Source organism: Streptomyces sp. NPDC006487 (assembly GCF_042870555.1).
Lineage (GTDB): Bacteria > Actinomycetota > Actinomycetes > Streptomycetales > Streptomycetaceae > Streptomyces.
Genome location: NZ_JBIAHN010000001.1, coordinates 55,065 through 110,581 on the forward strand (window position 1 = coordinate 55,065; position 55,517 = coordinate 110,581).

53 protein-coding genes (1 of these 53 only partly in view) are annotated in these 55,517 nt (G+C 72.9%); 22 read left to right on the forward strand and 31 right to left on the reverse strand.

Annotation, left to right across the window (positions count from 1 at the left end; all coding sequences use genetic code 11):
* The first annotated feature begins 127 nt into the window (after positions 1 to 127).
* Together ACFYM0_RS00285 and ACFYM0_RS00290 are read left to right on the forward strand one after the other, a co-directional pair.
* A complete protein-coding gene (locus ACFYM0_RS00285) occupies positions 128 to 2,662 on the forward strand; it encodes a beta-glucosidase (RefSeq protein WP_388495186.1) in 2,535 nt (844 codons plus the stop codon).
* 60 nt (positions 2,663 to 2,722) lie between these two features.
* Positions 2,723 to 3,442 carry a DedA family protein gene (locus tag ACFYM0_RS00290; protein WP_388495187.1) on the forward strand — a complete coding sequence of 240 codons (720 nt, stop codon included), beginning with the start codon at positions 2,723 to 2,725 and terminating at the stop codon, positions 3,440 to 3,442.
* Between the two features lie 67 nt (positions 3,443 to 3,509).
* Here the strand turns inward: ACFYM0_RS00290 and ACFYM0_RS00295 are convergent, their stop codons facing one another.
* Positions 3,510 to 4,055, reverse strand: coding sequence for a gamma carbonic anhydrase family protein (locus ACFYM0_RS00295; protein WP_388495188.1), 546 nt, complete (start codon positions 4,053 to 4,055; stop codon positions 3,510 to 3,512).
* Positions 4,056 to 4,181: 126 nt separating this feature from the next.
* Between ACFYM0_RS00295 and ACFYM0_RS00300 the strand changes: the two genes are divergently transcribed.
* Positions 4,182 to 4,940, forward strand: coding sequence for an acyltransferase (locus ACFYM0_RS00300; RefSeq protein ID WP_388495189.1), 759 nt, complete (start codon positions 4,182 to 4,184; stop codon positions 4,938 to 4,940).
* Between the two features lie 34 nt (positions 4,941 to 4,974).
* On the opposite strand, the gene ACFYM0_RS00305 is transcribed toward ACFYM0_RS00300, so the two are convergent.
* Positions 4,975 to 5,844, reverse strand: a complete 870-nt coding sequence (locus ACFYM0_RS00305) for an EamA family transporter (RefSeq protein ID WP_388495190.1) — start codon at positions 5,842 to 5,844, stop codon at positions 4,975 to 4,977.
* A gap of 103 nt (positions 5,845 to 5,947) precedes the next feature.
* On the opposite strand from ACFYM0_RS00305, the gene ACFYM0_RS00310 reads away from it, so the two are divergent.
* Positions 5,948 to 6,529, forward strand: coding sequence for a helix-turn-helix domain-containing protein (locus ACFYM0_RS00310; protein WP_388495191.1), 582 nt, complete (start codon positions 5,948 to 5,950; stop codon positions 6,527 to 6,529).
* 106 nt (positions 6,530 to 6,635) lie between these two features.
* Here the strand turns inward: ACFYM0_RS00310 and ACFYM0_RS00315 are convergent, their stop codons facing one another.
* Positions 6,636 to 7,040: a CoA-binding protein gene (locus tag ACFYM0_RS00315; RefSeq protein WP_388495192.1), complete on the reverse strand. Its 405-nt coding sequence runs from the start codon at positions 7,038 to 7,040 to the stop codon at positions 6,636 to 6,638.
* Positions 7,041 to 7,130: 90 nt separating this feature from the next.
* Here ACFYM0_RS00315 and ACFYM0_RS00320 point away from each other — a divergent pair, with 90 nt between their 5' ends.
* On the forward strand, positions 7,131 to 7,757 hold the full coding sequence (locus tag ACFYM0_RS00320) for a YigZ family protein (RefSeq protein WP_388495193.1): 627 nt from the start codon (positions 7,131 to 7,133) through the stop codon (positions 7,755 to 7,757).
* 49 nt (positions 7,758 to 7,806) lie between these two features.
* Here the strand turns inward: ACFYM0_RS00320 and ACFYM0_RS00325 are convergent, their stop codons facing one another.
* A complete protein-coding gene (locus ACFYM0_RS00325) occupies positions 7,807 to 9,015 on the reverse strand; it encodes an NAD(P)/FAD-dependent oxidoreductase (protein WP_388495194.1) in 1,209 nt (402 codons plus the stop codon).
* 282 nt (positions 9,016 to 9,297) lie between these two features.
* On the opposite strand from ACFYM0_RS00325, the gene ACFYM0_RS00330 reads away from it, so the two are divergent.
* Together ACFYM0_RS00330 and ACFYM0_RS00335 are read left to right on the forward strand one after the other, a co-directional pair.
* Positions 9,298 to 10,470, forward strand: a complete 1,173-nt coding sequence (locus ACFYM0_RS00330) for an exonuclease SbcCD subunit D (RefSeq protein ID WP_388495195.1) — start codon at positions 9,298 to 9,300, stop codon at positions 10,468 to 10,470.
* Complete coding sequence (locus ACFYM0_RS00335) at positions 10,467 to 13,478, forward strand: AAA family ATPase (protein WP_388495196.1); 3,012 nt, start codon at positions 10,467 to 10,469, stop codon at positions 13,476 to 13,478. The genes ACFYM0_RS00330 and ACFYM0_RS00335 overlap by 4 nt, the downstream gene beginning before the upstream one ends.
* Before the next feature lie 64 nt (positions 13,479 to 13,542).
* Here ACFYM0_RS00335 and ACFYM0_RS00340 read toward each other — a convergent pair whose 3' ends face one another.
* The 4 genes from ACFYM0_RS00340 to ACFYM0_RS00355 form a co-directional block, all read right to left on the reverse strand.
* Positions 13,543 to 15,261 (reverse strand): DUF885 domain-containing protein, encoded by a 1,719-nt coding sequence (locus tag ACFYM0_RS00340; protein ID WP_388495197.1) that lies wholly within the window; start codon positions 15,259 to 15,261, stop codon positions 13,543 to 13,545.
* A gap of 224 nt (positions 15,262 to 15,485) precedes the next feature.
* Entirely contained in the window at positions 15,486 to 16,925 is a 1,440-nt protein-coding gene (locus ACFYM0_RS00345) for a GNAT family N-acetyltransferase (RefSeq protein WP_388495198.1), read from the reverse strand.
* A gap of 235 nt (positions 16,926 to 17,160) precedes the next feature.
* The gene (locus ACFYM0_RS00350; RefSeq protein WP_388495199.1) at positions 17,161 to 18,759 is read right to left on the reverse strand and encodes an alkaline phosphatase D family protein; all 1,599 of its coding nucleotides are present in this window, start codon (positions 18,757 to 18,759) and stop codon (positions 17,161 to 17,163) included.
* 204 nt (positions 18,760 to 18,963) lie between these two features.
* Positions 18,964 to 19,803 (reverse strand): alpha/beta fold hydrolase, encoded by an 840-nt coding sequence (locus ACFYM0_RS00355; RefSeq protein WP_388495200.1) that lies wholly within the window; start codon positions 19,801 to 19,803, stop codon positions 18,964 to 18,966.
* Between the two features lie 389 nt (positions 19,804 to 20,192).
* On the opposite strand from ACFYM0_RS00355, the gene ACFYM0_RS00360 reads away from it, so the two are divergent.
* Positions 20,193 to 20,954, forward strand: a complete 762-nt coding sequence (locus ACFYM0_RS00360) for a GntR family transcriptional regulator (RefSeq protein WP_388495201.1) — start codon at positions 20,193 to 20,195, stop codon at positions 20,952 to 20,954.
* Between the two features lie 369 nt (positions 20,955 to 21,323).
* Here ACFYM0_RS00360 and ACFYM0_RS00365 read toward each other — a convergent pair whose 3' ends face one another.
* The 3 genes from ACFYM0_RS00365 to ACFYM0_RS00375 all read right to left on the reverse strand — a co-directional run bounded on the left by ACFYM0_RS00365 (position 21,324) and on the right by ACFYM0_RS00375 (position 24,439).
* Positions 21,324 to 22,478, reverse strand: coding sequence for an ROK family transcriptional regulator (locus ACFYM0_RS00365; protein ID WP_388495202.1), 1,155 nt, complete (start codon positions 22,476 to 22,478; stop codon positions 21,324 to 21,326).
* A 112-nt stretch (positions 22,479 to 22,590) separates the two neighbouring features.
* Positions 22,591 to 23,241 carry a response regulator gene (locus ACFYM0_RS00370; protein ID WP_388495203.1) on the reverse strand — a complete coding sequence of 217 codons (651 nt, stop codon included), beginning with the start codon at positions 23,239 to 23,241 and terminating at the stop codon, positions 22,591 to 22,593.
* Positions 23,242 to 23,245: 4 nt separating this feature from the next.
* Complete coding sequence (locus ACFYM0_RS00375) at positions 23,246 to 24,439, reverse strand: sensor histidine kinase (RefSeq protein WP_388495204.1); 1,194 nt, start codon at positions 24,437 to 24,439, stop codon at positions 23,246 to 23,248.
* 108 nt (positions 24,440 to 24,547) lie between these two features.
* Between ACFYM0_RS00375 and ACFYM0_RS00380 the strand changes: the two genes are divergently transcribed.
* Together ACFYM0_RS00380 and ACFYM0_RS00385 are read left to right on the forward strand one after the other, a co-directional pair.
* Positions 24,548 to 25,459 (forward strand): ABC transporter ATP-binding protein, encoded by a 912-nt coding sequence (locus ACFYM0_RS00380; protein WP_388495205.1) that lies wholly within the window; start codon positions 24,548 to 24,550, stop codon positions 25,457 to 25,459.
* A 25-nt stretch (positions 25,460 to 25,484) separates the two neighbouring features.
* Positions 25,485 to 26,234, forward strand: a complete 750-nt coding sequence (locus tag ACFYM0_RS00385) for an ABC transporter permease (RefSeq protein ID WP_388495206.1) — start codon at positions 25,485 to 25,487, stop codon at positions 26,232 to 26,234.
* 121 nt (positions 26,235 to 26,355) lie between these two features.
* On the opposite strand, the gene ACFYM0_RS00390 is transcribed toward ACFYM0_RS00385, so the two are convergent.
* The 6 genes from ACFYM0_RS00390 to ACFYM0_RS00415 form a co-directional block, all read right to left on the reverse strand.
* Complete coding sequence (locus ACFYM0_RS00390; protein WP_388495811.1) at positions 26,356 to 27,006, reverse strand: HAD family hydrolase; 651 nt, start codon at positions 27,004 to 27,006, stop codon at positions 26,356 to 26,358.
* Between the two features lie 45 nt (positions 27,007 to 27,051).
* Entirely contained in the window at positions 27,052 to 27,612 is a 561-nt protein-coding gene (gene mug, locus ACFYM0_RS00395; RefSeq protein ID WP_388495812.1) for a G/U mismatch-specific DNA glycosylase, read from the reverse strand.
* Complete coding sequence (gene purB / locus ACFYM0_RS00400; RefSeq protein ID WP_388495207.1) at positions 27,609 to 29,042, reverse strand: adenylosuccinate lyase; 1,434 nt, start codon at positions 29,040 to 29,042, stop codon at positions 27,609 to 27,611. The genes mug and purB overlap by 4 nt, the downstream gene beginning before the upstream one ends.
* A gap of 119 nt (positions 29,043 to 29,161) precedes the next feature.
* Positions 29,162 to 29,953, reverse strand: a complete 792-nt coding sequence (locus tag ACFYM0_RS00405) for an SGNH/GDSL hydrolase family protein (protein WP_388495208.1) — start codon at positions 29,951 to 29,953, stop codon at positions 29,162 to 29,164.
* Between the two features lie 73 nt (positions 29,954 to 30,026).
* A complete protein-coding gene (locus ACFYM0_RS00410) occupies positions 30,027 to 31,046 on the reverse strand; it encodes a hemolysin family protein (RefSeq protein ID WP_388495209.1) in 1,020 nt (339 codons plus the stop codon).
* The gene (locus ACFYM0_RS00415; protein ID WP_388495210.1) at positions 31,043 to 32,383 is read right to left on the reverse strand and encodes a hemolysin family protein; all 1,341 of its coding nucleotides are present in this window, start codon (positions 32,381 to 32,383) and stop codon (positions 31,043 to 31,045) included. Before ACFYM0_RS00415 ends, ACFYM0_RS00410 begins: the two co-directional genes overlap by 4 nt.
* A 336-nt stretch (positions 32,384 to 32,719) precedes the next feature.
* Between ACFYM0_RS00415 and ACFYM0_RS00420 the strand changes: the two genes are divergently transcribed.
* Together ACFYM0_RS00420 and ACFYM0_RS00425 are read left to right on the forward strand one after the other, a co-directional pair.
* Positions 32,720 to 33,151, forward strand: coding sequence for a GNAT family N-acetyltransferase (locus tag ACFYM0_RS00420; protein ID WP_388495211.1), 432 nt, complete (start codon positions 32,720 to 32,722; stop codon positions 33,149 to 33,151).
* Positions 33,148 to 33,819 carry a hypothetical protein gene (locus tag ACFYM0_RS00425; protein ID WP_388495212.1) on the forward strand — a complete coding sequence of 224 codons (672 nt, stop codon included), beginning with the start codon at positions 33,148 to 33,150 and terminating at the stop codon, positions 33,817 to 33,819. The genes ACFYM0_RS00420 and ACFYM0_RS00425 overlap by 4 nt, the downstream gene beginning before the upstream one ends.
* Positions 33,820 to 34,191: 372 nt before the next feature.
* On the opposite strand, the gene ACFYM0_RS00430 is transcribed toward ACFYM0_RS00425, so the two are convergent.
* The 4 genes from ACFYM0_RS00430 to bioB all read right to left on the reverse strand — a co-directional run bounded on the left by ACFYM0_RS00430 (position 34,192) and on the right by bioB (position 38,518).
* Complete coding sequence (locus ACFYM0_RS00430; RefSeq protein ID WP_388495213.1) at positions 34,192 to 35,058, reverse strand: DMT family transporter; 867 nt, start codon at positions 35,056 to 35,058, stop codon at positions 34,192 to 34,194.
* 167 nt (positions 35,059 to 35,225) lie between these two features.
* On the reverse strand, positions 35,226 to 35,927 hold the full coding sequence (gene bioD, locus ACFYM0_RS00435) for a dethiobiotin synthase (RefSeq protein WP_388495214.1): 702 nt from the start codon (positions 35,925 to 35,927) through the stop codon (positions 35,226 to 35,228).
* A gap of 1 nt (position 35,928) precedes the next feature.
* Complete coding sequence (locus tag ACFYM0_RS00440) at positions 35,929 to 37,260, reverse strand: adenosylmethionine--8-amino-7-oxononanoate transaminase (RefSeq protein WP_388495215.1); 1,332 nt, start codon at positions 37,258 to 37,260, stop codon at positions 35,929 to 35,931.
* Positions 37,253 to 38,518 (reverse strand): biotin synthase BioB, encoded by a 1,266-nt coding sequence (gene bioB / locus ACFYM0_RS00445; protein ID WP_388495216.1) that lies wholly within the window; start codon positions 38,516 to 38,518, stop codon positions 37,253 to 37,255. Before bioB ends, ACFYM0_RS00440 begins: the two co-directional genes overlap by 8 nt.
* Before the next feature lie 159 nt (positions 38,519 to 38,677).
* On the opposite strand from bioB, the gene ACFYM0_RS00450 reads away from it, so the two are divergent.
* Positions 38,678 to 39,853, forward strand: a complete 1,176-nt coding sequence (locus ACFYM0_RS00450; RefSeq protein ID WP_388495217.1) for an 8-amino-7-oxononanoate synthase — start codon at positions 38,678 to 38,680, stop codon at positions 39,851 to 39,853.
* 100 nt (positions 39,854 to 39,953) lie between these two features.
* Here ACFYM0_RS00450 and ACFYM0_RS00455 read toward each other — a convergent pair whose 3' ends face one another.
* Together ACFYM0_RS00455 and ACFYM0_RS00460 are read right to left on the reverse strand one after the other, a co-directional pair.
* Positions 39,954 to 40,175, reverse strand: a complete 222-nt coding sequence (locus ACFYM0_RS00455) for a DUF397 domain-containing protein (RefSeq protein ID WP_243339618.1) — start codon at positions 40,173 to 40,175, stop codon at positions 39,954 to 39,956.
* A 12-nt stretch (positions 40,176 to 40,187) separates the two neighbouring features.
* Positions 40,188 to 41,075 carry a helix-turn-helix transcriptional regulator gene (locus ACFYM0_RS00460; protein WP_327251582.1) on the reverse strand — a complete coding sequence of 296 codons (888 nt, stop codon included), beginning with the start codon at positions 41,073 to 41,075 and terminating at the stop codon, positions 40,188 to 40,190.
* A gap of 197 nt (positions 41,076 to 41,272) precedes the next feature.
* Between ACFYM0_RS00460 and ACFYM0_RS00465 the strand changes: the two genes are divergently transcribed.
* Positions 41,273 to 41,725, forward strand: coding sequence for an ATP-binding protein (locus ACFYM0_RS00465; RefSeq protein ID WP_388495218.1), 453 nt, complete (start codon positions 41,273 to 41,275; stop codon positions 41,723 to 41,725).
* 6 nt (positions 41,726 to 41,731) lie between these two features.
* Here the strand turns inward: ACFYM0_RS00465 and ACFYM0_RS00470 are convergent, their stop codons facing one another.
* The gene (locus tag ACFYM0_RS00470) at positions 41,732 to 42,121 is read right to left on the reverse strand and encodes a VOC family protein (RefSeq protein WP_388495219.1); all 390 of its coding nucleotides are present in this window, start codon (positions 42,119 to 42,121) and stop codon (positions 41,732 to 41,734) included.
* A 304-nt stretch (positions 42,122 to 42,425) separates the two neighbouring features.
* Between ACFYM0_RS00470 and ACFYM0_RS00475 the strand changes: the two genes are divergently transcribed.
* From ACFYM0_RS00475 to ACFYM0_RS00505, 7 genes are all read left to right on the forward strand, one after another.
* Entirely contained in the window at positions 42,426 to 42,728 is a 303-nt protein-coding gene (locus ACFYM0_RS00475; protein WP_266876111.1) for an urease subunit gamma, read from the forward strand.
* A gap of 14 nt (positions 42,729 to 42,742) precedes the next feature.
* On the forward strand, positions 42,743 to 43,054 hold the full coding sequence (locus tag ACFYM0_RS00480; protein WP_388495220.1) for an urease subunit beta: 312 nt from the start codon (positions 42,743 to 42,745) through the stop codon (positions 43,052 to 43,054).
* Positions 43,047 to 44,768: an urease subunit alpha gene (locus ACFYM0_RS00485; protein ID WP_388495221.1), complete on the forward strand. Its 1,722-nt coding sequence runs from the start codon at positions 43,047 to 43,049 to the stop codon at positions 44,766 to 44,768. The genes ACFYM0_RS00480 and ACFYM0_RS00485 overlap by 8 nt, the downstream gene beginning before the upstream one ends.
* Positions 44,769 to 44,801: 33 nt before the next feature.
* The gene (locus tag ACFYM0_RS00490) at positions 44,802 to 45,476 is read left to right on the forward strand and encodes an urease accessory protein UreF (RefSeq protein WP_388495222.1); all 675 of its coding nucleotides are present in this window, start codon (positions 44,802 to 44,804) and stop codon (positions 45,474 to 45,476) included.
* A gap of 60 nt (positions 45,477 to 45,536) precedes the next feature.
* On the forward strand, positions 45,537 to 46,241 hold the full coding sequence (gene ureG / locus ACFYM0_RS00495) for an urease accessory protein UreG (RefSeq protein WP_388495223.1): 705 nt from the start codon (positions 45,537 to 45,539) through the stop codon (positions 46,239 to 46,241).
* Between the two features lie 131 nt (positions 46,242 to 46,372).
* A complete protein-coding gene (locus tag ACFYM0_RS00500; RefSeq protein ID WP_388495814.1) occupies positions 46,373 to 47,119 on the forward strand; it encodes an urease accessory protein UreD in 747 nt (248 codons plus the stop codon).
* Between the two features lie 221 nt (positions 47,120 to 47,340).
* On the forward strand, positions 47,341 to 49,029 hold the full coding sequence (locus ACFYM0_RS00505) for an alpha/beta hydrolase (protein WP_388495224.1): 1,689 nt from the start codon (positions 47,341 to 47,343) through the stop codon (positions 49,027 to 49,029).
* Positions 49,030 to 49,071: 42 nt separating this feature from the next.
* On the opposite strand, the gene ACFYM0_RS00510 is transcribed toward ACFYM0_RS00505, so the two are convergent.
* The 6 genes from ACFYM0_RS00510 to ACFYM0_RS00535 all read right to left on the reverse strand — a co-directional run bounded on the left by ACFYM0_RS00510 (position 49,072) and on the right by ACFYM0_RS00535 (position 54,352).
* Positions 49,072 to 49,782, reverse strand: a complete 711-nt coding sequence (locus ACFYM0_RS00510) for a lysophospholipid acyltransferase family protein (protein WP_388495225.1) — start codon at positions 49,780 to 49,782, stop codon at positions 49,072 to 49,074.
* A 76-nt stretch (positions 49,783 to 49,858) separates the two neighbouring features.
* The gene (locus tag ACFYM0_RS00515; protein ID WP_327251573.1) at positions 49,859 to 50,017 is read right to left on the reverse strand and encodes a hypothetical protein; all 159 of its coding nucleotides are present in this window, start codon (positions 50,015 to 50,017) and stop codon (positions 49,859 to 49,861) included.
* Between the two features lie 32 nt (positions 50,018 to 50,049).
* A complete protein-coding gene (locus ACFYM0_RS00520; RefSeq protein WP_327257377.1) occupies positions 50,050 to 50,988 on the reverse strand; it encodes a cytochrome c oxidase assembly protein in 939 nt (312 codons plus the stop codon).
* A 133-nt stretch (positions 50,989 to 51,121) separates the two neighbouring features.
* Positions 51,122 to 52,150 carry a 6-phosphofructokinase gene (locus ACFYM0_RS00525; RefSeq protein ID WP_388495226.1) on the reverse strand — a complete coding sequence of 343 codons (1,029 nt, stop codon included), beginning with the start codon at positions 52,148 to 52,150 and terminating at the stop codon, positions 51,122 to 51,124.
* A gap of 215 nt (positions 52,151 to 52,365) precedes the next feature.
* Positions 52,366 to 53,094, reverse strand: a complete 729-nt coding sequence (locus tag ACFYM0_RS00530) for a type 1 glutamine amidotransferase (protein WP_388495227.1) — start codon at positions 53,092 to 53,094, stop codon at positions 52,366 to 52,368.
* Between the two features lie 19 nt (positions 53,095 to 53,113).
* Positions 53,114 to 54,352 (reverse strand): MurT ligase domain-containing protein, encoded by a 1,239-nt coding sequence (locus tag ACFYM0_RS00535; protein ID WP_388495228.1) that lies wholly within the window; start codon positions 54,350 to 54,352, stop codon positions 53,114 to 53,116.
* A gap of 123 nt (positions 54,353 to 54,475) precedes the next feature.
* On the opposite strand from ACFYM0_RS00535, the gene def reads away from it, so the two are divergent.
* Positions 54,476 to 55,030: a peptide deformylase gene (def, locus tag ACFYM0_RS00540; RefSeq protein WP_327251569.1), complete on the forward strand. Its 555-nt coding sequence runs from the start codon at positions 54,476 to 54,478 to the stop codon at positions 55,028 to 55,030.
* A gap of 60 nt (positions 55,031 to 55,090) precedes the next feature.
* Here def and ACFYM0_RS00545 read toward each other — a convergent pair whose 3' ends face one another.
* Positions 55,091 to 55,517: the 3' portion of a TetR family transcriptional regulator gene (locus ACFYM0_RS00545; RefSeq protein ID WP_388495229.1), read on the reverse strand. It continues 218 nt past the right edge of the window; the window shows 427 of its 645 coding nt (coding positions 219-645); its start codon lies off the right edge, out of view; it ends in the stop codon at positions 55,091 to 55,093.

Consider the following 55,517-nt stretch of genomic DNA (forward strand, 5'->3'; position numbering starts at 1 on the left):
ATCGGCGTCGCGGTGGCGCGCCTGAAGCGGGCCCGCGGGGCGGGCGGCGCACAGTGGGCGGCGGGAGCGGTCCGGCGCGGGCCGCTCCCGCCACCTGACGCCGATGCCCACGCCGCAGGGAGCGCCCATGAGCGAGGCCGTGTCCAGACGCCGTGCGATGCGCCTCTTCGGGGCGGTGGGCGGCCTGGGTGCCGCCCTCGGCGCGGCCGGCTGCGTACCGGCACCGCCGCCCGGCGCGCAGCTCCGCGAGGCCTCCGGCTCCGCGGCGTCCCCCGCCGCCGCGCCCGCGGCCGGCCGCACCGCCCGGATCGACGCCCTGCTGGAGCGGCTCACCCTGGAGGAGAAGACCGTCCTGCTGCACGGCGGCCCGGACCCGGATCCGCTCGGCCAGGCCGGCTACGTGCCGGGCATCCCGCGCCTGGGCATCCCGGCGCTCCGCCTCGCCGACGGCCCGGCCGGAGTCCGCGTCGCCAGGCCCGCCACGGCGCTGCCCGCGCCGGTCCTGCTCGCCTCCGCCTTCGACCCGGCGCTCGCCCGCGCGTACGGTCGGGTCATCGGCCGCGAGGGCCGCGCGCTCGGCATCGACGTGCTGCTCTCGCCGATGGCCAACCTCATCCGCACCCCGTACGCCGGGCGGAACTTCGAGACGTTCTCGGAGGATCCGAAGCTGACGGCCGACCTGGTCGCCGAGGTCGTCCGGGGCATCCAGGACGAAGGCCTCATCGCCACCGTCAAGCACTTCGCGCTCAACAACCAGGAGAAGGGCCGCGACACCGTCGACGTGATCGCCGCCGAGCAGACCCTCCACGAGACGGAGCTACGGGGCTTCGAAGCCGCCGTGGCCGCCGGTGCCGGCGCCGTGATGGGGGCCTACAACAAGGTCAACGGGGTCTATGCCTGCGAGAGCAAGCCCCTCCTCGACGAACTGCTCCGCGGACGCTGGGGGTTCGACGGCTGGGTGATGTCCGACTGGAACGCCACCCACAGCACCGTCGCCTCGATCGGCGCCGGCCTCGACATGGAGATGCCCGCGGGCACCCACTACGGCGCCCCGCTACGAGAGGCGGTGCGCGGCGGCTCCGTCCACGAGGGCGCGGTGGACCTCGCCGTACGCCGGATCCTGACCACCCTGGACCGCTTCGGACTGCTCGCCGGGCACCCCGCCGCCCGGCCCGCCCGGGACGCCGCAGCGGGAGCCCGCACCGCGCGGCAGATCGCCACCGCCGGAGCGGTCCTGCTGCGCAACGAGCGGGCCACCCTGCCGCTGACGGGCCCCGCCGCCCGCTCCATCGCCGTGATCGGCCCCACCGGGCGGACCCCCTTCGTCGGCGGCGGTGGCAGCGCCCACGTGGTGCCGGACGCGGCCGCCGCGCCCCTCGACGAGATCCGGCGGCGGGCCGGGAGCGGCTCCACGGTGGGCTACGCCCTCGGTGAGGACCTCTACGGACGCCCGCTCCCGGCGAAACTCCTGACGCCCGACGCGGGCCTCGACGACCGCGTGGTGGCCCCCGGGCGCACCTGGGGCTTCGAGGGGACCTTCCGGCTGGCCGCCGACGACGAGTGGACCCTGCTCGTCCACTACACCGGCAAACGGCCGGCCGTCCGGCTCGACGGGGAAGAACTCTTCCCCGTACGGCAGGGCGTGGCCGAGCAGTTCGCGGGCGGGCTGCTCGGCGCCGCGCCCGACGGCCGCACCGTGCGCCGCCGCACCCTCGCGCTCAAGGCGGGCGAACACCGGCTCGCCGTGTTCGCCGAGGGCGGGCCGAAGGGGCAGCGGCTGCGGCTGCGGCACACCACGAAGGCGACCCGGGCCGCCGACCTCGCCGAGGCCGTCAAGGCGGCCGGGGCGGCCCGCAGCGTGGTGCTGTTCGCCTACGAGGACGCCACCGAGGGCAGCGACCGCACCTCCCTGGGCCTCCCCGGCGGCCAGGCGGCTCTGATCGAGGCCGTCGCCGCCGTCAACCCGCGCACCACGGTGGTGCTCAACACCTCCTCCGGTACGACCATGCCGTGGCTCCCGCGTACCGGAGCGGTCCTCCAGATGTACTACCCGGGCCAGGAGGGCGCGGCCGCCACCGCCGACGTGCTCTTCGGCGACGCGGACCCGGGCGGCCGCCTCACCCAGACCTTCCCGGCCGACGAACGGGCGACCCCGGTCGGCGGCGACCTGATGCGCTACCCCGGGGTGGGCGGGCGGCAGGAGTACACCGAGGGGGTGCACGTGGGCCACCGCTGGTACGACCGGCAGCGGGTGGCTCCGCTGTTCGCCTTCGGGCACGGGCTCTCGTACACGACCTGGGCGTACGAGAAGCTGGCCGTCCGGCCGGGCGGCGCGCGCGGGAAGCGGAGCGGGCTGCGCGTGGAGTTCACCGTCCGCAACACCGGCCGCCGCACCGGCACCGAAGTGGCCCAGGTCTACGTAGGGCCGTCCCCGGACCTGAAACTGGACCAGCCGGTCCGGGCGCTGGCCGGATACCGGCGCCTGACCCTCGAACCGGGACAAGCGCGGCGGATCGTCCTGGACATCGACCCGCGCACGCTGTCGTCCTGGGATCCGGAGCGGGACGCGTGGGTCCTGGGCACGGGCCGCCGCGAAGTGTTCGCGGGGCGTTCCTCCCGCGAACTGCCGCTGCGGGCAAAGGCTGTGGTGGCGACCGGATAGGCTGCCCGTTCGGCCCGCCACAGGGGGCGGGCCGGGCGGAATACTCGGGAGGACGTACCGGTGCACATCCAGGAATGGCTGGAGACGATTCCGGCGGTCAGCATCTACCTCCTGGTGGGGCTCGTCATCGGACTGGAAAGCCTCGGCATCCCGCTGCCGGGGGAGATCGTCCTGGTCAGCTCGGCGCTGCTGGCCTCACAGCAGGGACACATCGACCCCGTTGTCCTGGGCATCTGCGCGACCACCGGCGCGATCGTGGGCGACTCGATCGGCTACGCGATCGGGCGCAGGGGCGGCAAGCCGATGCTGGAGCGGCTGGGGCGGCGCTTCCCCAAGCACTTCGGGCCGGACCAGGTGGCCATGGCGGAGCGCTCCTTCGACAAGTGGGGCATGTGGGCCGTCTTCTTCGGGCGGTTCGTGGCCCTGCTGCGGATCTTCGCGGGGCCGCTGGCGGGCGTCCTGCACATGCCCTACTGGAGGTTCCTCGTCGCGAACGTCCTCGGCGGGATCCTGTGGGCCGGCGGCACGACGGCCGTCATCTATTCGATCGGGATCGTCGCGGAGCCGTGGCTGAAGGGGTTCTCGTGGGCGGCCCTCGCCCTGGCCCTCGTCTGCGGGCTCGCCATGACCTTGGTGGTGCGCGGACGGATGAAGAAGGCCGCCGCGGCGGCGCGGGCCGAGGCCGGTACCGATGCGGCCGCCGAGGCGGCCCCGGAGGCGGCCGACGCGGCCCCGGTGCCGGGGCAGGCTTCGGCCGCGCCGACCGTGCGCACCGACTGAGGGGCCCGGGGATCGCCCCCCCGCCAAGCCCGAGGGCGGGGGCGGGGGGCTTCGGCGCCCGAGCCCGTTACGCGCCCGGGGTCACCGCGGCGCGGTGCTGCTCCGCCAGTTCGTTGTACATGAGGGCGTTGACCTTGAGGCCCTCGCGCTCCTCCGCGGTCAGTTCGCGCCGCACCTTCGCCGGAACGCCCGCGACCAGCGAACCGGGCGGGACGACCATCCCCTGCGGGACCAGCGCCTGGGCGGCCACCAGGGAGCCGGCGCCGATCACCGCGCCGTTGAGGACCGTCGCGCCCATCCCGATCAGGCAGTCGTCCTCGATCGTGCAGCCGTGCACGACGGCGTTGTGACCGATGGACACGCGCTCGCCGATGGAGACCGGGAATCCGGGGTCCACGTGCACGGTGCAGTTGTCCTGCACGTTGCTGTCGGCGCCGAGCGTGATCGGACCGCAGTCCGCGCGGAGCACCGCCGAGTACCAGATGCTCGACCCCGCGCCGAGGGTCACGTCCCCGACCACGACCGAGGTGGGAGCGGTGAACGCCGTCGGATCGATCACGGGGTTCTTCCCGCCGACACCCGCCACGAGTGCCTGGGCCGCCTGCTGCGTCATGTGTTCTCTTCCTCTTCCGGTACGTCGAGTCGCGCTACCGGCACCGTAGGCCACGCCGACCGCGCCCCCGGAGATGGGGTGAAGATCACGGCGCGGCCCCGGCTCCCGGCGCGCTACGGTGACCCGGTGGCGAAGAACCAGAACACGTTCTCTTCTCTGACGGCGCTCTCCTCCCTTACGGGCCTGCGCCGCCGGCTCGCCGGGCGCGCGGTCCACGCGGGCTGGCGCTGGATGCAGCGGGCCGGTGCGGTCACCGCCCAGACCCCCGGAGGGCTGCGCTTCGGCGCGATCGGGCACGGCACCCGGCTCGCCTTCCCGCAGGGCACGGTCTTCGGCGCGCCCTGGATCCGCCTCGGAGACCACTGCATCATCGGGGAACAGGTCACGCTCACCGCCGGGATGATGCCGGACCTCGACCTCGGCGCCGAACCGGTGCTGGTCCTCGGCAACGGCGTGGTCATCGGCCGCGACAGCCACGTCATCGCCGACACCCGGATCACCATCGGAAACGACACCTTCTGTGGTCCCGGGGTCTACATCACCTCCACCAACCACAGCTACGACGACCCGCACGAGCCCATCGGCAAACAGTGGCCGCGCAGCGCACCCGTGGAGATCGGACCGGGCTGCTGGCTGGGGACCGGCGCGGTGATCCTGCCCGGCGCGCGTCTGGGCCGCAACGTCGTGGTGGCGGCGGGAGCCGTCGTACGGGGCGACGTGCCGGACCACGCCGTGGTGGCGGGGGCGCCGGCGCGGATCGTCCGCCGCTGGGACCCCGAGGCGGGCTGGCAGCCGCCGCTGCGCACCCCGGCCCCGGTACCGATCCCCGACGGGGTCACCCCGGAGCAGCTGCGCGCACTGGCGGACGTGACGGAGCCGGAGTGAACCGGGGTGAATGCGCCGCCTGCCGCCGGGTCGCCTAGCCCGCCGCCAGGAGGACCGTGCCGGCCAGGGCCAGGCCCGCGCCCGCCGCCTGGACGGTGCGCAGGCGTTCCTTGAGGACGGTGAAGGCGGCCAGGGCGGTGATCACCGGGTAGAGGGAGGAGAGCACCGCGGCGGTGGTGACCGGGCCGTGCTGGGCGGCGATGGAGTAGGTGCCGTTCGCGGCGACGTCCGCGAGCCCGACGAAGGCGAGCGCCGGCAGCAGAGCCCACAGGATCCGCAGGCCGCCGGTACCCGCCGGGAGGGCGGGGGCGCCGCGCCGGGTCCGCACCCACAGGGCCGTGCCGCCGACGGCGACGTTGGTGACGCGCTGGACGAACAGTGCGAGGAACAGGCCGGGCACGGTGGAGGAGGCGGGGGCGATCAGGGCCATCACCGCGCCGAAGCCGAAGGCCGCGACGAGGGTGAGGACGACCGCCTGCCGCTGTACGGGAGCGCCGCGCAGCTCGGGTCCGCCCGCGAGGACGATGCCCACGACGGCCACCGCGATCCCCGCGAACTGGGCGGCGCCGGGCCGCTCGCCCAGGAGCAGCCCCGCGGTCATCGGCACCACCACGCCGAGGGAGCCGAGCGGGGAGACCACGCCCATCGGGCCCAGGGCGAGCGCCTTGTAGAAGCTGAGCATCGCGACCGGCCCCACCAGCCCCGCGCCCACCGCGAACCAGAGCTGCGGTCCGGCCTCCCGCCAGGCGCCGGTGCCCAGGACCACCGCACCCAGCACGAGGACGGCGAGGATCTGGGAGGCCACGACCACCGTGAGGGCCGGTATCCGGCGGGTCAGCAACCCGCCGCCGAAGTCGGCGAGCCCCCACAGGACGGCGGTGGCCAGGGCGAACAGGGCGGTCATGACAGGCCTCGCAGTACAGTGCGTTGAACGGTGGAGTACAACGCACGATAGTTCAGTCTAATGGACCCTGTCATTCAAAATATTGTACGGAGTGGACGGAACGGTGTCGGATCTCGAACAGCTCACCCAGGCGCTCGGCCGCAACCTCAAGCGCTGGCGCGGAGAGCGCGGATTCACCCTGGAGGCCCTGGCCGCCCGTGCGGGGGTGAGTCGCGGCATGATCATCCAGATTGAGCAGGCCCGTACGAACCCCAGTGTCGGCACGACGGTCAAACTGGCCGACGCGCTCGGCGTCAGCATCACCACCCTGCTCGATCACGACCGCGGTCCGCGGGTGCAGGTGGTACTGCCGGGGCAGGGAGTGCGGATGTGGTCCACGGAGGGTGGAAGCGGCGCCAGCATGCTGCTCGGTGACGACCGGCGCGGGCCGGTGGAGATGTGGACCTACCGGCTGGAGCCCGGCGAGGGGACCGCCTCGGACCCGCATCCGCCGGGCACCTTCGAGATGCTGCACGTCACCGTGGGGGAGCTGACGCTGGTGGTCGCCGACGAGACGTACGCCGTACCGGCCGGCGGGGCCGTCTCCTTCGAGGCGGACGCCCCGCACGCCTACCGCAACGAGGGGCCGGATCCGATGGAGATGACGATGGCCGTCTCCATCCCGCCGGTGACCGCCCACGCCTGACCCGACCTGACCTGACCCGACCTGACCTGACCCGACCTGACCTGACCCGACCCGGCCCGGCCTGGGAGGCGCGGTCTCAAGTATGGGCGCTGGGACCCCTGGGCTCTCAGAGGGCGGGGATCTCGATCGCCGGACAGCGGTCCATGATCATGTCCACTCCGGCCGCGCGGGTGCGGTCGAAGGCGGCCTCGTCGACCACGTTCAGCTGGAACCAGACGGCCTCCGCCCCCTTGGCGACGGCCTCGTCGGCGACCGTGCCCGCCAGCGCGCTGTTCACGAAGACGTCCACCACGTCCACCTTGAAGGGGATCGCCTCCAGCGAGGGGTAACCCTGCTCGCCGTGGACCGTCTCGGCCTTGGGGTGCACGGGAACCACGCGCTTGCCGTACCGCTGGAGGACTTCTGCCACGCGGTACGCGGCCCGGTCCCGGTTGTTGGACAGACCGACCACCGCCCAGGTGTCGCCGAGCTCGGTGAGGATCTTGCGGATGGTTGCCGGATCGCCGTACACGTGTGCCGCCTCCTGCTGCGTCTGACTGTGGATTGCCGTCAGACCGATCAACAGAAAAGACGCATGTCGGATTCCCCGTAAGGTGGACGAGTGAAGGCAGACCAGTACGTGACGGTGGCCCGTGAGGGTGTGCACGAGTCCGAGATCAACCGCTCGCGGTTCCTGTGCGCGCTCGCGCCCGCGGCGACCGAGCGGGAGGCGCAGGAGTTCGTCGCGCGGATCCGCAAGGAGCACCCCACCGCCTCGCACAACTGCTTCGCCTACGTCATCGGCGCCGACGCCTCCGTGCAGAAGGCCAGCGACGACGGCGAGCCCGGTGGCACCGCCGGGGTGCCGATGCTGCAGATGCTCACGCGCCGGGACATCCGCTACGCCGTCGCCGTCGTCACCCGCTACTACGGCGGCGTGAAGCTCGGCGCCGGCGGGCTCATCCGGGCCTACGGCGGGGTCGTCGGGGAGGCCCTCGACGTGCTCGGCACCGTCACCCGCCACCGCTACCGCCTGGTCACCGTCACCGTGGACCACCAGCGGGCCGGCAAGACCGAGAACGACCTGCGCTCCACCGGCAGGACCGTGCTCGACGTGCGCTACGGGGCCGCCGTGGAGATCGAGGTCGCCCTGCCCGAGGCCGACCTGCCCGCCTTCGAGGCCTGGCTCGCCGACAGCACCGCCGGGAGCGCCACCCTCACACCGGGCGGGGAGACGTACGCACCCTGAGTGCGGGCAGGGGATCCGCCGAGCGGGTCTCCTCCTGAGGGGAGGGGCGTCAACTCACCGGCTGCGCCGCCCCCATGAGCCGCGGGTCGGAGAAGAACTCGCCGGGCTTGGTGATCCCCGCGTTCACCCGGACGAAGCCGTCCATGGTGTCCTGGCTCTCGGCGACCTTGCCGAGGACCCGCTGCATTTCGGGCGGCGGAGGTTCCAGGGCCGCGAATCCGGCGGTGAACTCGTACATCTGCATGACCCGTTCGTCCCTGGCCTGCTGGTAGCCGCGCATGGCGTCGTCGAAGGCGCTGCGGCCCGCGAAGGCGTCGCCCAGGGCTCCCGCGCACAATTCGGCGTCCTGGAAGGCGTCCTGGATTCCCTGGGCCGTGATGAAGTCCTTCAGGTACCCGGCGTCGCCGACCAGCGCCCACCCCGGTCCGTACGGGACCCGGAAATGGTTCTCGACGGCCGTGCCGACCAGCCGTCCGGTACTGGTGGCGGAGGCGATCCGGTCGGCGAAGGCCGGCGCGCGGCCGAGGGTCTCGTGGTAGCCGCCCTCGATGTCCGCGCGGTTCGCCTCGAAGTCCCGCATCGGCAGTCCGCAGACCACCAGCGTCACGTCGTCGTTCGTCGGCCAGGCCGCGAAGGCGCGGTCGCCCCGCATGTACGCCTCGAACCCGCCGTGCATCGGCAGGTTCGCCCAGTACGTGTAGTAGCTGACCTGGAGCTTCGGCTTCTCCGCGTAGCGGGGGGCGTCCACGGCGCGGGCGACCGTCGAGTGGGCGCCGTCGGCGCCGATGACCACCCGGCCGTACTCGGCGGTCGCCGCCCCGTCCGGGTCGTGGCCGCGGATGCCGGTCACCGCGTCCCCCTCCGTGACCAGGCCCTCCATGGTGAACTTCTCGCGCACCTCGGCGCCGGCCTCCACGGCCGCGTCGACGAGGATCTTGTCGAGGACGGTCCGCCGGGGCGCGTACGAGCCCTCGCAGCCCTCTCCGGCCGGTGACCCGGAGATGACGAGGGGGCCCAGGTCGTAGGTGTACGTGGTGATCTCCGGGCAGCCGGTGGCGACGACCCGGTCCAGCAGGCCCCAGCGCCGCAGGGCCGCGAGCCCGGGCGGGTGGATGAGGTGGGTGGAGAGCGTGTCGCTGGGGAAGGCCGCCCGGTCCACCACCAGCACCCGGTAGCCCTGGCGGGCCAACAGCATCGCCGTGCTCGCGCCCGCGCAGCGGGCTCCCACGATCACGGCGTCGTAGGTCTTTCCGGTCATCTGGATCGCCTCCCCGAAGGGGTGGGGCTCTTGTTTCCACGGTAGGCGGCGGCACCGGCCACCGCCCAGGGAGAACCACCCCTCGCCGTGCGCGGGTGCTTCCCCCTGCGCGGCGGTACGGCGGTACGGCGGGCCGCGTCAGGGAGCGGCACCTTTCCGAGGTGAGTGGCGGGTCAGGGGGCGGCATGCGTTAGCGTGGCAGGGGGCCGCTGTGGGTCCTGGGGTGGTTCGTGCGGGTCTTAGAGGGGCAGTAGGGGTAAACGTGCAGGTCGGGGCCGTTCTGTGAAGTTCCTGCACACCTCCGACTGGCACCTGGGGCGGAGCTTCCACCGGGTGAACCTGCTCGGTGCCCAGGCCGCCTTCATCGACCACCTCGTCGAGACCGTCCGGGAGCACGAGGTCGACGCCGTGCTCGTCGCCGGTGACGTGTACGACCGGGCCGTCCCTCCGCTGCCTGCCGTGGAGCTCTACGACCGGGCCCTGCACCGGCTTGCCGATCTCGGCGTGCCCACCGTGATGATCTCCGGGAACCACGACTCCGCCCGCCGCCTCGGTGTCGGGGCCGGGCTGATCGGGCGGGCCGGGATCCACCTCAGGACCGACCCCGCCGGGTGCGCCGACCCCGTGGTGCTGGCCGACGTACACGGTGACGTGGCGCTGTACGGGCTGCCGTACCTGGAGCCCGCGCTGGTCAAGGACGAGTTCGGTGCCGGGAAGGTGAGCCACGAGGCCGTGCTCGGTGCGGCCATGGACCGGATCCGGGCGGATCTGGCAGGGCGGGCGCCCGGGACGCGGTCCGTTGTCCTCGCGCACGCCTTCGTCACCGGCGGGCAGGCCAGCGACAGCGAGCGCGACATCACCGTCGGCGGGGTCGAGGCCGTGCCGGCCTCCGTCTTCGACGGGGTCGACTACGCCGCCCTCGGCCACCTCCACGGCTGCCAGACGATCAACGAACGGGTGCGCTACTCCGGTTCCCCGCTCGCCTACTCCTTCTCCGAGGCCGACCACCGCAAGAGCATGTGGCTCGTGGAACTGGGAGGGGAGGGGGAGATCCTGACCGCCGAGCGCGTCGACACCCCCGTACCGCGCCGCCTCGCCCGGGTCCGGGGGCCGCTGGAGGAACTGCTCTCCGAGGAGGCGTACGCCCGGTACGAGGACTCCTGGCTGGAGGCCACCCTCACCGACCCCGTCCGGCCCGAGGACCCCATGGCCCGGCTCGCCGTCCGCTTCCCGCACACCCTCAGCCTGGCCTTCGACCCCGAGGGCCGCAGCGAGGACGCCGGCGGGTCCTATGCCCAGCGGCTGAAGGGCCGCAGCGACCGGGAGATCGCCGAGGACTTCGTCGCCCACGTGAGAGGCGGCGGCGGTTTCTCCGATGACGCCGAACGGGACGTGCTCCAGGGCGCCTTCGACGAGGTTCGGGCCGAAGACAGCCGGCAGGAGACCCACCGATGAGGCTGCACCGGCTCCGCATCACCGCCTTCGGCCCCTTCGCCGAACCCCAGGAGATCGACTTCGACGCCCTCTCCGGCGCCGGGATCTTCCTCCTGCACGGTCCCACCGGCGCGGGCAAGACCTCCGTCCTGGACGCCGTCTGCTACGCCCTCTACGGTTCCGTCCCCGGCTCCCGCCAGGCCCCCGGCACCAGCCTGCGCAGCGACCACGCGGCCTCGGACACCCCGACCGAGATCACCCTCGAACTCACCGCGGGCGGCCGGCGCCTGGAGATCACCCGGCGCCCCGAACAGGACCGGCCCAAGAAGCGCGGCACCGGGACGACCAAGGACAAGGCGCAGAGCTGGCTGCGCGAGTACGACGGGGAGCGGTGGGACGCCCTGAGCCGCTCCCACCAGGAGATCGGCGAGGAGATCGAGCAGCTGCTCGGCATGAGCCGCGAGCAGTTCTGCCAGGTCGTGCTGTTGCCGCAGGGGGAGTTCGCGCGCTTCCTGCGCGCCGACGAGGTGGCGCGCGGCCGGCTGCTGGGCCGGCTCTTCGACACCCGCCGCTTCGCCGCCGTGGAAACCCTGCTCGGCGAACGCCGCCGCGCCGCCGAGGCCAAGGTCCGCGCCGGTGACGAGCAGGTGCTTCACACCGCCCAGCGCCTCGCCCAGGCCGCCGGGGACTGCGCCGATCTGCGCGCCTGGCCGCTGCCCCGGCACCAGCCGGGCGACCCCGGGCTGGCCGGGGCGATCCGCGCCTGGGCCGCCGTCGCCCGCTGCTCCGCCCGGGAGCGGCTCACCGTCGCCGAGTACGCCCTCGCCGCCGTCGAAGGGCGGTACCACGCCGCCCGGCGGGCCGCCGAGGACGCGCGGGAGCTCGACCGGCTGCAGCGCCGGCACGCGGAGACCACCCGCCGGGCGGCCCTGCTCGCCGAGTCCGGTCCGGAACGGGAGCGGGTGAGCGCCCTGCTCGACCGGGCCCGGCGCGGAGCACTGGTCGCCCCCGCCCTGGAACTGCGCGGAGCCGCCGCCGGCGCCCACATGGCCGCCGCGCACGCGGAGTCGGTGGCCCGGGCGGAGCTCCCGCCCCAGCTCGCCGAGGCGGGGACCGAGCAGCTGGCCGCGGTCGAGCAGCGGCTGCGGGGCGATCTGGGAGCACTCGCGGCCGCCCGCCGCGCCGAGCAGCGCAGCGCCGAGATCGGCCGCGAACGGGCCGACCTGGAACGGGAGTCCCGGGCAGCCGAGGAGCAGCAGCAGGAGACCGCCGAGTGGCTCGCCCGCTGGGACGCCACCCGGACCGAGCTGGCCGGGCGCGCGGACGCCGCCCAGCAGGCCGCGACCCTGGCCGAGCAGCTCGCCGGCAAGCTGGAGCCCGCCAGGCTGCACCTGCACGCCGCCCGGCGGCGCGACGCCCTCGACGAGGACGCGGAGCGGGCCTCCGGAGAACTGCTCACCGCCCGCGAGGAGTCGGCCGCCACCCGGGAACGCTGGCTCGAGCTCAAGGAGACCCGGCTGCGGGGGATCGCCGCCGAACTCGCCGCCGCCCTGGTGGAGGGAGAGCCCTGCACCGTGTGCGGGGCCGCGGAGCACCCCTCCCCGGCCCGGCCCGCCCCCGGTCACGTCGACCGGGCCGCGGAGGAGGCGGCGCACGCCCGCTTCGAGGGGGCCGAGGAGCGCAGGGCGAGCGTCGAGCGCAGGCTGGCCGCCGTACGGGAGGCCCGCGCCGAGGCCGCGGCCGCCGCGGGGGAGGCCACCACCGCCGAACTCCTGGAACTCACCTCCGCGCTGAGTTCCCGTCACGCCGAGGCGCACGCCGCGGCCGCCGGACTGCACACCGCCCGCGAGCGGCTGGCCCGCGCGGAGCGGGAGCACGCCGTGCGCAGCGCCGAGCGGAGCGAAGCCGAGGCCCGGGCGGCGGCGCGGGCCTCGCGCCGCGAGGCCCTCGACCGGGAGCGGGCCTCGCTGGAAGCGGAGCTGGCCCTCGTACGGGACGGCGCGCCCAGCGTCGCGGCCCGCGCCGGAGTCCTGGAGGACAGGGTCCGCATGGTCACGGCGGCGGCCGCCTCGCTGCGCCGGGCGGAAACCACCGCCGCCCGGCTGAAGGAAGCCGACGACCAGCTCGCCGACGCCGCCTTCAAGGCCGGCTTCGACACCACCGATGAGGCGGCCGACGCCGTCCTCCCCGAGTACGAACGCAGCGCGCTCCAACGCCGCACGGACGCCTGGCAGGCGGAGGAGGCCATGCTGGCCGACCGCCTCGGCGAGGCCGACACCGCCGCGGCGGCGGCCCTGCCCCCGGCCGCGCCGGAGGAGGCCGAGGCGCGTGCCGACAGGGCCGGCGCGAAGCTCCGTACGGCCGGGTCCGCCGTGGACGCGGCCCGGGTCCGGTGCAAGGACCTCGACGGGCTCTCCCTCCAGGCCGAGCGGGAGCTGCGCTCCCTGGGACCGCTGCGCGAGGCCTACGAACGGGTGGCCCGGCTCGCCGGACTCACCGCGGGCACCTCCGCGGACAACGAGCGCAAGATGCGGCTCGAGGCCTACGTGCTCGCGGCCCGGCTGGAGCAGGTCGCCGCCGCGGCGACGGTACGGCTGCTGCGCATGTCGGGGGGCCGCTACACCCTGCTGCACTCCGACGCCAAGGCGAGCGGACGGGGGCGTTCCGGGCTCGGGCTGCACGTGGTCGACGCCTGGACCGGCAGCGAGCGGGACACCGCCACGCTGTCCGGCGGCGAGACCTTCTTCGCCTCGCTCGCGCTCGCGCTGGGCCTGGCCGACGTGGTCACCGACGAGGCGGGCGGCATGCGGCTCGACACCCTGTTCATCGACGAGGGCTTCGGCAGCCTCGACGACCAGGCCCTGGACGAGGTGCTCGACGTACTGGACTCGCTGCGCGAACGCGACCGCAGCGTGGGCATCGTGAGCCACGTCGCCGATCTGCGGACCCGGGTGCAGGCCCAGCTGGAGATCGTCAAGCAGCGCGGAGGTTCGGTGGTGCGGCATCGCACGGCGGGCGGAACGGGCTGACGGACGGACGGGCCGGCTCCGTGAGGTGCGAGCCGGCCCGTCCGTCCGTGGTGCGGTCCGGCGATCAGAGCTTCGACAGCTCGTCCACCAGGTCGTCCAGGCCCAGTGAACCCTGGGACAGCGCCGCCATGTGCCAGGCCTTCAGATCGAAGGAATCGCCGTGCGCGGCACGCGCGTTGTCACGGCCCAGCAGCCAGGCGCGCTCGCCCAGCTTGTAGCCGATCGCCTGGCCCGGCATCGACAGGTAGCGGGTCAGTTCGCTCTCCACGAAGTCGCCCGGCCGGCCGCTGTGCAGGCCGAAGAACTCCTGCGCCAGGTCCACCGTCCAGCGCTCGCCCGGGTGGAACGGCGAATCCGCCGGGATCTCCAGACCCAGGTGCATGCCGATGTCCACGATGACCCGCGCGGCGCGCATCATCTGGCAGTCCAGGTAACCGAGCCGCTGCTCGGCGTCCTTGAGGTAGCCCAGCTCGTCCATGAGCCGCTCCGCGTACAGCGCCCAGCCCTCGGCGTTCGCGCTGACGAGACCGACGCTGGCCTGGTAACGGGACAGCTGGTCCGCCACGTGCGTCCACTGCGCCAGCTGGAGGTGGTGGCCCGGGACGCCCTCGTGGTACCAGGTGGAGACCAGGTCGTAGACGGGGAAGCGGGTCTGGCCCATCGTCGGCAGCCAGGTGCGCCCCGGACGGGAGAAGTCCTCCGAGGGGTTCGTGTAGTACGGGGCCGCGGCGCCGCCCGGAGGGGCGATCCGCGACTCCACGCGCTTGACCCGCTCGGCGAGTTCGAAGTGGGTGCCGTCGAGGTTCTCGATGGCCTCGTCCATCAGGCCCTGCAGCCAGGCCTGGACCTCGTCCACGCCCTCGATGTGGGTGCCGTGCTCGTCCAGGTGCTTGAGCACCTCCCAGGGGCCGGCGTCCGGCAGGATCTTGGCGGCTTCGGTCTTCATCTCCGCCAGCAGCCGGTGGTACTCCGACCAGCCGTAGGCGTACGCCTCGTCCAGGTCCAGGTCGGTGCCGTTGAAGTAGCGCGACCAGCGGGCGTAGCGCTCGCGGCCCACCGGGTCGGGCTTGCCCTCGACCGCGGGGGCGTACACGTCCCGCATCCAGTCGCGCAGTTCCACGACGGCGGCGGTCGCGGCGGCGGCGGCCCCGTCGAGCTCGGCGCGCAGTGCCTCGGGGCCGGCGGCGGCGAACTCGGCGAAGTAGCCGTCCTTGCCCTCGGCCTCGGCGCCCTCGCCCTCGCCGGCCCAGGCGGTGAGCTGTTCGACGAAGGTGGCGGCGGGGCGCGGGCTGCCGAACAGGCCGCGCTCCAGGCCGAGCGCGAGGCACTCGCGGTAGCCCGCGTAGGCGGCCGGAACGGCGCGCAGCCGCTCGGCGATCGCGGCCCAGTCCTCTTCGGTTTCGGCCGGGGTCAGGGAGAAGACCTCGCGGACCGAGTGCGCCGGGGAGTGGATGTTGCTGACCGCGCGCAGGTCCTCGTCGGCCTCGTGGACGGCGAGTTCGGCGGTGAGCCGCTCGCGCAGCAGCCGGGCGCAGCGGCGCTCGACGTCGCTGTCGGCGCCGGGCAGGCGCTCGGCGGCGTCGAGCTTCGCGAGGGTGGCGCGGGAGAGTTCGGCGGCCGCCGCGCGGCCCGCGGGGGAGAGGTCCGGGAGTTTTCCGGAGCTTGCGGCGACACCGAGATAGGTGCCCGTGATCGGGTCGATGGCGATGAGGTCGTCGACGTAGGCATCGGCGACCTGGCGGGGCAGCCGTGCGGCGCTGTCACTGGTGATGATGTCTGACATGTGGACATCTTCGTATGCGGGAAGGGTCCGCGTCATCACCAAAGATCGTCAGCCTGCTGACGCAGGGGGCGCCGCCGGCCTCGGCGGCGAGATCGCGGTAGGTGGTCCGGGCGTCGTGCCGCGGACTCGCCGGGCCGCTCGCCGCCGACCCGCGGGTGCTTGCGGGTGCACCACCCCGGGATCGGCGGCGCGGGCCGGGCAAGGCCGGAGAGATCCGGCCCAGGTCACGGCTGGCTGCGGGGCAGGCCGCGGGATTCGGCCGGGAGCTCGTACGGCAGCCGGGAGCTGACCGGGGTCGCGTCCAGCCGGGCCGTGATCACCAGGGTGCCCTCCTCGATCTGGTAGTCGAGGGGGAGGCCGAGGCCGCGCATCGCGGCGACCATGCCGGTGTTGTGGGCCTGGGTGACGGCGTAGACGCTGTCGCATCCGGCCTCGACGGCCAGCCCGATCAGCCGGCCCAGCAGCTCGGAGCCGACGCCGCGGCGCTGCCAGTCGTCCTCGATGAGCAGCGCCACCTCGGTCTCGTCGCCGTCCCAGAGCAGGTGGCCGAGGGCGACGAGCTTGCCGGAGGCGGTGGTCGCGGCGAGGGTGCGGCCGAAGCGCGGGCTCAGCAGGTGGCCGAGGTAGCGGTCGGCGTCGGCGACGGGGCCGTGGTAGCGCAGGCCGAGTGTGCGCTCCGAGCAGCGGTCGTGCATGGCACGGGCCGCGGGCAGGTCGGAGCCGTCGGCGCGGCGGACGGTGATCTCGTTGCCCTCGGGGAGGGTCAGCACGTCCCGGCTGCGCGGGACGCGCGGTCCGAGCCGGGCGTCCAGCTCGACGAGCGCGCGGGCGCGGGCGAACTCGGTCGGGGTGAAGGGCAGGTAGGGCCGCTCGATGGTGATCGCACCGCCGGACGGGTCGCGCAGCCGCATGACCGTGGCTTCCAGGACGCCCTCGACGGGCGCGTCGGCGCCGGCGTTGGGGCGCCCGGAGAGGGTGGTCGCCGGGATCGAGTGGATGGTGCAGCGGCCGAGCAACTGGCGCAGGGCGAGCGGCAGCTCGGCGGCGTCCAGCGCGGTGCGGGTGGCCAGTCCCAGGACGCGGGTCGGGGTGTCGACCAGGTCGTGCGCGTCGGCGCGCTCGATCCAGGTGCTGTGGCCGCCGGCGCCGGAGATGGCCCGGGTGAGGTCGGCGGAGGGCAGCTGCTGCGGGGCGCGCAGCAGGAACTCGTCCACCGTGCCGCCCTCGGGGAGCGGGTGCGTCTGCAGCGTCAGGATGTCGACCCCGCTCCGGGCGAGCGCGGTGCAGAGCGCGGCGAGGCTGCCGGGCTCGTCGCGCACGGTCGTCCGCATCCGCCACAGGGCGGAGGCCAGCGCGGCGTCCGTACCGGCCGTCGCCGCGACCGCCTGTGCGGCGGGGTCCGCGGCGGGGTCCGAGAGTGCGGTGTCCGTGGGCGGCGGCGCATGGCTGTGGCGGCGTGCCCACCAGGTGTGGAACGCCGCCGTGACCAGGAGTGCGACGGCCGAGGCCACGAGCAGCACCGGGCCGCGGGGGCCGTGCACCACGAGATTGGCGATGGCGTCGGCGACCGCGACGGCGCAGAAGAGAGCGGCGAGCTCGACGACGTCGCGGCGCCAGTGGTGGCGGTGGGGACGCTGGGCAGAGGCAGGAATACGCTCAGTCATGCAGACCACTGTGACGCCTGGGTGTTGCGTGATCACGAACGATCTGTGACCGACTGGTTAAGGATCCATCTGGCCGATTTCGCCCTGTTTTCCGGCCGATTTCAGATCCCGGCGTCTCGGCGGGCCGCCCTCGTCGGCTTCCGCTCCCGCACGCACCGCAGGCACCGCACGCACCGCCCGCACCGCCCGCGCACTGCCCACTCATGTGCGCGGTGGCCGTCCGCCCGGTGTCCGCCTACTGCCCCACCCGGCCGGGCTGCAGGGTCCGGGTGAAGAGCACGCCGCCTCCCTGGCGGCGCAGCCGGACGGTGAGCTCGCCGCCGTCCCCGTCGATCTCGACCTCCCCGTAGTACGGGGGGTTCTCGGACGGGGACATGTTCGCGAAGGGCGCGGACTGGACGTACGCCGTCTCCGGGCCGAAGGTGGCGTCCAGCCGGCCGGACGGGAAGCCGCCCGCGCCGATGGGGCCGGAGACGAACTCCCAGAACGGCGCGAAGTCGGTGAAGGAGGCCCGCTCGGGCGCGTAGTGGTTCGCGGCCGTGTAGTGGACGTCGGCGGTGAGCCAGAGGGTGCCGGTGATGCGCTGGTGCTTGACGTGGCGCAGCAGCTCCGCGATCTGCAGCTCGCGCCCGAGCGGCGCGCCGGGGTCGCCCTGGGCGACGGCCTCGAAGTTCGCGGCCCCGTCGGCCACCACGATGCCCAGCGGCATGTCGGCGGCGATGACCTTCCAGGTGGCGCGTGAGCGAGACAGCTCGCGCTTGATCCACGCCAGCTGCTCGGGGCCGAGGATGCCGACGGGGTCGTCGGTCTGGCGGCCGGGGGAGTTCGGGTCGCGGTAGGTGCGCATGTCGAGGACGAACACGTCGAGCAGCGGGCCGTAGCGCATCACCCGGTACATCCGGCCTTCGGCGCGGCCGCCGCGCAGGTCGGTGACGGGGAAGTACTCGCCGAAGGCCCGGCGGGCCCGGCCGGCGAGGGTGTCGACGTCCTTCACGGTGTAGCGGGGGTCGTCGAGGATCTGGCCGGGGTACCAGTTGTTGCGCACCTCGTGGTCGTCCCACTGGGCGAGGACCGGCACCTGGGCGTTGAAATCGCGCAGGTTGCCGTCGAGCAGGTTGTAGCGGAAGTTGCCCCGGAACTCGGCGAGGGTCTCGGCGACCTTCGCCTTCTCCTCGGTGGTCACGTTGTGCCACAGGGTTCCGTCGCGCAGCGGTACGGAGGCCTGGATCGGCCCGTCGGCGTAGATGGTGTCCCCGCTGAAGAGGAAGAAGTCGGGGTCCCGCAGGCGCATTTCGTCGAAAACGCGGTAGCCGCCGAGCTCCGGGTTGATGCCCCAGCCCTGGCCGGCGAGGTCCCCGGACCACAGGAAGCGCACGTCGCGGCGGCGGGAGACGGGGGTGGTCCGGAAGGTGCCGTGGACCGGCTCGCCGGTGCGGCGCGGATCGTCGGGGTCGGCGAGGAGCACCCGGTAGTGGATCTGCTGTCCGGGCGGGAGTTCGCGCAGGGTGGTGGTGCCCGTGAAGTCGGTGTCGGGGCCGAGCAGCGGGCCGCGGTGGCGGCGGACGGCGTAGCGGAACGACTCGCTCGGGGAGGTTTCGACGCACATCCGTGCGGGGCGGTCGGAACGCGTCCAGACGGTGGCCGAGTGGGCGGTGATCTCGCCCGACTGGACACCCCAGAAGGCGTTCGGGCGGCCCGAGCGGGCGAAGGCGGGAGCCGCCGCGTGGGCGGGAGTGCTCAGGGCGCCCGTCAGGGAGCTGGACAGGGCGAGGCCCACCGGGACGGCGAGGGAGCCGCCGAGCAGGGAACGTCGGGTGTGCGGCAGAGGTGCCATCGGTGCGTCTCCAGAGGCCGGCGGGGGCGGGCCGGACCAGTGTGCCGCCGTACACCGGCCGCACGCCGGACCGCCCGCGTCGCGCACGCGAACCATGCGTGAACACTGATGCGGATGGCTGATGCCCCGTCAATGTCCGGTCGATGCGCAGACGATGTCCCCGTCCATGCCCCGACGGCGCCCCCGTCGACGCCAGTCAACGTCTCATCGGGCGAGCTCGGCCGTGTCCAGGATGACGCGGGCGACCAGGGCCGGGTCGTCGTTCATGGGGACGTGGCCGCAGCCGGGGAGCCGGACGAGGCGGGCGCCGGGAATGGTGTGCTTCGCGCGGACGCCCTGGCGGCGCAGGAGCAGCCGGTCGCGACTGCCCCAGGCGATGGTGACGGGGAGGTCCGGCAGATCCGCGGTGAACCGTACGGAGCCGCCCGCGGACAGGGTCTGCTCGAAGCCGGAGGCCTCGCGCAGGGCGAGGGTCTCGGCGACCACGGAGCCGGGCGAACGCCGTCCTGGGCGGGCGTAGATGCTTCCGGTGAGCGCGGCGCGTCCGGCGGCGCTGCGGGCGAGCCGTTCCACGGCGGAGCGGGGCAGCACGCCGGCGCCGGCGCGCATCGCGCGGAGTGCGGTGAAGGCGTAGCGGCGCTCCCCCTCCGACCAGAACCCGGCGGGGGAGAGGGCGGTGACCGAGCGCGCCAGGCCCACGCGCCCCATTTCCAGGGCGAGCAGCCCGCCGAGGGAGTTGCCCGCGACGTGCGGCCGCTCTATGCCGAGCGCCGCGCAGAGCGAGCTCAGCGCGGAGGCGACGGTGCCCAGATCGTACGGAACCCCGTGCGGCAGCGGCTCCGAGACGCCGAAGCCCGGCAGGTCGACGGCGATCACGTCGTACCCGGCGGCCAGGACGTCGGTCACCGGGTGCCAGGCCTGGAGGTGGTGGCCGATGCCGTGGAGGAGCAGCAGCGGCTCGCCCGCGCCCTTGCGCTCGTAGGCGGCGGTGGTGGTGCGGGGGCCCAGTGGCGAATCGATCGTGAACGAGACCGTGGCGGTCATGGTGCTCCTCGTCGGGGGTCGGGCGCTGCGGCGGCCGCGTGAGACGGCGGTGTGAGACGGCCGTGTGAGACGGCTTGTCAGTAGTGTCTCTCGGTCGGTTACCGCCCGGTAGCCCCTGGGGGCGGACTTCTGCTTTCGCGGCGTCCTTGGAGGTGCCTTTTGGGGTGGCTTCCGTGACGTCTTCCGCGCGGTTTCCGCGGTGCTCGCGAACATCCCGTGAACAGCTTGATGCATATGCCCGATCTGCCCGACAAAGGGATGAGCATTGGTCTTGACCAAGGGGGTGCGCCGTCCTATCGTCGCAGGCATAGTGCAGGAACCTTTAATAAACAAAGGCGCGGAACTCCCGCTGGAACACGGCGAGTGCGGCGATAGCAGGAGGAGTCAGGGTGGGGACCACGCAGCTCGAAACGGTGCCGGAGCCGAAGTACTTGCACCTCAAGACCGTCCTCAGTGAGGCGCTCGACCAGGACTTCGCCGTGGGCGAGATCCTGCCGAACGAGCGCGAGCTCGCCGCCCGCTTCGGCGTCGCCCGGGCGACCTTGCGCCAGGCACTGGAGCAGCTCGAGCTCGAAGGCCGCCTCCAGCGCCGCCGGGGCGTCGGCACCACCGTCGCCCCGCCGCGCGTGGGCGTCGACGTCGGCAGTGCGCAGCACAGCTGGCCCGGTGAGAGCGTCGACGGGTGGGAGCCGGTGGACGCGGCGGAGGAAGCCGTGCTCACCCCCGCCCTCCTGAAGCTCCTCGGGGCCGCCCCCGGCGAGATGGTGCTCGCGGTACGCCGCAGCCGCGTCGAGCAGGGCCAGGTCCTCGCCGCCGAGCTGCTGTACGTGCCGGCCTCCTCGGTGCCGGGCCTCTCCGCCATCGACGCCCCCGCCGGTCCGGCCCGCGCCCGCACGGTCATGCGCGAGCTGCAGAAGCTGGTCCTCGACGGCCAGGATCGCTCCGTGGAGCTCGGCTCCGCCCGCGCCGACGACGCGAAGGAACTGGACCGCCTGCCCGGCGCCCCGGTCCTCCTGGTCACCACCCGCTACTTCACGGCGGCCGGCACGGCGGCCGTCTCGGTGGCCACCTACCGGGCGGACACCTGCCGGCTGACCTTCGGCGACTCGGGCGACGTGCAGATCACCCACGACACGCGGGTCGCGTCCTGACCGTCCCGACCATCCCGCCCGCCTGCTGACCGGGGCCGCCACGCTGTGGGGGCCCCGCTCGGTGAGCGGACGGGCCGCGAGCCAACAGCCGGGGCGGAGTCCGGTAGCCCGGGCGCAGACGTGCGGCCGTCCTCAGCGTGTCCCGCGTTTGAGGACCGGGTCCGGGCGGGGCCCGGCTGGGGGTCCCCCGGACGGGGTCTGGGGGATGGGTGAAGGGCGGGTAGGGGATCTCGCCCCGCGTGGACCCACCGACGCCGAACCGCACCCTCGACCGGCGCCGACTCCTGAGCGGTGGCGTGGGCGCGGATCCGCAGCCCCGGAGGAACCGGCGCCGGCGCGGACCTGTATCCGTACCGGCCCCGGAGGGGATCAGCGGCGGGCGGTGACCGTCTTCTCCACGGCGAACAGTTCTTCTTCCACGTGGTCCAGCGCCAGCCGCAGCGCTCCGGTGGCCACCGCCGCCTCACCCAGCAGGGACAGCGCCACGCGCGGCGGGCGCAGACAGTAGCGCTCCAGCTCCCGGCGCAGGGGATCCAGTACCCCGTCCAGCCCGGCCGCCCAGCCGCCGACCACGACCAGCTCCGGATCCATCGCCAGGACCAGCGCGGCCACGTCGTGGACCAGCCGCTGGATGAACCGCTCCACCGCTGCCACCGACCCCACGTCCCCGCGCTTGGCCATCGCGAAGACCTCCGCCACCGCCCGCTCGTCCAGCGGGTGCAGCGGTTCGCCGGTGGTCGAGAGCAGCTTCTCGGGGGTGACCTCGCGCCCCAGCAGGTGCAGGGCGCCGATCTCCCCGGCAGCCCCGCCGAACCCGCGGTGCAGCCGGCCCCCGATCAGGGAGCCCGCTCCGGGGCTGAGCCCGGCCATCACGAAGACCATGTCGTCGGTGTCGGTCGCGGCGCCCTTCCAGTGCTCGGCGACCGCCGCGGCGTTGGCGTCGTTCTCCACCTGCACCGGGCAGCGGAACGAGCGCCGCAGCCGCTCCCCGAGCGGCAGCCCGGTCCAGCCGGGCAGGGCCGTGCCGAGGCGGACGGTGCCGTCGGCCTCCACGATCCCGGGGCTGCCCACGCCGACCGCACGCAGTGAGTCCCGCGGTACCCCGGCGCGGCGCAGCAGGTCGGCCACCGCACCGCGGACCCGTTCGAGCCGTTCGTCGGCGGAGGCCGTCTCGGCGACCTCCTTGGTGCCGGCGCCGATCACCCGGCCGTCCAGCCCGGACAGCAGCACCGCGATCCGGTGCGCGCCGATCTCCACGCCGAGCAGGTGCCCCGCCTCGGCACGGAAGCGGAACCGTCTGGCCGGGCGTCCCTGGCGCCGCGCACCCTCCTCCGCGCCCGCCTCGACGACGAGGCCCGTCCCGATCAGCCCTTCGACGACTCCCTCGACCGTGGGCCGCGAGAGTCCGGTGACCCGGGTGAGGTCAGTGAGCGTCGGCGCTTCGGCCGCGCGCAGGGCCCGCAACACCACCGCGGAGTTGATCCGCCGCAGCAGAGAGGGGTCCCCGCCGGTCAGCTGCCCCAACGTGTGTCCTCCCAGCTAGCGAGCTTGTCAGGCGGATCGTACTGCGCACCGGGCGCGGCGGCGAGAAGCAGCCCCCCATAGGCCGGAATCCGGCGTTCCCCTCGTGGGCCGGTCACGCGGGAGCGACGAACCCGGACTCGTACGCGGTGATCACGGCCTGGGTCCGGTCCCGAGCTCCCAGCTTCCCCAGGATCGCACTGACGTGGGACTTCACCGTCTCCGTGCCGACGATCAGCTCGCGGGCGATCTCGATGTTGGTCAGTCCCTTCGCCATCAGCCGGAGCACGGCCTCCTCGCGCTCGGTCAGCGCCGCCCGCTCCAGTGCCGTCCGCGCAGAGCGGTTCCCGTACTCGGCGGCCAGCGAGCGGACCGCCGCGGGGAAGAGCAGCGTTTCGCCCTCCGCCACCAGACGGACCGCGTGCACGATCTCCGACGGGCGGGCCCGCTTGAGCAGGAACCCGTCCGCGCCGGCGCGCAGTGCCTGGTAGACGTACTCGTCGTTCTCGAACGTGGTGACCACGAGGATCTTCGGCGGCGAGTCCACGCTCCGCAGGACCGCCCGGGTCGCCTCGATCCCGTCGAGCAGCGGCATCCGCACGTCCATCGCCACGACATCGGGACGCAGTTGCCGCACCAGCGGGACCACCGCGGCGCCGTCGGCGGCCTCGCCGATCACCTCGATGTCGGGCTGGGCGTCCAGGACGGCGCGCAGACCAGCGCGCACCAGGGGTTCGTCGTCGACGAGCAGAACGGTAACCGGCATCCGGTCAGCGTATTCGCTCCAGCGGGAGCCGCGTACGCACCCTCCAACCCCCCTTGTACAGACCGGTCTCGGTCTCCCCGCCGAGCAGCGCGGCCCGCTCCCGCATCCCGCGCAGTCCGGTGCCGCCCCCGGTCATGACGGAGGGCCGGTCCGGCAGCGGATTGGTCACCTCCAGGTCCAGCCGGTCGGCGACCATGCCGATCCGCACCCGTACCGGCACGGGACCGCAGTGCCGCAGCACATTGGTCAGCGCCTCCTGCAGGATCCGGTACCCCTCCTGGCTCACGGAGTCGGGCAACTGGTCGAGCGGGCCGATCAGTTGCGCGTCGACGGTGGCGCCGGAGGCGCGCGCCGACTCGAGCAGCCGGTCGGCCTCCGCCAGGGTGGGCCGCTGGGACGGCCGCTGACCGGACTCCCGCAGGACGCGCAGCACCCGGTCCAGGTCCTCCAGCGCGGCCCGGCCCGTCTCCTCGATCGCGCTCAGCGCACGGTCCGTGAACTCCGGATCGCCCGCCGCCCGCGCGGCCCCCGCCTGGACCACGGCCACGGTCAGCGCGTGCCCGATGGAGTCGTGCAGCTCGCGCGCGATGCGCGTGCGCTCCAGAAGCTGCTCGGTCCGCACCTCCAGCGCGGTGAGCCGCTCCGCCGCCGAAGGCCCCAGCAGCCGGCGGGCGATGGCCGTGATCATGTCGCCGAGCAGGACCACGAGGACGATCAGGAGGACCGGTGGCAGTGGAGCCAGCGCCCATGCCGCCCAGGCCGGGAATCCGGCGGGTATCACATTCTCCTGGTCTACCCTGCCGCCGAGTCCGGCCGTGATCAGCTGGACGGTCAGCACCGGCAGCCACACCGTGGCCATCATCGTGGCCAGTGAGACGACGAGCCGTATCTCCAGCCACAACAGGGTCCGCCATCGGTCGCTCCACGTCCGGGACCCGACGGTGCTGAAGCTGTTCTCCTCGGACTCCCGCGGGCCTCGGGCGCCGCGCTCGGAGGGGGTGAGGAGGAACTGCGCCTGGAGTCCTTCGGCCACCCGCATCCAGGGCAGCAGTCCCATGGGTATGACGAGGACGAGTGGTACCCACGGAGCCTCGGGCCCGATGAACATCCACACGGCCAGCATCAGGATGGGAACGCACAGGTGCACCCAGCGCGAGTAGGTCACTGGGCGCAGTGCGGCGCGGAACAGTCGGTGCATCTCCTCATCGTCGCAGTTCGGGGCGGTGCGGCTCCTCCCCCACGTGGGGGAGAAGGAACCCTCGCTTGGGGGAGGAAGAGGGGTGGGGCCGGGGGCGAACCTTGAGACATGAACAGCATCGAGATCCGAGAACTGACCAAGGAATTCGGCCGGACCCGGGCCGTGGACCACCTCACCTTCGATGTCATGCCCGGCCGTGTCACCGGTTTCCTCGGACCCAACGGGGCCGGGAAGTCGACCACGATGAGGCTGCTGCTGGGCCTCGACCGGATCACCTCCGGGACGGCCACCATCGGCGGCAGGCGGTTCACCGAACTCCCCGACCCGCTCCACCGGGTGGGGGCCCTGCTGGACGCGCAGTCGGCGCACGGCGGACGCACGGCCCGGGACCACCTGCGTTTCCTCGCCGCCGCCAACCGCATCCCGATGAGCCGTGTGGAGGCGGTCCTGGAGCAGTCCGGGATAGCCTCGGCCGCCAAGCGGCGGATCAAGACCTTCTCGCTGGGCATGCGTCAGCGCCTCGGCATAGCGGCCGCGCTGCTCGGAGACCCCGACGTTCTGCTCCTGGACGAGCCCACCAACGGCCTCGACCCCGAGGGCATCATCTGGATCCGCGAGCTCATGCGCGGCCTGGCTGCCGAGGGGCGCACGGTCCTGGTCTCCAGTCACCTGATGACCGAGACCGCCGCCCTCGCCGACCACCTGATCGTCCTCGGGCAGGGCAGGCTGCTGGCCGACACCTCCATGGAGGAGTTCATCGACGCCGGCAGCACCCCGAGGGTGCGGCTGCGCACCACGGACCCCGTCCGGCTCCGGGCCACCCTGGCCCGGGAGGGCTTCGAGCTGGTCACCGCCGAGGGCGGGCGGTGGACCGTGGACGGCATGCAGGCCGAGCAACTCGGCGTCATCGCAGCCCGCGAAGGCATCCCGATGCTGGAACTGATCGACGAGCGGGCCTCCCTGGAGCAGGCCTACCTCGACCTCACCGCGGACAGCGCCCAGTTCGCCGCCACCAGCTGACCCACCCTTTCAAGGAGGCTTCCCCATGAGCACCGCTCTGCCCACCGTCCCCGTCCTGCACTCGGAATGGATCAAGATACGGTCCCTGCGCGGCACCTTCGGGGCGCTGATGGCCGTCTTCGCCGCCACGGTGGGCATCCAGGTACTGACCGCCTCGCTCATCGGCGACGCAGAGTCCGGCAGCATGGGGGACGACCCGCTCCTCGCGGCCTTCTACAGCCTCAACTTCGGTCAGGTCGCCGCCTTCGCCTTCGGTGCGACCGCGCTGTCGTCCGAGTTCCACAACGGCGCGCTGCGCACGTCACTCGCCGCGGTACCGAACAGGGCGCGGCTCTACCTCTCGAAGATGGCCGTCATCGGAGGGCTGGCCTTCCTCGTGGGACAGCTCACCGCACTGGCGACCTTCCTCGGCGGACAGGCGTTCATGGGCCCCTACACCCTGGAACTGGGCAGCCCGGGCACCTACCGTGCCATCTTCGGCTGCGGTGCCTACCTCGCGATGATGGCCCTGCTGTCGGCCGGACTGACGGCGGTGCTGCGCAGCGCTTCGGCCGTCCTGAGCCTGCTCATACCCTTCACGCTGATCGTGTCGTTCGTACTCGCGGCGCACGCCGGGGGCATCGCCCAGTACCTGCCGGACCGTGCGGGCCAGATGATGATGCGGCTGGACACCTCGGTGGGCCTCGCCCCCTGGGCCGGGTTCGGGGTCATGGTCCTCTGGGCGCTGGTCGCGGTGGGCGGCGGCTGGCTGGCGGTCCGGCGGCGGGACGCCTGACGCCGGAGCGGCCCGGCGGGTCGGCTCGACCGACCGGGTCGGCGGGGTGGACGAGCTCCCCGGCAGGCCGAGCCGGGCCGGTCGGTTCCGGTAGCCGTGCAGGCCCCGCCGTCCGGCGGGGTCAGTGGTCGGTGAGGAGGCCGGGGAGTTGGCGCATGTCGTCGAAGACGACGGTGCCGGGGCCTTCGAGTTGCTCGGCGGGGGTCAGCCCGCCGGCGTAGCCGAAGGCCCGCATCCCGGCGGCGCGGGCCGCCTGGACGCCGGGACGGCTGTCCTCGACGACCGCGCAAGCGGCGGGATCCACGCCCATCCGCCGCGCGGCGTACAGGAAGAGGTCCGGGGCGGGTTTGCCGCGGGAGACCTCGGTGGCACTGTGGATGCGGCCTTCGAAGCGTGCGTAGAGGCCGGTGCGGCCGAGGGTGTGCCGCATCTTCTCGTGCGAGCCGCTGGATGCGATGCACGTCGGCAGGGCGATCGCGTCGAGCGCCTGAGGAAGACCCTCCACGGGTGACAGCTCCGAGTCCACCGCTTCCCGGTGGAGTTCCTCGAACCGGTCCCACCAGTGCGCGGCCGCCTCGGGACCGAGCCGGTCGGTGATCTGCTCGCGGATGGAGACGGAGGAGCGTCCGATGAACCGGTCGATGACCTCGGCCTCGGTGAGCGGCCAGCCGAGCTCCGCCCCCAGAGCGACTTGGACACGGGCGGCTATCCGTTCGCTGTCGACGAGAACCCCGTCGCAGTCGAATATCACGAGCTCGATCGGCTTGATGATCATCCCCAGATGATAGGGGCCCGTCATACGGCGGCCGCGGGCGTCCTACGGGTCGGCGCCGGCGGGGTCGGTGGACTCGGCGGCCGCGCGGAGGCGGGCGTACTCCTGGGCCATGGAGGCGGCGGTCCAGCGGGCGTTGAGGCCGCTGGGGTTGGGGAGGGCCCAGATGCGGGTGGCGCCGATGGTGCGCTCCTGGGGGCCGATCAGGGCCTTTCGCTCGCCGAAGGCGGTGCGGTAGGCGGTGACGCCGACCACGGCCAGCCACTGGGGGCGCAGGAGTTCCACCTTGGCCGTCAGGATGCGGCCGCCCTCGCGGAACTCCTCGGCGCTCAGCTCGTCGGCGCGGGCCGTGGCGCGGGCCACGACGTTCGTGATGCCGAGGCGGTACGTCGGCAACTCGTCCTGCTCGTCGGGGGACAGGAGCCGCGGGGTGAAACCCGACAGATGGAGGACCGGCCAGAAGCGGTTGCCGGGGCGGGCGAAGTGGTGGCCCGTCGCGGCGGAGAGGAGGCCCGGATTGATCCCGCAGAAGAGGACACGAAGACCGCCCGCGACCACGTCCGGGAGGACGCGGTCGCGAGCGGAGTCGAGCTCTTCGGTGGTCAGAGGATCGACCCGGGGGTGTAGCCCGCGGCCTCGGGGTGCTCCTTGGTGATCTCCTCGATGCGCGAGACCACCGCGGCGACCTGGTCGCCCGCAGCGCCGGTGAAGGACAGCTTGTCGGCCATCAGGGCGTCCAGCTGAGCCCGGTCCAGCGGCATCCGCTCGTCGGCGGCCAGCTTGTCCAGCAGCTCGTTGCGCTCGGCACCCTGCTCGCGCATGGCGAGGGCGGAGGCCACCGCGTGCTCCTTGATGACCTCGTGGGCGGACTCGCGGCCCACCCCGGCCCGCACGGCGCCCATCAGGACCTTCGTGGTGGCGAGGAAGGGGAGGTAGCGGTCCAGCTCGCGGGCCACGACGGCGGGGAAGGCGCCGAACTCGTCCAGGACCGTCAGGAAGGTCTCCATCAGGCCGTCGAGGGCGAAGAACGCGTCGGGCAGAGCGACCCGGCGGACCACGGAGCAGGAGACGTCGCCCTCGTTCCACTGGTCGCCGGCCAGCTCGCCGGTCATCGATGCGTAGCCGCGCAGGATGACCATCAGGCCGTTCACACGCTCGCAGGAGCGGGTGTTCATCTTGTGCGGCATCGCGGAGGAGCCGACCTGGCCGGGCTTGAAGCCCTCGGTCACGAGCTCGTGGCCGGCCATCAGGCGGATCGTCTTGGCGATGGAGGAGGGGGCCGCGGCCAGCTGGACCAGGGCGGTGACCACGTCGTAGTCGAGCGAGCGCGGGTAGACCTGGCCGACGGAGGTGAAGGCCTGGCCGAAGCCGAGGTGGGCCGCGATCCGCTGCTCCAGGTCGGCCAGCTTCGCGGCGTCGCCGCCCAGCAGGTCGAGCATGTCCTGCGAGGTGCCGACCGGGCCCTTGATGCCGCGCAGCGGGTAGCGGGTCAGCAGGTCGTCCAGGCGGCCGTACGCGACCAGCAGCTCGTCGGCGGCGGTGGCGAAGCGCTTGCCCAGGGTGGTCGCCTGAGCGGCGACGTTGTGGGAGCGGCCGGCCATGACCAGCTCGGCGTGCTCGCCGGCCAGCTTGCCGAGACGGGCGAGGACGGCGACCGTGCGGTCACGGATCAGTTCCAGCGAAAGGCGGATCTGGAGCTGCTCGACGTTCTCGGTGAGGTCGCGGGAGGTCATGCCCTTGTGGACGTGCTCGTGGCCGGCGAGGGCGTTGAATTCCTCGATGCGGGCCTTCACGTCGTGCCGGGTGATCTTCTCGCGCTCGGCGATCGAGGCGAGGTCGACGGTCTCCAGGACGCGCTCGTAGTCGGCGAGGGCCTCGTCGGGGACCTCGATGCCGAGATCCTTCTGGGCGCGGAGCACGGCGAGCCACAGCCGCCGCTCCAGCGTCACCTTGTACTCGGGGGACCACAGGACGGCGAGCTCCGCGGAGGCGTAGCGGCCGGCCAGGACATTGGGGATGCGGGGCTTGGCAGTCACGTGGATGGATTCTACTTGGGCCCCGGCTGTGTGTTTACGCAGGTAGGGGACCCGGCCGCGATTGTGCCTTGCTACGAGAGGCGCGGGGGCGGAGCAGGGGCGGGCGCCGGGCCCGCGGGCTATGCGAGCCGGTCGGCCGCCGGAGCCTCGTACGGCAGCAGTTCCGGGCGCTTCGCGGGCCGGCCGTCCCCGCTGGAGCGGCCCGTCAGGCGGCGGCCGACCCAGGGGAGGAGGTGCTGCCGGGCGAAGCTGAGGTCCTGCGAGCGGCGCGCGGTCCAGCCGGGAGGGGGTGTGGGCGGCAGTTCGGCGCTCCAGTCCGCCTCGGGCGGCAGGCCGAGGGTCTGCCAGACTGCCTCCGCGACCCTGCGGTGGCCTTCGGCCGTCAGGTGCAGCCGGTCCACGTCCCACATCCGCGGGTCGCCGAGCGCGGAGGACCCGTACAGGTCGACCACGAGGGCGCCGTGCCGCGCGGCGAGCTCCTCGATGATGACGAAGAGCTCCTCCATGCGCGGACGGAAACGTTCCATCACGGGGCCGTTGCGGCCCGGCGAGCGCATCAGGACCAGCGTCCCGCAGGAGGGCGCGAGCAGACCGACGGCCTCTTCCAGGTGCCCGCGCACCCGGCCCATGTCCACCTTGGGGCGCAGCGTGTCGTTCAGCCCGCCGACCAGGGTCACCACGTCGGCGCCCATCTCGGCGGCCGTGGGAGCCTGCTCCCCGGCGATCTGCCCGATCAGCTTGCCGCGGACCGCGAGGTTCGCGTAGCGGAAACCCGGCTCGCGGGCGGCGAGGCGGTCGGCGAGCAGATCGGCCCAGCCCCGGTAGGAGCCGTCGGGGAGCAGGTCCGACATGCCTTCGGTGAAGGAGTCGCCGACCGCGACAAAACTGGTGTACCGCGCATTCATCTCCATGGCGGGAGCGATGCTACCGCCCGGTACCCCGGCCCCGCACGCGGGACCGGGGGAGCGGGCGCACCGCGTCCCGCTACGCCGAAGCAGGCCTGCCGAACAGCTCCCGCAGCACGTCCTCCATCGTGACCAGGCCCGTCATGACCCCGTCCGGCCCGAGCACGGCCGCCAGGTGCGTACGGCTGCGCCGCATCGCGGTCAGCACGTCGTCCAGCGGGGTCTCCGCCCGGACCTGCGCGATCGGCCGCAGCGCGCCGGCCGGGAAGGGCTCGTCCCGCTCCGCCGCGTCCAGCGCGTCCTTGACGTGCAGGTACCCCAGGATCCGGCCCTGCGCGTCGATCATCGGGAACCGGGAGTACCCCGACTCGGCCGACAGCCGCTCCAGTCCGGCCGGGGTGATCCCCTCGCGGGCCGGAACCACCCGGTCCGCCGGCAGCACCACATCGGTCACCGGCCGCCGCCCCAGTTCCAGGGCGTCGTGCAGCCGCTCGCTCGCGCGGTCGTCGATGAGTCCCGCGTCGCTGGAGTCCTTGACGATCCGGGCCAGCTCGTCGTCCGAGAAGGTCGCCGTGACCTCGTCCTTGACCTCCACCCGCAGCAGGCGCAGCAGGGCGTTGGCGAAGGCGTTGATCGCGAAGATCACCGGCTTCAGCCCCCGGGTCAGGGCCACCAGCGGCGGACCCAGCAGCAGGGCGGTCCGCACCGGCTCGGCCAGCGCCACGTTCTTCGGCAGCATCTCGCCGAAGAGCATGTGCAGGTACGTGGCCAGGGCCAGCGCCACCACGAAGGAGATCGCGTGGGTCAGCCCGGACGGCACCCCGAAGAAGTCGAACGCAGGGGTCAGCAGGTGGGCGATGGCCGGCTCGGCCACCACGCCCAGCACCAGCGTGCACAGCGTGATGCCCAGCTGGGCCGCGGCCATGAGCGCCGACACGTGCTCCAGGCCCCACAGCACGGCGCGCGCCCTGCGGTCGCCCTGCTCGGCGTACGGCTCGATCTGGCTGCGCCGCACGGAGATCATGGCGAACTCCGCGCCGACGAAGAAGGCGTTGACGACCAGGGTCGCCAGGCCGATCAGCAACTGGACGGCGGTCATCGGGCCTCCTCCACACCATCACCGGGGGTCGGTTCGGCCGGCACGTGCAACAGCACCCGCGCGGCCCGCCGCCCGCTCGCGTCCACCACGTCCAGCCGCCAGCCGTCGAGCTCCAGGCTGTCGCCGACCAGTGGGATCCGCCCCAGCTCGGTCGCTATCAGGCCGGCCAGCGTCTCGTACGGGCCGTCCGGCACGCGCAGCCCGATCCGCTGGAGCTGGTCGGTGCGCGCGGAGCCGTCCGCGGAGAACAGGGTGCGCCCGGAGGCATCCTCCCCGGCCGGGGCCAGGTCGGGGGTCTCGTGCGGGTCGTGCTCGTCGCGGACCTCGCCGACGACCTCCTCGACGATGTCCTCCAGCGTGGCCACACCCGCCGTGCCGCCGTACTCGTCGATGACCACGGCCATCGTCTGCTTCCCGGACAGCCGGTCCAGCAGCCGGTCCACGGTCAGCGACTCCGGTACGAGGAGGGGTTCGCGCAGCAGCGAGGACACGGGGTGGTTGTGGCGCTCCTCGGCCGGCAGCGCCAGTACGTCCTTGATGTGGACGGTGCCGACGACGCTGTCGAGGTTGCCCCGGTAGACGGGGAAGCGCGACAGCCCGGTGGCCAGCGTCGCGTTGGCCACGTCCTCGGCGGTGGTCTGCAGTTCCAGGGCGGTGACCTGGACCCGGGGGGTCATGACGTTCTCCGCGGTCAGGTCGGCGAGGTTCAAGGTCCGCATGAACAGTTCGGCGGTGTCCTTCTCCAGGGCGCCCGCCTTTGCGGAGTGCCGGGCCAGGGCCGCCAGCTCCTGGGGCGTGCGCGCCGAGGCGAGTTCCTCGGCGGGCTCCATGCCGAACCGGCGGACCATGTGGTTCGCCGTGGTGTTCAGATGGCTGATGAGGGGCCTGAAGGCGCGGCTGAAGACCCGCTGCGCGGTGGCGACCCGCCTGGCGACGGCCAGCGGGGAGGAGATCGCCCAGTTCTTGGGGACGAGCTCACCCACGACCATCAGGACGATGGTCGACAGCACGGTGCCGAGGATCAGGGCGGTGGAGGACGCGGCTCCGGCGGACAGTCCGATGGCCTCGAAGGGCCCCTTGAGGAGGGCGGCGATCGAGGGCTTGGAGATCATGCCGATGACCAGGCCGGTCACCGTGATGCCGAGCTGGGCGCCGGAGAGCTGGAACGTCAGGCTGCGGACCGCCGCCAGGGCGCTGTCGGCGCCGCGGTCGCCGCGCTCGACGGCCCGTTCCAGTTCACTGCGCTCGATGGTGGTCAGCGAGAACTCGGCCGCGACGAAGACTCCGCAGGCAAGGCAGAGCAGCAGCGCCACGACGAGCAGGAGCACTTCGGTCATCGGTCCTTCACCTCCGTCCCATGATCAGACAGGAGGAGGGGTGTCGCGCGCTGTCGCGGACGGGAAGGGAGGGGACTGGGAGGCTCGCCCATGGACGGACGCTCACACCTTTCGTTCGGGGGAGGAGAGGAACAGCTGCCTACAGGGTAAAGGAAGAGCAAAGTAGGCGGATCATTCCTTCGGTCGACCACCCGGCCATGACGGGGTCGGATGTGAAGGATCTTCGCATCCCACCCGCGTCCGCGTCCGGGAGATGGGCGCGGGTGCGCCCGCGGTACGTCTCGGCAGGCGGAAGTCGGTGGCGGGCCGCGGGGCGGTCGTGCTTGGCTCCGGAGCATGACCGATCTGCACATACGGGCCGCCGTGCCGGCCGACGCCGAGAGCGTGCTCGCCTTCTGGAAGGAAGCGGCGGAAGGCACGTCGATCACGGACGACGCGGACGGGGTGACCCGGCTCGTCACCCGGGATCCCGAGGCGCTGATCCTCGCGGAACGCGACGGGGTCCTGGTCGGGTCCGTGATCGCCGGCTGGGACGGGTGGCGGGCGTCCCTCTACCGGCTCGCCGTACTGCCGTCCCGGCGCCGCCAGGGGATCGCCACGGCGCTCCTGGAGGCGGCCGAACGGCGTTTCGTCGCCGTCGGGGGCCGCCGGGGTGACGCCATGGTCCTCGAGGCGAACGAGAGCGCGCAGCGGGCGTGGGCCGCGGCCGGCTACCACCGCGAGGATCACTGGCGGCGCTGGGTCAAACCGCTGGTGGAGACGGCGTGACGACGCCCGGCACCGGCCGCCGCACCGGCCCCCGCCCCAGCACCGGCCCCCGTACGGGCCCCCGCAGGAGGTCCCTCGCCGTACCCCTGCTCCTCGCCGCCGGAGCGCTCGTGCTGAGCGGCTGCGGTACGCGTACCGCGGGCGCCGGGGAGCCGGAGGAGCCCGCGGCCCCCTCCGTGGACTACGCGGCTCAGGCCGCCGCCGCGGTCGCGCGCCACGACAAGCTGTTCCCCGCGATCGCGGCGCGGTGCGCGGACGTGGGGACGGCCGGCGCGAGCCCCCGGGCCACGGGGCGGGAGCTGCCCGCGGATCCCGAGGCGCGGAAGTACGCGGAGAACCACGCCTTCAAACAGCAGGCGGAGCTCACCCCAGGGGCCCGGTGCCGGGGTGACGCGCACGCCGCACGGATCAGGGCGGCGGTGTCGGGCGGCTCCGGCGCGAAGGGTGCGCCCCACACGGCGGAGGAGCTGCGCGCGGTCCTGACCGGGCTGGGCTACGGGTTCGACGCCGGGGGCGTGTACGGATCCGGGTCGGTGAACGTCTCGTTCGTCCTGTCGGTCCCCGAGAGCGGCCCGTGCGTGACGGGCCGACTGGGTCCGCCGGTGACCGTGGAGGCCCACGGGATGTACGTCGAAGGCGGCTGCCTGGAGCCCCGCGGAGGCCACTGACCCGGCGGCGGCACCCTTGCCCCCTCGGGCCGCCGGCCCCACGGGCCACTGCCCACACGGGCCACTGCCCCCACGGGCCGCTGCTCCTGCGGGAGCCACCGGTTCTGCTGGGACGTTCGTCTCACGGGGGCCACAGGTTCCGTGGGGCCACTGACCCTGCCGGTGCACCGGTTCCGCAGGGGCCACGGATCCCGCGGAGTCCGCTGGTCCGGCAGCGGCCGCGGACCCCGCGGGGGGTTTGGTTCTGCGGGGCTGGTGGTCCTGTCGGGGCACTGGTCCCGCGGTGGTTGCTGACCCCGCAGCGGCCGCCGACCCCGTGGACGCCGCTGACCCCGTGGACGCCGCCGCCCCCGCGGCGGCCGGGCCGCCGGGTCACGTCGTGCCCGCGTCGGCTCCCGCGCTGTGCCTGGCCAGGGCGAGCACTCCGGCGCAGATCAGGGACAGGCCCAGCAGCTGCGGCAGCAGCCACCAGTGGGCCCGGAGGTGTTCCTCGTACAGCAGCACTCCCAGAGCGACGCTCACGCCCGCGTCGCCGAGCGTCAGGGCGGGCTGCGAGGCGACCAGTGGGCCGCCCTGCATGGCGTGTTCGAGGAGCAGGAGGGCGCAGATGCCGGTCGCGGCGAAGCCGTAGGTCTCCCAGGTGCGAAGGAAGGCGCCGATGCCGCCCTCGTCGAGTACGTGCATGGCCGACTTCATCAGCGCGGCGGTCAGCGCGTAGCAGACGGCGGTGGCCGCGCCGAGGCATCCGGCCCGCATCCGGCCGGGCCGCTGGCGCAGGCCGGCCACGGAGAGCGCCGCCACCGCCACGGCGGACGCCGCCAGGGCCGTGACCCACCGGTCGGCCGGAACGTCCGTACGGTTCCCCGCGGGTGAGGCGGCCACGAGCGCGATCCCGAGCCCGGCCACCACTCCCGCCACGGCGAGCCACAGCGGCCCCGGCATCCGGGTCCGCGTCACCAGCGAGGCGATCAGGAGCGCGAGCGGCAGCTCGAGGACGAACAGGGGCTGTACGAGGGCCAGCGCGCCCGTGGCCAGCGCAACGGCCTGCCCGGCGCCGGCCGCGATGACGGCCAGGATCCCGCCGATCCAGAGCGGCCGGCGCAGCAGGTCGAGCACCAGCCCGGGGCGGAATCCGTCGCTCTGCGGCACGGTGAGTGCCGCCCGCCGCTGGAGCACGGTCGCGAGGGCGTTGCTGAGCGCCGCGAACAGCGCGAAGAGGACCGGCACGAGGAAGCCCACCCCCCCGATACTCATCGGCCCCGGCGCGGCCGCCCACCACGACACCGCCGGGTGACCGGGAGGCACCGCCCGTTCCCCCGTCCGGCCCCGCGGACCGGGCGACGGGGCGCCGCCGTGACGGGGGTACGGAGCCTTGCCGCCCGTTGTGCCCGCGGAGGCGGGGTTGGTCAGCCGGCTTGCGCCGACCAGGTGCCGTGGAGGGGGGCGGCGAGCCATGCGGGCGCCGCGGTGCGGAAGGCGGCCGGTGGGAGGGCGCCCGCGCCGGCCGGGACCGCGCCCAGGAGCGGGAGGTCGGAGACCGAGGGCAGGTCGGCCAGGTTGCACCGGGACGCGAGGTCCGGTTCGGCAGGCCAGCTGCCGATCACCACGCCCGGGGAGGTCAGGCCGCGGGCCCGGAGGGCTTCGGCCGTCAGGGCGGTGGAGTTGAGGGTGCCGAGACCCGCCGGAGCCACGATCAGCACCGGCGCGCCGAGCAGGCGGGCCGCGTCCGCCAGGGTGTGGCCGGCCTCGTCGAAGCGGACCAGAAGGCCGCCCGCGCCCTCGACCAGGACCAGGTCGTGGGAGAGGGCGAGCTCGCGGGCCGCTTCCGCGATCCGCTCGGGGGACACCGTAGGGAGCCCCGCGCGCCGGGCCGCCGTGTCCGGGGCCAGCGGCTCCGGGTAGCGGGCGAGCTCCACCGTGGTGACGGCCGGGCCGGCCAGCCGGCCGACCTCGGCCGCGTCTCCGGGCTCGTCCGGGCCGACGCCGGTCTGGGCGGGCTTGAGCACGGCCACCGAGAGGCCGGCCGCGAGGGCGGCCGCCGCGACGGCCGAGGTGACGACCGTCTTGCCGATCTCGGTTCCCGTCCCCGAGACCATCAGCACCGCCATGTCAGGCCTCCTTCGCGGCGGCGACCACGGCCCGGCAGATGCGGGCCATGTCGCCGTCGCCCGTCACGAACGGCGGCATCGTGTAGATCAGGTCCCGGAACGGGCGCAGCCAGACGCCCTCCCGGACCGCCGCCGCCGTGGCGCGGGCCATGTCGACCTGGCGGTCGAGCTGGACGACGCCGATCGCGCCCAGGACCCGTACCTCCCGGACGCCCGGCAGGTCCGCGGCCGGGGCCAGGCCCTCCAGCAGGGCCGCTTCGAGGCGCTTGACCTCGCCCTGCCAGTCCTGTCCGAGCAGCAGGTCGATCGAGGCCAGGGCCACCGAGCTGGCCAGCGGGTTGCCCATGAAGGTCGGGCCGTGGGCCAGGACCGGGACCTCGCCGCGCGAGATCCCGTCCGCGACCCGCTCCGTGCAGAGCGTCGCCGACAGGGTGAGGTAGCCGCCGGTCAGCGACTTGCCCAGGCACATCACGTCCGGGGTGATCCCGGCGTGGTCCGCCGCGAACAGCGCGCCCGTGCGGCCGAAGCCCGTGGCGATCTCGTCCAGGATCAGCAGCACGTCGAACTCGTCGCACAGCTCCCGCAGCACCCGGAGGTAGCCCGGGTTGTGGAACCGCATGCCGCCCGCGCCCTGGACCACCGGCTCCACGATCACGGCCGCCAGTTCGTCCCGGTGCGCGGCGAACATCGAGCGCAGGTGGGCGACGTAGGACTCGTCCACGGGTGCGGAGAAGCCGCTCGGCGGGGCGTCCGCGAAGAGCTGGCGCGGGAGGATGCCCGACCACAGCTCGTGCATGCCGCCTTCGGGGTCGCAGACGGCCATCGGCTGCCAGGTGTCCCCGTGGTAGCCGCCCCGCCAGGTGAGGAGGCGGCTCTTGCCGGGGCGCCCCACCGAACGCCAGTACTGGAGGCACATCTTCACCGCGACCTCGACCGAGACCGAGCCCGAGTCTGCGAGGAAGACGTGCTCCAGCCCGGCCGGGGTGAGCTCGACGAGCTTCGCGGCCAGCCGGACGGCGGGCTCGTGGGTGAGCCCGCCGAACATGACGTGCGACATCCGGCCGAGCTGGCCGGTGACGGCCTCGTTCAGCGCCGGGTGGTTGTACCCGTGGATCGCCGACCACCAGGAGGACATGCCGTCGACCAGCTCGTCGTGGCCCTGCGAGGGCTCGGCGAGCCGCAGGCGGACCCCGGAGGCGGAGGCGACGACGAGCGGCTCCTGCCGCCCGGGCATCGGGCCGTACGGGTGCCAGACGTGCTGCCGGTCCAGGGCGAGCAGTTCGCGGGCCGACAGCACGTCGGGCGCGGGGTGCGCGTGGTGCTGATCAGGCATTGGGCGCGAGATCCGTTCCCGCACCGCGGCGGCGCACCGCCACCAGATCCGGCCGGACCTCGCCCGCCCCGGCCTGGGCCGGTACGGGTTCTGCGGCCCGAGCCGCTACGGGGGCCTCGTGCCCGGCGTGCCCGGAGCAGCCGCCGCACGCCGAACCGCAGCCGGCGCCGGCCTCGTCCGCCGGGGCGGAGGAACCGCAGACCGAGGCGCCGGAACCCTTCGAACCGCAGCCCCCGGAGGCCGCCGCGATCTCGGAGCGGTGCGCGGGAAGGGTCGTCGTACCGGCGCCCTCCACCTCGAATCCGGCGTCCGCGATCATGTCGAGGTCGGCCTGCCCGGCCTGGCCCTCGCTGGTCAGGTAGTCGCCCAGGAAGATCGAGTTCGCCACGTGCAGCGCCAGCGGCTGCAGGGTGCGCAGGTGCACCTCGCGTCCGCCGGCGATCCGGACCTCGACGTCGGGGCAGACGAAGCGGACCATCGCGAGGATCCGCAGGGCGCGCTGCGGGGTGAGGTTCCACTCCTTGGCCAGCGGGGTGCCCTCGAAGGGGATCAGGAAGTTGACCGGCACCGAGTCGCTGTCGAGCTCACGCAGCGCGTAGACGACGTCGACGAGGTCCTCGTCGCTCTCGCCCATGCCCGCGATCAGGCCCGAGCAGGCCGACAGACCGGCGGCGTGCGCCTTCTGCACGGTGTCGACCCGGTCCGCGTAGGTATGGGTCTTGGTGATCTGGCCGTACGTGGCCTCGGAGGTGTTGAGGTTGTGGTTGTAGGCATCCGCGCCCGCGTCCTTCAGGCGCTCGGCCTGGCCGTCCGACAGCAGGCCGAGGCAGGCGCACACCTCGACGCCCTCGTTCTGCTCCTTGATGGCCGCGATCGTCTTGCCGACGCGGTCCACGTCGCGGTCCGTCGGACCCCGCCCGCTCGCCACCAGGCACACCCGCTTGGCCCCGCCGGCGACGCCCGCGGCCGCGGCCTGGGAGGCCTCGTCGGGCTTCAGCCACGTGTACTTGAGGATCTCGGCCTTCGATCCCAGCCGCTGGGAACAGTACGAGCAGTCCTCGGGGCAGAGCCCCGACTTCAGGTTGACCAGGTAGTTCAGCTTGACCCGGCGACCGAACCACTGTCGGCGCACCTTGCCGGCCGCGGCCACAACGTCGAGCAGTTCGTCGTCAGAGGTCGCCAGCACGGCGAGCGCCTCTTCGCGGGTCGGCAGCTCACGCCGCAGCCCCTTGTCCACGAGGGTGTTCAGCAGGTCCATGATGCCGATCCTGTCCCACACGGGCACTCCCGGCCAAGGAGAGATCGAACAACATGGCCGGAAGAGAGTGTGTGTATCGCCACACCTGACGCAGGGGGCACGGGCGGTTAGGGTCGGGCAGGTCTGTGGACTGCCGACAAAAAACGCGAGGACCCGTCGATGCCAGACCAGCACACCCCCGCCCCCGTGGACGTCTTCTCCTGGATCGACGACGCGGAGCAGGCCCGGGAGCAGGCCGGACTCGTCCGGACGCTGCGCCCGCGTCCGGCCGCCTCCCCGCTCCTGGACCTCGCGAGCAACGACTACCTCGGGCTGTCGAGGCACCCCGAAACGGTGCGGGGAGCGAGCGAGGCGGCCGAGCGCTGGGGCGCCGGAGCCACTGGATCACGTCTCGTCACGGGTACGACCGAACTTCATGCGGACCTCGAGCGGGAGCTGGCGGCCTTCTGCGGCTTCGAGGCCGCGCTGGTGCTCTCCTCCGGATACGCGGCCAACCTGGCCGCCGTCACCGCGCTCAGCGACCGGGGCACCCTGGTGGTCTCCGACGCGGGCAACCATGCCTCGATCGTGGACGGCTGCCGGCTGTCGCGCGCCGAGATCGCCGTCGTCGCGCACTGCGACCCGGACACCGTCCGCAAGACCCTCGCCGCCCACCGGGGGCAGGCGATGCTGGTCACCGACTCGGTGTTCTCGGTCGACGGGGACGCCGCCCCGCTCGCGGCCCACGCCGAGGCCTGCCGCGCGGAGGGCGCGGCCCTGCTGGTGGACGACGCGCACGGCCTCGGGGTGCTGGGCGAGGGCGGTCGCGGGGCGCTGTACGCCGCCGGGCTCGCGGGGGCCCCCGGGGTGGTCGCGACGCTGACCCTCTCGAAGTCCCTGGGCAGCCAGGGCGGGGCCGTGCTCGGCCCGGCCAAGGTGATCCGGCACCTGGTCAACACGGCGCGGACCTTCATCTTCGACACCGGGCTGGCCCCGGCCGCGACGGGCGCCGCACTGGCCGCCCTGCGCCTGCTCCGGCGGGAACCGGAGCGTGCGGACCGCGCCCGCGAGGTGGCCGCCGAACTGTACGGGCGGCTCACCGCGTCCGGCCTGACCGCGGCCCGGCCGGACGCGGCCGTGGTGTCGGTACGGGCCCCGTCGGCTTCGGCGGCACTGCGCTGGGCCGCCGACTGCCGCGAGGCAGGTCTGTCCGTGGGGTGCTTCCGGCCGCCGTCGGTACCGGACGGCATCTCCCGGCTGCGACTGACCGCGCGGGCGGATCTCACGGGGGTGGAGATCAGCCGTGCGGTGGAGACGATCCTGAGGACCGCTCCGGCCGGAGCCACGGACCGCTGAACGGAGCCGTTAAGGGCGCTCCGGCGTTCCCGCGCCTTGCCTGAAGTCTTGGCCCTGTGCCGTGCATGACGTCATGTCCGACGTCATGCGCCCGCCTTGCCTACGTCTCGAGATCCGCACGAACGGAGACGAGGAAGCCGTCCCAGGCCGGCCCGGTGAAGAGCACGGCCGGGCCGTCCGTCCGCTTGGAGTCGCGGACGGCGAGCAGACCGCCACCGAGGACGGCCGTTTCCACACAGTTGTTCATTCCGGTGCTGCGGCTGCTTCGCCGCCACCGCGCGCTGTTCAGAAGTCCGCCTGTGGATAAGGGGGTTGCGGACACGGAGGTGCCTCCTTACGCGTCGTCAGCGAGGGCGCTGATGAGATCCGACGAATCGCGGGGCGGGAGGGCGTGCGCCTGGATGGTGCGGAACGCGGCGCTGTACGCCTCAAGGTCTTCCTTCCGCTCCAGATAGAGGCTACTCGTCAAATGGTCGAGTACCACCACATCCAGATCGGCGATGTTCGGAAATGAGAAGATGACGAACGGTCCGGTGAGGCCGAGATGTCCCCCCACGCTGAACGGCAGTACCTGAAGCCGCACTTGGGGCAAACGCGCCACCTCCACCAGGTGCCTCAACTGTTCCTCCATCACCCCCGTCCCGCCGATCGTGCGCCGCAGGACCGCCTCGTCCAGCACCGCGCTCAGCTCCAGCGGCGGATCGGCCCGCAGTACGGACTGACGGGCCAGCCGTACGTCGACCAGCGCGTCCACCTTCGGCTCCGGCAGCCCGCCCAGCGCGGCCCGGGTCACCGCGCGCGCGTACTCCGGAGTCTGGAGCAGTCCCGGCACCACGGACAGCTCGACGGTGCGGGCCGACCGGGCGCCGGCCTCCAGGCTGATGAAGTCCCGGTACTCCTGCGGCAGCAGCCCCCGGTAGTCGTGCCACCACTGACGGCCGCGCCCGGTCTCGGCATCCGGTGCCGGGCCCGCCGCCGAGGCCGAGAGGGCCTCCAGCAGGGCGCGCTGCTGCGCGCTCACGACGTCCTCCCCGTAGACGTCGAGCAGCAGCCGGATGTCCTCCACCTTGACGCCGCTGCGCCCCGTCTCGATACGGCTGATCTTCGACTGGTGCCATCCCGCCAGCCGGGCCGCCTCACCGCTGGTGAGTCCGGTCCGGTCGCGAAGGGCACGCAGTTCCTCGCCGAGCTTGCGTCGGCGCACTGCGGGACCATGCTGCACACCCGCCTCCTTCCACCGGCACAGCTCGCACCAGTCTGCCGTCCAAATACGCTCTTCCGTAGCAGAGTTCACCGCATTGAGCGACAGATATATGCATATCTTGAGGGATCTGCGGAAACGGCGGGACGATGGGTGGCACTCTGGCGTCCAGCACAGATCCGGGGCGGCTTCGCCCCGGTGGGAAAGGGACCGTCGCCATGGCAGATCATCTGGAAGCATCCGTCACTCTGCCGAGCGATCCCGCCTCGGTCGCGGCCGCCCGCCGCTACGTGGCGGAGGTGCTGGGCGAGTGGGGACTGTCCGAGGGGACCGAGGCCGCCGACAGCATCCGGCTCATCGTTTCCGAACTGGCCACCAACTCCGTGCAGCACACCTTCGGCCAGTCGCCGACGTTCACCGTGGAGATCCGCCTGGAGCGCGAGGAGTGGCTCCGCATCGGGGTCACCGACAGCCACCCGCGCTGGCCCAAGCGGCTCCCGGCCGCCGTCCAGCAGGACAACGGCCGGGGGATGGTCATCATCCGCTGGCTCGCCGCGGAAGCGGGCGGCCGGCTCTCGGTCAGCCCGACCGAGGACGGCGGCAAGACCGTGTGGATCGCGCTGCCCTGGGTGGCGGCCGGCGCTCCCGCGAGGACGCCCACCGGCTGCTGAGGCCGGTCAGGACCCGGCGCGCTCCGAGACGCTGCGCTCGATGCACAGTTCGTTGCCCTCGGGGTCGGTCAGTGTGACCCAGCCCATGCCGCCCTCCCGGCGGTGGTCGGCCTGCAGCTTCGCGCCGAGAGCTATCAGCCGCTCGACGTTCTCGTCGCGGGTCCCCGTGACGGGCTGGATGTCCAAGTGGACGCGGTTCTTCGCGGACTTGCCCTCGGGCACCCGGACGAAGAGCACCCCGGGTACGCCCGGCTGAGCCGGGTCCAGCAGGATCTCGTCGTCATCCGGCTGGTCGTCGGGGTGAATGGGGAAACCGGTCACCGCGGACCAGAACTGCGCCAGCCGGTACGGCTCCTGCGCGTCGAAGGTGATGTGGCGGACGGGATTGACGAACATGCGGCTCCTCGTGGGCGGCTCCGTATACGGAACCGGGCTGTGCGGCGCCCGGAGTTGAACCGGGTACCTGCTCGAAACGTGGGTTAACTCAACGGAAAAGCGCGGCCCCTAGCGTGGCGGCCACGTTCCTTCCGTCAATGGTCACCCATGCGCCGGCAAAGCGGCGGTGGGCGGGACGGAAAGCCTTTCCCTGTGTTGGGCAAGACACGCTTGGCTCGGATATGCGCAGGTCAACAAAGTGTTGACGGCCCATAGGGTCGGCTCGGCGCGTTGTTGATCATGTCCCGGAAGCTTGGTGATTGCTGTGCAGCTGACCCCCCACGAGCAGGAAAGACTGCTCATCCACGTCGCCGCCGACGTGGCCGAGAGACGCAAGGCGCGGGGCGTGCTCCTCAACCATCCCGAGGTGATAGCCCTGATCACCGCACACATTCTCGAAGGAGCCCGCGACGGCCGGACGGTGGCCGAGCTGATGGCCTCCGGGCGGACCGTGCTCTCCCGCGAGGAGGTCATGGAGGGGATACCCGAGATGATCCACGACGTCCAGGTCGAGGCGACCTTCCCGGACGGCACCAAACTCGTCACCGTCCACGACCCCATCGTCTGAGAGCGAGTCCCCGCATGATCCCCGGCGAAATCGCCTACGGGGACGGCCCGGTGCGCCTCAACGAAGGCCGGCCCGTCACCCGACTCACCGTGCTCAACGCCGCCGACCGGCCCGTCCAGGTCGGCTCGCACTACCACTTCGCCGAGGCCAACCCCGGCCTCGACTTCGACCGCCGCGCCGCCCACGGACTGCGCCTCGACATCGCCGCGGGCACCGCGGTCCGCTTCGAGCCGGGCATCCCGGTCGCCGTGACCCTCGTACCGCTGGCCGGGCTGCGCACCGTCCCGGGGCTGCGCGGGGAGACCGGAGGGCCGCTCGATGGCTGAGATATCGCGCCAGGTCTACGCAGACCTCTTCGGGCCCACCACGGGCGACCGCATCCGCCTCGCCGACACCGACCTCTTCGTCGAGATCGAGCAGGACCTCGGCGGCGGCCCCGGCCGGGCCGGCGACGAGGCCGTCTTCGGCGGCGGCAAGGTCATCCGTGAATCCATGGGCCAGGCCCGCACCACCCGAGCCGAGGGCGCCGCCGACACCGTCATCACCGGGGTGGTCATCCTCGACCACTGGGGCATCGTCAAGGCCGACGTGGGCATCCGCGACGGCCGGATCTGCGGCATCGGCAAGGCGGGCAACCCCGACACCATGGACGGCGTCGACCGCGCACTGGTGATCGGCCCCGAGACCGAGATCATCGCCGGCAACGGGAAGATCCTCACCGCCGGCGCCGTCGACGCCCACGTGCACTTCATCTCCCCGACCGTGATCGATGAAGCCCTGGCCTCCGGAATCACCACCCTCGTCGGCGGCGGCACCGGCCCCGCCGAGGGCACCAAGGCCACCACCGTCACCCCCGGACCCTGGCACCTGGCCCGGATGTTCGCCGCGCTGGAGGCCCACCCCGTCAACATCGGCCTGCTCGGCAAGGGCAACACCATGTCCCGCGAGGGCATGTACTCCCAACTGCGCGGCGGAGCGCTCGGCTTCAAGCTTCACGAGGACTGGGGGTCCACCCCCGCCGTCATCGACGCCTGCCTCACCGTCTGCGAGGAGACCGGCGCCCAGGCCGCCATCCACACCGACACCCTCAACGAGGCCGGGTTCGTCGCCGACACCCTCGCCGCCATCGGGGGACGGACCATCCACTCGTACCACACAGAAGGCGCGGGCGGCGGCCACGCTCCCGACATCATCACCGTGGTCTCCGAGCCGAACATCCTGCCCAGCTCCACCAACCCGACCCGGCCGCACACCGTCAACACCGTCGAGGAGCACCTCGACATGCTGATGGTCTGCCACCACCTCAACCCCGCCGTCCCCGAGGACCTGGCCTTCGCCGAGTCCCGGATCCGGCCCTCCACCATCGCCGCCGAGGACGTCCTGCACGACCTCGGAGCCATCTCGATCATCTCCTCCGACTCCCAGGCCATGGGCCGCGTCGGCGAGGTGATCCTGCGCACCTGGCAGACCGCCCACGTGATGAAGAAGCGGCGCGGCTCCCTGCCCGGCGACGGACCCGCCGACAACCACCGGGCCCGGCGCTACGTCGCCAAGTACACGATCAACCCCGCCGTCGCCCAGGGCCTGGCCCGCGAGATCGGCTCCGTCGAGACCGGCAAACTCGCCGACCTCGTGCTGTGGAAGCCCGCCTTCTTCGGGGTCAAACCCGAACTGGTCATCAAGGGCGGCCAGATCGCCTACGCGCAGATGGGCGATGCCAACGCCTCCATCCCCACCCCGCAGCCGGTCCTGCCGCGCCCGATGTTCGGGGCCTACGGGCGGGCCCCCGGGCTCAACTCGGTCAACTTCACCGCCCAGGCGGCCCTCGACGACGGACTGCCCGAACGGCTCGGACTCGGCAAGGAGTTCGTCGCCATCGAGAGCACCCGCAAGGTGACCAAGGCGGACATGCGCAACAACGATGCCATGCCGAGGGTGGAAGTCGACGCCGACACCTTCACCGTCACCATCGACGGCGAGGTGGTGGAACCGGCCCCGGCGGCGGAACTGCCCATGGCCCAGCGCTATTTCCTCTTCTGATGGGAACCCTCTGATGGGAAGGGGTCCCGTCCGATGAGCCTTGCCACCCTCCTCGTCCTCGCCGACGGACGCTTCCCCGCCGGAGGGCACGCCCATTCCGGCGGGGCCGAGGCCGCCTGCAAGGCGGGCCGGATCCACGACGCCGCCACCCTGGCCGAGTTCTGCCGGGGCCGGCTGCACACCGCCGGGCTCGTCGCGGCCGGGCTCGCCGCGGCGGCCGCCCTCGGGATCGACCCGGCGGCCCTCGACGAGGCCGCCGACGCCCGGACCCCGTCGCCCGCGCTGCGCGCCTGCGCCCGGCGGCTCGGGCGCCAGCTGATGCGGGCCGCCCGGGCCACCTGGCCCGGCGCGGAACTGGACGCACTCGCCGCCGCGTTCCCGCGCGGGGCGCACCAGCCCGTGGTGCTCGGCGTGACGGCCCGGTCGGCCGGGCTCGGGCCGCTCGACGCCGCGCACGTGGCGGCGTACGAGAGCGTGAGCGGGCCGGCCACCGCCACCGTACGGCTGCTCGGCCTGGACCCCTTCGAGGCGAGCCGGGTCCTGGCCGGGCTCGCCCCCGAGCTGGACTCCGTGTCCCGGCGCGCGGAGCGGGCCGCGCTGCGGGCCCGCACCGGCGGTACGGGCACCCTGCCCGCCGCCTCCTCGCCGCTGCTGGACATCGCGGCACAGGCCCATGCCGACTGGCCGGTACGCCTGTTCGCCTCCTGACCCCGCATCCCTCCGCCACCCCGCGCCGCACCCCCCTGCCTCAGCTCAAGGAGACCCCCCATGCACCTCGACTCCTCCCTCGGCGGTGTGACCTTCCCGCACCGCCACACCCACAGCGCCGAGCCGCTGCGGGCGGACGGGACCCGACGGGCCCTGCGCATCGGCCTCGGCGGGCCGGTGGGCTCCGGAAAGACGGCCACCGTCGCCGCCCTCTGCCGGGCCCTGCGCGCGGAGCTGTCCATGGCCGTGGTCACCAACGACATCTACACCCGGGAGGACGCCGAGTTCCTGCTCCGCGAAGCCGTCCTGCCGCCCGAGCGGATCAGCGCCGTGGAGACCGGGGCCTGCCCCCACACCGCCATCCGTGACGACATCTCCGCCAACCTGGAGGCCGTGGAGGAGCTGGAGGAAGCCTTCCGGGGGCACGGACGGCTCGACCTGATCCTCGTCGAGTCCGGCGGCGACAACCTCACCGCCACCTTCTCCCGCGGGCTCGTCGACGCCCAGATCTTCGTGATCGACGTGGCCGGCGGCGACGACATCCCGCGCAAGGGCGGCCCCGGCGTCACCACCGCCGACCTGCTCGTCGTCAACAAGACCGACCTCGCCCCGCACGTCGGCTCCGACCTGGACCGGATGGCCCGCGACGCCGCCGCGCAGCGCGGCGAACTGCCCGTCGCCTTCCAGTCCCTGCGCGGCGGGGAGGGCGTGGGCCCGGTGGCCGCCTGGGTGCGCGAGCGGATCGCCGCCTGGACCGCCCGGTGAGCCCCGCGGTGAGCCCAGCGGTGAGTCCCGCGGTGAGACCTACGGGGGTCCCCGCGCCCGACCCCGTGCCCGTCCCCGCGGCGACGGGCACGGTACACCCCGACCGCCCCCCGGCCCCCGCTCCGGCCGGCCTGCGCGCCACCGCCCGGATCGCCGCCGCCGCCGACGGCCGGGGCTCCACCGCCCTGCCGCTGCTGGCCGGGGAGGGGCCGCTCGCCCTGCGCCGCACCCGGGGCGGGCCCGGGGAGGCGGGCGTCATGCTGGTCGGCGCCATGAGCGCCCCCCTGGGCGGTGACCACCTCACGGTCGAAGCCACCGCGGGACCGGGCGCCCGGCTGGTGCTCCGCTCGGCGGCGGCCACCCTGGCGCTGCCCGGCCGGCACGGGGAACCCGCGCGGTACGACGTACGGCTCCGGCTCGGGGACGGAGCCGCGGTGCGCTGGCTGCCGGAGCCCCTGGTCTCGGTGCGCGGCAGCGACCTGCGGGTCCGTACCCGCGCCGAACTCGCCCCCACCGCCCGGCTGCTGCTGCGCGAGGAGCAGGTGCTCGGCCGCACCGGGGAGGCTCCGGGCCTGCTGCGGTCCCGGCTCACCGTGACCCGGGACGGCCGCCCGCTGCTGGACCAGGAGGTGGCCTGCGGACCCGGCGCGCCCGGCGGCTGGGACGGTCCGGCGGGACTCGCGGGCCACCGGGCACTGGGCCAGCTGCTGGTGGTGGACCCGGAGTTCGCGACGGCCCCGCCGCAGGCCGGGATGCTGGGGGAGTTCGCCGCGATCACTCCGCTGGCGGGTCCGGCCGTCCTGGTCACGGCCCTGGCCCCGGACGCACTGCGGCTCCGCGACCTGCTCGACTCCGCCTGCGCCGCCTACGGTTGGTGAACCCTGACGGCCGCCACGGCAGACCGCCGCCGAACCCGGGACGAACCCGACACCGCTCAGCGGTACACCCGCTTCCGGATATCGGGTTGGCAAAGAACGGCCCCGTGCTCTGTCGCCCGCTCCCGGTCAGGCGGAAGTATCCCCTGCACATGCCGACGCACATCCACACCGGCACGAACCACGCCGCCCACGGCGGCAGATGACGCAGGGGGAACAACCACGTGATACGCAACGCGGTGCTGGGGAGCGCCGCCACTCTGGTCACCGGCACGCTGGCGGCGAGCCTGCTGCTCGCCCCGTCGGCGTCGGCCTCCTCCACCTTCTCGTCCGGCCCCTCCGGCCGCGACAACCCGATCGCCGAGGCGTTCGGCACCCAGATCGCCGCCGCCCGCGCGGCGCGCGCCGGGATCGACTGGAAGGACTGTCCGCCCGACTGGGGATTCGCGGCACCCATCCAGTGCGGCTTCGTGAAGGTCCCGCTCGACTACAGCAAGCCCTTCGGCAAGACGATCGACCTCGCGGTCGACCGCGCCGTCAGCACCGGCACCAAGGAAGAGCGCCAGGGCGCGCTCGTCTACAACCCCGGCGGCCCCGGCGGCTCCGGCATGCGCTTCCCCCGCCGCATCACGACCAACAGCCCGCTGTGGGTCAACACCGCCAAGGCGTACGACTTCGTGGGCTTCGACCCGCGCGGCGTCGGCCACTCCGCGCCGATCTCCTGCATTGACCCGCAGGAGTACGTCAAGGCCCCCAAGGCCGACCCGGTGCCGGGCAGCAAGGCCGACAAGGACGCCCAGCGCAAGCTCGCCGAGGAGTACGCGGACGGCTGCAAGGAGCGCAGCGGCGAGATGCTGCCGTTCATGACCACGCCGAACGTCGCGCGTGACCTGGACGTCATCCGTGCCGCCCTCGGCGAGAAGAAGCTGAACTTCCTCGGCGTCTCCTACGGCACCTACATCGGCGGGGTCTACGCGACCCTGTTCCCGACGCACGTGCGCCGCATGATCGTCGACAGCGTGGTGGACCCGTCCCGCGACAACATCTGGTACGAGGCCAACCTCGGCCAGGACGTCGCCTTCCAGATGCGCTGGAACGACTGGGAGGACTGGGTCGCCAAGAACGACGCCTCCTTCCACCTCGGCACCACCCGCGCCGCGGTCGAGGCCAAGTGGCTGGAGCTGCGCGCCAAGGCCAAGGCCAACCCGCTCGGCGGGATCGTCGGCCCGGCCGAGCTGATCGGCTTCTTCCAGAGCGCCCCGTACTACGACTCCTCCTGGGTGCCCGTCGCCCAGACCTGGGCCGCGTACGCCGCCGGTGACGAGCAGGCGCTGATCGACGCCATCGCCCCCGACATGAGCGACATCCAGGGCAACGCATCGGCCGAGAACGGCAACGCCGTCTACACCGCCGTCGAGTGCGCCGATGCCAAGTGGCCCACCAGCTGGTCCAAGTGGGACCGGGACAACACCAAGCTGCACGCCCAGTACCCCTTCATGACCTGGGCCAACGCGTGGATGAACCTGCCCTGCGCCACCTGGAAGTCCAAGCAGCACCACGCGATCGAGGTCGGGGTCGGCGCTCACCGCGGCCTGCCTCCGGTGCTGATCGTCCAGGCCGAGCGGGACGCGGCCACGCCGTACAAGGGCGGGGTCTCGCTGAACCAGCGGCTCGCCGGCTCGCGCCTCATCACCGAGAAGGGCGCCGGCTCGCACGGTGTCACCAACCTGGTGAACCCCTGCATCAACACCCGGGTGGACACCTACCTGCTCACCGGCAAGGTCGACGCCCGGAACGTGACGTGCGATCCGCACGCCACCCCCGTGGCCCCGGCCCCCGTCGCCGCCAAGCTGATCGCGCCGGCCCCGGCCGCCGACCAGCAGGCGATCGACGAGCTCCCGGCCATCCGCTAGCCGGACCGGGCGGGAACGGCTCCACACCGCACGGGAGAGGGCTCAGCGCAATCTGCGCCGGGCCTTCTTCCGTGCTTCCTCCTCCTCCGCCTTGACCTCGGCGGCGTACCGGTCCACGTACTCCTGGCCGGACAGGGCGAGGACCTCGTACATGATCTCGTCGGTGATGGCCCGCAGCACGGCCCGCTCGCCCTCCATCCCCGCGTACCGGGAGAAGTCCAGCGGCCGGCCGAAGCGGATCGTGACCCGGCGGATCTTGGGGATCTTCTGCCCGGGCGGCTGGATCTCGAAGGTCCCGACCATCGCGCACGGGACGACGGGCACCGCGGCGCCGAGTGCCATCGCCGCGACGCCGACCTTGCCCTTGTAGAGCCGCCCGTCGTGCGAGCGGGTGCCCTCCGGGTAGATGCCGAGCAGCTCTCCCTTGGACAACACCCCGAGCCCCTCGCGGAGCGCCGCCTGACCGGCGTCCTTACCGGACCGGTCGACCGGGATCTGTCCGGCGCTGCGGAAGAAGGCGGCGGTGAGCCGTCCCTTCACGCCCGGTCCGGTGAAGTACTCGGCCTTGGCGAGGAAGGTGATGCGCCGCTTGAGGATCGCGGGCATCAGGAAGTGGTCCGAGAACGACAGGTGGTTGCCCGCGATGATCGCGGCCCCGTCCTCCGGGATGTTCTCCAGTCCTTCGATGCGGGGCCTGAACAGGAGCCGCAGCAGCGGCCCCAGGATCACGTGCTTGAGCAAGTGGTAGAACACCAAGCGGCTCCCGTCGACGTCCCGTGGTCACGGACATCCTACGGACGGCTCGCGAGGGGGTGGAGGGGGCGGCGGCTCAGGCACCGCCCGTGGCCGCCATTCCCGCGGTGAGCAGCCCCAGCACCACCCAGCCGAACCACAGCCAGCCGTTGCTTCCCAGGGCCACGGAATACGTGGCGATCGCCACCAGAGAGGCGAAGGTCATCACTGCCATCGCCTTCACGGATCCGGTCATGCCCCATGGTGGCGCCTGAAGGTGGTCCGGCGCTACTGGCCACGCGCTTGGAGCGAGGCGAGATACGAGTTGTAGGCCGCCAGCTCCTGGTCCCCGTTGCGGTCCTCGGACCGGTCGGAGCGCTTCGCGGCCCGCTGTTCCGAGTGGTACCACTGGTAGACCAGCGCGATCAGCACCAGCACCGAGGGGATCTCGCTGAAGGCCCAGGCGATGCCGCCGCCCCACTGCTGGTCGAGCAGCGGGTCGATGCCGAGGGAGGCGGGCGGGTTCGCGTACGTCTTGATCATCGGCTCGCTGCCCATCATCAGCGCGATGCCGAAGAAGGCGTGGAAGGGCATGCCGGCGAACAGCTCCAGCATCCGCATCACGTAGCCGGGGCGGTGCGGGCCCGGGTCCACGCCCATGATCGGCCAGAAGAAGACGAGGCCGACGGCGAGGAAGTGCACCATCATCGCGATGTGGCCGGTCTTCGAGCCCATCAGGAAGTCGAAGAGCGGGGTGAAGTACAGCCCGTAGAGGCTGGCGATGAACATCGGGATGGTGAACACCGGATGGGTGATCACCTTCATGTACCGGCTGTGCAGGAGCATCAGCAGCAGCTCGCGCGGCCCCTTGTGACCGCGGGCCGCCGGCGGCAGCGCGCGCAGGGCCAGCGTCACGGGCGCGCCCAGCAGCAGCAGGATCGGGCTGAGCATGCTGATCACCATGTGCTGGACCATGTGCACGCTGAACATGACCATGCCGTAGTCGTTCAGCTTGGTGCACATCACCAGGGCCACGCTCAGCACGCCGATGGTGAAGGCGACCGTCCGCCCGACCGGCCAGGCGTCCCCGCGCCGGCGCAGCCGCACCACGCCCCACCCGTACAGCGCGAGGCCGAGGAGCGAGCCGATGAGGAAGAAGGCGTCGAAGGAGAACTCCAGCCCGCGCCCGAGGGTGAAGGGCGGCAGGTCCATGTCGTGCATGTCCATGCCGTCGTGCGCGAGGTAACTCAATCTCTTCACTCCCTTGACCCGTGGTGCCCCACCACAGTAATGCCGCCCCCGGACGGGAAATCGTCCGGGGGCGGCCATTACGGGAGTGACACGCAGAAAAGGGGAAGGATCACAGCACGTTCTGCGCCTCGTCGTAGCGCTCGGACGGGACCGTCTTCAGGGTCTGGACCGCCTCGTCGAGCGGGACCATGACGATGTCCGTGCCGCGCAGCGCCGTGAGCATCCCGAACTCGCCCCGGTGGGCGGCCTCCACGGCGTGCCAGCCGAAGCGGGTCGCCAGGACGCGGTCGTACGCGGTGGGAGTGCCGCCGCGCTGGACGTGGCCCAGGATGACCGGCCGGGCCTCCTTGCCGAGGCGCTCCTCCAGCTCGACCGCGAGGCGGTTGCCGATTCCGGCGAACCGCTCGTGGCCGTACATGTCGGTGCCGCCCTCCTCGAGGGCCATCGAGCTGCCCCCGGCGGGCTTGGCGCCCTCGGCGACCACGACGATCGCGAAGCGCTTGCCCTGCTGGAAGCGTTCGCCGACGATCGCCGTCAGCTCCTCGATGTCGAAGGGGCGCTCCGGAACGACGATCGCGTGCGCGCCGGCCGCCATGCCCGAGTGCAGGGCGATCCACCCGGTGTGCCGGCCCATGACCTCGACGACCATGACCCGCTGGTGGGACTCCGCGGTGGTCTTCAGCCGGTCCAGCGCCTCGGTGGCGACCCCGACGGCGGTGTCGAAGCCGAAGGTGACGTCGGTGGAGGCGATGTCGTTGTCGATCGTCTTGGGGACGCCGACGATCGGCAGGCCGCCCTGCGAGAGCAGGTTCGCGGCCTTCAGGGTGCCTTCGCCGCCGATCGGGATGATGGCGTCCAGGCCGAGATCGGCGACGTGGCCGCGGGCCCGCTCCACGCCGTCGCGCAGATGGGCGGGCTGGACCCGGGAGGAGCCCAGAATCGTTCCGCCACGGGCCAGGATGCCGCTCACGGCGTCCAGGTCGAGCTTGCGGTAGTCGCACTCCAGGAGGCCGCGCCAGCCGTCGTGGAAACCGATGACCTCGTCCCCGTGGTCGACGACGGCGCGGTGCACGACGGAGCGGATGACGGCGTTGAGCCCGGGGCAGTCGCCTCCGGAAGTGAGCACACCTATGCGCATGGCAGGGAGGACCTTTGCAACGTGGGCCGACGACCGGACCACGTCGTCCGGTTGGAACTACCCAGCACCCTACAAGCGGATCGAGGGTGGACTGAACCATCCTCCACATGCTGGTCAGATCAGTCGTACGAAAACACGTCGGCCCGGATGCCCCGAGGGGAATCCGGGCCGAACGCCGGGTATCGGCGGTGCCGGTGATGCCGGTGGCGGTGCGGCTACGCGGGCTGCGTGGCCGCCGCGATGCGCTCGGCGCGCAGCGCCTCGTACCAGCGGTCGTCGATGGGCGGCAGCGCGTTCACGTCGAGGGCCAGCTTCAGCAGCAGGTCCGCGATCTGCGGGTTGCGGGCCATCACGGGACCGTGCATGTACGTGCCGAACACCGTGTCGTTGTACGCGCCTTCGGTGCCGTCACCGGTGCCGTTGCCCCGGCCCATCGTGACCCGCGCGAACGGCCGCGCCGTGGGGCCGAGGTGCGTGACGCCCTGGTGGTTCTCGAAGCCGGTCAGCTGCGGCAGCCCCAGCCGCGGGTCGATGTCCGCCAGCACGTCGCCGACGCACCGCTCGCCCTCGCCGCGCACGGTCACCACGTCCAGCAGGCCGAGGCCCTGCTGGCGCTCGCCGACGTCGTTGACGAACTCCTGGCCCAGGATCTGGTAGCCGGCGCAGACGGAGAAGACGATCGCCCCGTTCGAGACGGCGCGCTCCAGACCGCCGTCGCGCAGCAGGCGCTCGGCGGCCAGCCGCTGCGGCCGGTCCTCGCCGCCGCCGATCAGGTAGATGTCGCCCGAGGTCGGGATCGGCTGGTCGCTGCGCACGTCCACGCGCTGTACGTCCAGGCCGCGCCGGCGGGCCCGGCGCTCGACGACCAGGGCGTTGCCCTGGTCTCCGTACGTGCTGAGCAGGTCGGGGTAGACCCACACCAGACGCAGGCTGTTGTCGCTCATGCTCTTGTCCTTATGGGTACTAGTTGCCGACGCGGCGGCGCACGTCCTGGAAGGCGGTGTAGTTGGCGATCAGCTCGATCTGCCCGGGCGGCGCCAGCTGCACGGCCTCGTCGAGGGTCTCGCACACGCGGAAGTCCAGGCCCGCGACTTCCAGGCGGACCGCGAGGTCCAGCTTGCGGTCGCCGATCACGAAGATCGGGTGGCCGGCCAGGCGCGGGTAGTCCACGTCCCACAGCCAGGAGGTGTCGGTGCCGTCCGCGCCGCGTGCGTTCACCGACAGGATCACCGGGGTCGGCGGCGGGTCGATCAGGGAGAAGGTCTCCAGCCAGCCGGCCGGGTTCTTCGCGAGCAGCAGGCGCAGTTCGCGGCCCTGGAAGCTCACCACGTCGTAGCGTCCGGCCACGGCCTGCACCTGGTACATCCGCTCCAGCGCCACCTGCGGCGGGACGCCGAAGACGGCCGCCACGGCGGCCGAGGTGGCCGCGTTGGCCTTGTTGGCGCGGCCCGGGAGCTGGAGGCTGATCGGCCAGGCGCTGCCGTGCGGGTCGAGCACGTGGTCACCGGAGAGCACCCAGCTCGGGGTGGGACGGCGGAAACCGCACTCGGCGCAGAACCAGTCGTCGCCCGGACGCTGCATGACGCCACCGCAGGAGGGGCACGACCAGGCGTCGTCCTTCCACTCCTGGCCGGCCGCGACCCACACCACGTTCGTGGAGGAGGAGGCCGCCCACACGATCAGCGGGTCGTCCGCGTTCGCGACGACGACCGCCTTGGAACCGGAGAGGCCCTCGCGCCACTTCTCCGCGAGCATGCGGGTCTCGGCGGCGCGGTCCAGCTGGTCGCGGGAGAGGTTCAGCAGGGCGATCACCTTGGGGGTGACGTCCCGGGCCACTCCGGCCAGGTACTTCTCGTCCACCTCGATGACGCCGTAGCGGGCGTCGGAGCCGCCCGCCAGGGCGGAGGTGATGCCCGCGGGCATGTTGGCGCCCAGGGCGTTCGAGACGACCGGGCCGCTGGCCCGCAGGGCCTCGGCGATGAGCCGGGTCGTCGTGGTCTTGCCGTTCGTCGCCGAGACGAGGACGACGTCGAGATGCTGCGCCAGCGCGCCGAGGAGATCGGGGTCGAGCTTGAGCGCGACCTTGCCTCCGATCACCGATCCGCTTCCGCGTCCCGCGGCCCGCGACACCGCCGCTGCGGCCTTGCCCGCCGTCACGGCCAGCTTGGCCCGCGGCGAAAGCGGCTCTGTGTTGCCTGCCATCGTCCCTTGTCCTCCTTGCGTCGGTCGCCCCCAGCCTATCCATGACCTGCCCGCGCCCCGACCGCGGCGCCCCCGGTCTGCCGAAGATCTCCTCATATAGTCGCCCGTCGTAGGCTTACGGCCATGCGACAGCGCCCCCTCCCCGGTACCTCCGGCATCGTCCGCACCATGAGCCTCCTGGGCGACCCGGTGCTCCATTCCGCTTGCGCGGAGGTCACCGAGTTCGGCCCGGCCCTCGACCGGCTCATCGAGGACATGTTCGCGACGATGTACGCCGCCCAGGGCGTCGGCCTCGCCGCGAACCAGATCGGTGTCGGGCAGCGGGTGTTCGTATACGACTGCCCCGACGACGAGGACGTCCGCCACGTCGGGCACATCGTCAACCCGCGCCTGGTGTCGGCCGACGGGGACGAGTTCCTCGGGCCCGAGGGCTGCCTGTCCCTGCCGGGGCTGGAGGCGGGAACGCTCCGTTACGACAGTGCGGTGGTGGAGGGGGTCACGTCGGACGGCGCGGCCGTACGGATCTCGGGGACGGGGTTCTTCGCGCGGTGCCTGCAGCACGAGTGCGATCACCTGGCCGGTGTGGTGTACGCGGACCGGGTGACCGGGCTGCGGGCCCGGCGCCTGCGCAGGGCCATCCGCAAGACGGACTGGGGCGCGGCGGCGCTGCGCGATTAGCCTGCGGACGGCCGGTGCAAGGCTGACCTTCCCGGCGGCGCCGGGTGTGACCGGTTGGGCTCAGAAGCCCGGGCCGTCCGCCCGGTTGCCGGCTGTGGCCAGGCGGCCCCACAGGAGGTCGGTGAGGGCGCTGACGAGTTCGGTGCGGTCACAGGGGCGTTCGCCGAGCCACCAGTCGCCCGCCGCGTGCATCATGCCGACGATGCCGTGCCCCCAGACCCGGGCCAGGCGTTCGCCGCCGGGGCCCAGGTCCACGCGTTCGCCGATCACCTGGGCCAGTTCCTCGCCGAGGCGGCGCAGCAGCGGGGCCGAGTGCAGGCCGACGTCGAAGCCGCGCTCGGGGGCCTGGGAGTCCTCGGCCGGGTGCATGAGGAAGCGGTAGACCTGGGGGCGGGCCTCGATCGCGGCGAGATAGGTGTCGAGGGTGGCCTCCACCCGGCTGCGCCGTTCGGCGGGTGCGTCCAGCGCCGTGCGCAGCGAGTCGAGC

Bases quoted from the DNA above. Each gene is read 5' to 3' on its own strand.
- ACFYM0_RS00285 (WP_388495186.1), top strand. From the start codon at position 128: ATGAGCGAGGCCGTGTCCAGACGCCGTGCGATGCGCCTCTTCGGGGCG.
- ACFYM0_RS00295 (WP_388495188.1), bottom strand. From the start codon at position 4,055: ATGACGCAGCAGGCGGCCCAGGCACTCGTGGCGGGTGTCGGCGGGAAG.
- ACFYM0_RS00305 (WP_388495190.1), bottom strand. From the start codon at position 5,844: ATGACCGCCCTGTTCGCCCTGGCCACCGCCGTCCTGTGGGGGCTCGCC.
- ACFYM0_RS00325 (WP_388495194.1), bottom strand. From the start codon at position 9,015: ATGACCGGAAAGACCTACGACGCCGTGATCGTGGGAGCCCGCTGCGCG.
- ACFYM0_RS00335 (WP_388495196.1), top strand. From the start codon at position 10,467: ATGAGGCTGCACCGGCTCCGCATCACCGCCTTCGGCCCCTTCGCCGAA.
- ACFYM0_RS00340 (WP_388495197.1), bottom strand. From the start codon at position 15,261: ATGTCAGACATCATCACCAGTGACAGCGCCGCACGGCTGCCCCGCCAG.
- ACFYM0_RS00345 (WP_388495198.1), bottom strand. From the start codon at position 16,925: ATGACTGAGCGTATTCCTGCCTCTGCCCAGCGTCCCCACCGCCACCAC.
- ACFYM0_RS00350 (WP_388495199.1), bottom strand. From the start codon at position 18,759: ATGGCACCTCTGCCGCACACCCGACGTTCCCTGCTCGGCGGCTCCCTC.
- ACFYM0_RS00355 (WP_388495200.1), bottom strand. From the start codon at position 19,803: ATGACCGCCACGGTCTCGTTCACGATCGATTCGCCACTGGGCCCCCGC.
- ACFYM0_RS00370 (WP_388495203.1), bottom strand. From the start codon at position 23,241: ATGCCGGTTACCGTTCTGCTCGTCGACGACGAACCCCTGGTGCGCGCT.
- ACFYM0_RS00375 (WP_388495204.1), bottom strand. From the start codon at position 24,439: ATGCACCGACTGTTCCGCGCCGCACTGCGCCCAGTGACCTACTCGCGC.
- ACFYM0_RS00380 (WP_388495205.1), top strand. From the start codon at position 24,548: ATGAACAGCATCGAGATCCGAGAACTGACCAAGGAATTCGGCCGGACC.
- ACFYM0_RS00385 (WP_388495206.1), top strand. From the start codon at position 25,485: ATGAGCACCGCTCTGCCCACCGTCCCCGTCCTGCACTCGGAATGGATC.
- ACFYM0_RS00405 (WP_388495208.1), bottom strand. From the start codon at position 29,953: ATGGAGATGAATGCGCGGTACACCAGTTTTGTCGCGGTCGGCGACTCC.
- ACFYM0_RS00410 (WP_388495209.1), bottom strand. From the start codon at position 31,046: ATGACCGCCGTCCAGTTGCTGATCGGCCTGGCGACCCTGGTCGTCAAC.
- ACFYM0_RS00415 (WP_388495210.1), bottom strand. From the start codon at position 32,383: ATGACCGAAGTGCTCCTGCTCGTCGTGGCGCTGCTGCTCTGCCTTGCC.
- ACFYM0_RS00420 (WP_388495211.1), top strand. From the start codon at position 32,720: ATGACCGATCTGCACATACGGGCCGCCGTGCCGGCCGACGCCGAGAGC.
- bioD (WP_388495214.1), bottom strand. From the start codon at position 35,927: ATGGCGGTGCTGATGGTCTCGGGGACGGGAACCGAGATCGGCAAGACG.
- ACFYM0_RS00440 (WP_388495215.1), bottom strand. From the start codon at position 37,260: ATGCCTGATCAGCACCACGCGCACCCCGCGCCCGACGTGCTGTCGGCC.
- bioB (WP_388495216.1), bottom strand. From the start codon at position 38,518: ATGGACCTGCTGAACACCCTCGTGGACAAGGGGCTGCGGCGTGAGCTG.
- ACFYM0_RS00450 (WP_388495217.1), top strand. From the start codon at position 38,678: ATGCCAGACCAGCACACCCCCGCCCCCGTGGACGTCTTCTCCTGGATC.
- ACFYM0_RS00465 (WP_388495218.1), top strand. From the start codon at position 41,273: ATGGCAGATCATCTGGAAGCATCCGTCACTCTGCCGAGCGATCCCGCC.
- ACFYM0_RS00470 (WP_388495219.1), bottom strand. From the start codon at position 42,121: ATGTTCGTCAATCCCGTCCGCCACATCACCTTCGACGCGCAGGAGCCG.
- ACFYM0_RS00480 (WP_388495220.1), top strand. From the start codon at position 42,743: ATGATCCCCGGCGAAATCGCCTACGGGGACGGCCCGGTGCGCCTCAAC.
- ACFYM0_RS00485 (WP_388495221.1), top strand. From the start codon at position 43,047: ATGGCTGAGATATCGCGCCAGGTCTACGCAGACCTCTTCGGGCCCACC.
- ACFYM0_RS00490 (WP_388495222.1), top strand. From the start codon at position 44,802: ATGAGCCTTGCCACCCTCCTCGTCCTCGCCGACGGACGCTTCCCCGCC.
- ureG (WP_388495223.1), top strand. From the start codon at position 45,537: ATGCACCTCGACTCCTCCCTCGGCGGTGTGACCTTCCCGCACCGCCAC.
- ACFYM0_RS00515 (WP_327251573.1), bottom strand. From the start codon at position 50,017: ATGACCGGATCCGTGAAGGCGATGGCAGTGATGACCTTCGCCTCTCTG.
- ACFYM0_RS00520 (WP_327257377.1), bottom strand. From the start codon at position 50,988: ATGGACATGCACGACATGGACCTGCCGCCCTTCACCCTCGGGCGCGGG.
- ACFYM0_RS00525 (WP_388495226.1), bottom strand. From the start codon at position 52,150: ATGCGCATAGGTGTGCTCACTTCCGGAGGCGACTGCCCCGGGCTCAAC.
- ACFYM0_RS00530 (WP_388495227.1), bottom strand. From the start codon at position 53,094: ATGAGCGACAACAGCCTGCGTCTGGTGTGGGTCTACCCCGACCTGCTC.
- ACFYM0_RS00535 (WP_388495228.1), bottom strand. From the start codon at position 54,352: ATGGCAGGCAACACAGAGCCGCTTTCGCCGCGGGCCAAGCTGGCCGTG.
- def (WP_327251569.1), top strand. From the start codon at position 54,476: ATGCGACAGCGCCCCCTCCCCGGTACCTCCGGCATCGTCCGCACCATG.